We start from the raw sequence: 57671 nt of genomic DNA on the forward strand, positions 1-57671 counted from the left end.
CCTGGATGACATCTTATCGATTGCCGGAGAACGGATTTTTGGCTTTCTGTTTGTGCTGCTGGCACTGCCGTCTGCATTACCTGTTCCTGCCCCTGGTTATTCTGTACCATTTGGGATTCTGCTATTTCTGCTAGCTGTGCAGTTAATCATGGGAGCCAAAACGCCGTGGTTCCCTGAACGATTTCGACGACATTCGCTAGAGCTAAAACAAGTGCAAGGTGTCTTAAAAGCAGGATTGCCTTGGTTGCGTCGGATTGAAGCTCTGTCACGCCCTCGGTTAACCTCTGTCTGCACCAGCTTGCCAGGACGAGTAGTGATTGGTTTAGCCATTGCCCTCATGTCTATTTCAATGATGATTCCCATTCCGCTGACCAATACGCTGCCAGCGATCGGGATTTTTGTGACTGGATTTGGGCTGCTTGATGACGATGGCGCTATCAGCTTAGCCGGACTCGTGCTATGTGCGCTGGGAGCAACCCTCACAACATCAGTGCTGATGTTTGGCTACACAGCCGTCAAGGGAGTATTGACCTTGATGAAAGGTTGGTTACTGAGTCCAGGTCAATAGCAAGCCTCCTACTCTCTAATCCCTACCCCCTCCTACACAAGTCATACCCTAAAACCACGATCGCTATGACGGAATGGATTACCACTGTTATCGAATCTTTGGGATACGTCGGAATCGGTCTGTTGATGTTTTTGGAAAATATTTTCCCGCCGATTCCCTCAGAACTGATCATGCCGTTGGCTGGGTTCACTGCTTCTCAAGGCAAAATGGCTTTGGTTCCAGCGATCGCCGCTGGTGTCATTGGCACTGTATTGGGAGCGCTGCCTTGGTATTACCTAGGCAAATTTCTGGGTGAAGATCGCATCAAGCAGTGGATTACAAAACATGGAACGTGGTTGGGAATTTCTCCAAATGAAATTGACAAAACGAAACAGTGGTTCTATCGCCACGGCAGCAAGGCGGTCCTGTTGGGGCGGATGGTTCCAGGAGTGCGCACGCTGATTTCACTCCCCGCAGGGTTTAGCCACATGCCGATTGCTCAGTTCTTGATCTATTCCAGCTTGGGCACATTGGCATGGACGCTGCTGCTTACATTAGCTGGATATCTGTTGGGAAAAAACTATACGTTGGTTGAAGAATATTTGGGGCCGATTTCTAAGATTGTTTTAGGGGGATTCGTGATAGCGGGGATTGTTTGGATTATTCGCCGAAGACGCACTGTGCGACGGCAGCAAGGCAAACGGTGAGGGATAGATGAATGAACGCGTGAAAAATGACAACTAACTTTCTGAAGACTCATTCATTGTTTATGTAGCGGCTGTCTCTGTCTTTGGTCAGATCTTGATTGACTATCACTTTTCAATCACATTTGCTTTTAATCTTGAAGACAGAAGAAACATTTTTCCTCCTTGTTGAATTGGCGCGATCGCTGAATATCGCCACTGAACAAAGGGAAAAGCAGCACTAGTGACCCTCTAGTCGCACAGGTAGAAGCACAGTGTCCATATGGGCGATTGAATTTCTATGACTAGCATGAAACGCATCTGGAGACTGATTAAAGAAACCTTCTCCGAATGGCAATTCAATCAAGTGTCGCTACTGGCGTCATCGCTGGCTTACTATACTGTGTTTTCGTTGGCTCCCTTGATGATTTTGGTGATTATGATTGTAGGAGTCATTTTTGGCGAAGCGGCAGCCGAGGGAGAATTGGTCGGACAGCTTCAAGAAATTGTGGGTGAAGAAGGGGCACAAATTCTAGAAACGGCGATCGCAAACCTGCGACAGGACACTACAGGCGGACCCTTGCGGTTGGTGGTGAGCTTGGGGTTCTTTGCCTTCGGAGCATCGGGGGTTTTTGCTCAAATCCAAACTGCACTTGACAAAATTTGGGAGGTGAAACCAGAACCCAGACGACAACTGCTGCATTTTTTACGTAAGCGGTTGCTGACATTTGCGATGGTGCTGGTAATCGCGTTTCTGCTGCTGGTGTCGTTGGTTGCCAATACGGTGCTGGTGGCAGTGATCAATACCTTGCGTGATATCATACCAGCCCTGAGTTATCTCTGGCGTGCCCTCAGCTTTGTGGTCTCTTTCGGAATGATTACGCTGTTGTTTACAGCCATGTATACCATCCTGCCAGATGCTAAAGTACGCTGGCAAGATGCGATCGTGGGTGCTTCCCTAACAACTGCTTTATTTATGCTGGGTCAGTCGTTGTTTTCATTATTTCTCAGCCAAACAAATTTTGGTTCTGCCTATGGCGTAGCAGGATCATTTGTTATCTTAATCACTTGGATTTATTACGCAGCACATATCCTATTTGTGGGGGCAGAATTTACCAAAGTGTATGCCCGACAACATGGATTTCCAATTGTTCCTGAAGAATATGCGGTGTCAACCTCGTCTTCAAATCTTGAAAATCAAGATACTGCGAATCAACCTAAAAATCGCTCCTCAAAAACACGCCGCAAGAAGATACGGTGAGGAGGTTCGCTTTGGTAACGAATTGATTGAGACGTTGATAAAGCTGATACGTTGCAGACCGTTGTGGCTCATATCAATCTTCACTTAATTCAAACAAGTATTCGATCACCTCTCGGTAGAACGCTTCGCAATATTAAGGTAAAGACATTATGGAACAACCAGCAACTCAGCTAGAAAAATCTTTTCAACCTCGACAACTCGTAAGTCAGGCTACTCAATACGAATTCATTCAGCCCGAGACATCAATTGAAGATGTTCCGCTCAATCCTACTCAACCTGAAAATTCAATTCTATCGATCGGACTTTTGGGGATTGGCTTGATTGGCATGGCGCTACTTCTGAGAATAATTGCGCTTAAGCTGCAAGCAGAACACAAGCAAGTCATTGATACCTTAAAATATACAGACAAAGTACCGTGTCGAAACTGCCGATTTTTCTCAAATAATTCCTATCTCAAATGTGCTGTTCATCCATCTGATGTGCTAAAAGAAACAGCAATTGACTGCTCAGATTACTGTCCGAAGAATGAACCTCCTACTAAAAAAGATGGACGTTCCAGAAGCTAAAGCAGCCAAACTAAACTAGCGAATACATTTCTCGATCGATCACAGTTTGGGTAGAATTTCTGGCAACAGATCGCCGGGTACTTTAGATAACATTAGGCTTTGCCCTGCTAAGCCTTGTTGATTGTAGGCAGCACGAATAGTTTGGACAATGCAATTAAAGGCTGTTTGCCGCAAGTTAGGTTGTTCTGCCCAACCCTGTAGTGCCAACACATGATGAAGAATTGCAGCTTCTAGATGGGTAGTTTGTTCAGTTGTGCTCAGCCCATTCATGGAGTCTGTGGCGAATTGATAGTGCGCTAAACCTAAGTTATTGTGGGTGGCAAACAGATCAAAGTTGAGCATTATTGCATTGGACTGCTGTTGTAAATACGCTGCCGCTTGAAGTGACGCTTCATAGGCTACGATCGCATGTTGCAAATGGTCGAGCCGCTCTTGGGGATGGTCGGTTTGATTCGCAAGGTGCCAGTACGCGGTGCCCAAATTATTTTGAGTGGCCGCATGGGCTGCTGGAACTGCCTCCCGCGTTCGATACGTGAGTGCCATCTGATAGGCAGACACCGCCAGCGACAGCCAATCCTCATGGGGTTCATGCTGAGCCAAGTTCCAGTAAGCAGTCCCTAAGTTATTTTGAATCATGGCGTAATTGAGCGGCTCTTGATCGGGATTGTAGTACTGCAAGGCTTCCGAGTAGGCCGTAATTGCCAATTTGAGGTTGGCTTTCTGCTCTTTATACTGAGCCAAATTCCAGTAGGTTGTTCCCAAGTTATTTTGGGTAGAGGCATAGCGCAACGGATCAGACTCAGGGGTGCGATAGCGCAAGGCTTCACGATAAGACTGTACCGATAATTCCAAATTGTCCACTGGGTTGTCGTGGCGAGCGAGATCGGCATACGCCGCACCCAAGTTGTTTTGCACCATTGGGTAGGTTTGGGCCTGCGTTTGCGGATCAATTTTGGTGATGGCAAGCTGATACGCTTGAATTCCTTGCTGTAGATAAGCTAATCCCTGACTGGTAGGCAACAAGCGAGAGGTCATCCAGTAGAGATTCCCCAAGTCGTTGAGAATATCAACCCAAAGCGGCGATACCTCGGGCAATCGTACCAACACCTGTTCGTAGGCTTGGATAGCGATTGAGAGATTTTGGGGTGTGGCATCTCCTTGTTCGACGCGATCGCGGAAAAGATTACCCACGCTGCGGTAAGCATCAATCAAAACCGTGGAAGAGGCGTTCCGCTGATGCAGTTCTTCAATGTGTTGCAAAATTCGCTGAATGCGATCGGCATCGGGAAGTCCATCAGGTAGGTGAATGCCGACATGGGTAGGTAGTTCAGAAAGAGGCGGTTGGGCAGTGGCAGCAGACGAGGTTTGACCGACCGTAGGCGAGGCTCCGTTGGTTGCCATTGGTGGTTCAGAAGCTGGCTGAGCCAGATCCGGATCATCCGTTGTTTCATAAAGCTGATTCAGATTTTCACCCAGTGGCAACCAAGGATTATCAGCCGTCGCAGGTGGTTCTGCTGAGGAAGGTGATTGTGACTTGGAAGGTGACTCGATCGGCGTTGCCTGGTCTTGAATATCTTCTTGATGCTGGATAAACTGCTCGACCCAAGCCAACAACGGGTTATCAGGAACATCTCCATTAGTTAACTCTGCGACTAACTCTGCGGCCAAATCCTCTGGCAACAGCGAATGAGACTGAGTGGCATCTATTGCGGAGGTCTCATCTCCTAAGCCTTCCGCTTGCAGCCAAGGATTGCTCTCTAGATCATCCAGGGTAAACGTTGCATCCAGCCCATCCTCTGCATCGGCTAACACGCGATCGAGTTGCTCGTCGTGCAGCAGCGTCAACCAAGGATTTTCTGCCAGTTCCGGGCTATCTTCCTTGGTGGGAGTCGCTGCATCCGTTGGGGGCGTTTCGATCGCGGCGGCGGCGTGGTTTCCTGCATTTTGCTCATCACCGCGCTCATGAATTACAGGATCACGAACGGCATACTCTAAGGGCGGCACCGTTTCACTGCTTGGGTCTAGACGCGAAGACTGGGCCCCAAATCGCTCTGGCAGCGTGATAGTGAGTGGAGTAGGATCGCCAATAAACTCAAATACCCCTGTTCGACAGCGCCAAAACTCTGGTACAGATTGCGATACGGTGTGAAACCAAGGCTGGGTGATCCAAAATAGCAAGCTGAGGTCAAGTAGCGGCAGATGGCGCTCGATCGTCTGTAAATGGGTTAGAAATAGGCGCTGAACCGCTGGAGACTGTCGCGTCAGATGTTCAATGCCTAAAATTTGAAACGCAGGCATCTCCATCGCCGATCGACCGATGATGGGTGGTGGAGATTGGTTCAGCCATTGCGCTACCTGAATCAACGGGTTTGGATCTTCCAGGCTCAGTTGCACACTCACCAGTCGAGGATAGTGTTGCACTGCGGACGGTAAGCGAGAGGCGTCAACTCCGGCCAACTCTAATGCAGGGGCTTGATTGAGTTCCGTTTGCAGTTGTGTTGCTAGTCGATCGCGCAACACCAAATCATCACATACTGCGATAAAAATTTGCCGACGCAAATTCAGATCCAGCGCTAGTTTAAGCCGCTGATACGTCTGCTGATTCAACCCCAAAATTTTGCGAAGAGGAACGTTTGCCACAGCGAAAAAACAGCGAGGATGGTAAAGCAAGCCCCGAACTAGACAAAAGCAAAGGTAGCCCAGCAAGGCAGAACACGAACAGTGAATACCCAGTTGCTATGACTCTTTTTTCAAGGACTTTAGGATTGGGTCAGGATAGATAGAGAGCCAGATAAGAAAAGGGTGAGGGTGTATCCCCGTTGTGCTGGCCTTCGCCCTAATCCCGCTTCCAAGTCCTGGCGAGAGACTTTGAGCCGGAAGCATTGGCTTTGTTTGAGCCGAGCCATTTTTCTCTGACTCCCCTTCTTCTAGCCATGGGAGAAAGGGCAGGGGGATGAGGGCTATTACAACCACACAGATACGAAAGTGGAGATGCACCCAAGGGGAAGAGGGTTAAATCCCGGAGTATAGCCGAAGGAGAGCCGAAAACTTTGTGCCTGTATCTTTCAATTGAACCGAGTTCGATCGCCTATCCTAGAAGAACTGTTTGAATCATAATTTCAGAACGAGACTGACGATCGAATTGGTTATGAACATTCCTCAACTGCTGGCGAATGAATTGGCGCTGAAGCCGTATCAGGTTGAAAATGCTCTACAACTATTGACAGAAGGAGCCACCGTTCCCTTCATTGCCCGCTACCGTAAAGAGCGCACGGGTGAGATGAATGAGGTGCAATTACGAAACTTATTAGACCGCTACACCTATTTGACGGAGTTAGAAGAACGCAAGGCGGCGATCTTGAAGTCGATCGCAGAACAGGGAAAACTCACCGATGCGTTGCAGCAGCAGATTGAAGCCTGTTTGCAGAAGAACGAATTGGAAGATCTGTACTTGCCCTATCGCCCCAAGCGTCGTACCCGCGCTACGATTGCTCGCGAGAAGGGCTTGGAACCATTGGCAATCTGGATTAAATCTCTCAATCAACCTACTGCTACTGGGGTGCCACTGGAGTTGGAAGCTGCCCAGTATGTTTCTGAAGAGAAGGGCGTAGCGACGATCGAAGCCGCCTTGCAAGGGGCAGCAGATATTTTGGCCGAGGAGGTGGCAGAACAGGCAAACCTTCGTGCGTATTTGCGCGAGTATTTGCTGGATACGGGGCTGTTTGTCTCGACCGTGAAACCCGATTATCCTGAAGGCACAACCAAGTTTGAGATGTACCGTCAGTATCAAGCCAAGGTCAAGTCGATCGCTCCACACAATCTGCTGGCTCTCTATCGCGGCGAAGCAGAAGGCATTCTGGACTTTGCCCTGATATTTGATGAAGACACAGTGATAGCGTATCTGGAGTCAGAAATGATTCAATCGAAGCAGCCTCCGGTGCGATCTTTCTACCGTGACATGCTGAAGGACGCCTTCAATCGTTTGATGAAGAATTCCCTGATCAGTGAAATTCGCGCTGCTAAGAAGCTGGAAGCGGATATTGAATCAATTCGCACCTTTGAAGCCAATTTGCGGGAACTGTTGCTGTCGCCTCCAGCGGGCATGAAACCCACACTGGCAATTGACCCAGGGTTTCGCACGGGCTGTAAGGTCGTAGCACTGGATCAAACGGGTAAGTTTTTGGAATATCAAACGATTTTTCCGCACCAATCTGATGGGGCACGCCAGCAAGCGGCAGAGACGCTGAAGCGCATGATTGACACCCATCACGTGCAATTGATTGCGATTGGAAACGGTACAGCCAGTCGCGAAACCGATGAATTTGTGGCAACGGTTTTAAAGTCGATCGATCGATCGCCCATCAAGGTGATTGTCAACGAATCGGGAGCCTCCATTTATTCCGCTAGCAACGTGGCGATCGAGGAGTTCCCCGATCAGGATGTGACGGTGCGGGGTGCCATTAGTATTGGACGGCGATTACAAGATCCATTGGCAGAGTTAGTAAAAATCGATCCCAAGTCAATCGGTGTAGGCCAATATCAGCATGATGTTGATCAAAAGCTACTGAAGAAAAAACTCGATGAAACCATAGAAAGCTGCGTCAATTATGTTGGTGTAGACCTAAACACGGCATCTAAACAGCTTTTGACGTTCGTATCAGGAATTAATGCCGCGATCGCCAATAACATCGTCGCTTATCGTAACCAAAACGGTGCCTTTACCAATCGACGCGAACTGCTGAAAGTTCCCAAACTGGGGCCGAAAGCGTTTGAACAAGCCGCCGGTTTTTTGCGCATTCGCGATGGTAGTAATCCCCTGGATAACACGGCTGTGCACCCTGAAAGCTATCAAGTTGTGGAGGCGATCGCCAAGGATTTGCAGGTGTCGCTCAGCCAAGTCACACAAATATCCGAGCGGCTGAAGCGAACCGATCTAAAAAAATACGTCACTGACACCATCGGGGAACCTACCCTACGCGACATTTTGGCAGAACTGGAAAAACCGGGCCGTGATCCGCGTGCAGAGTTCAAATATGCCACCTTTCAAGAAGGCGTTAAGGAAATTTGCGATCTGAAACCGGGAATGCAGCTAGAAGGCGTGGTAACAAATGTGGCCAATTTTGGTGCGTTTGTTGATATTGGGGTGCATCAAGACGGGCTGGTGCATGTCTCGCAACTGGCCGATCGGTTTGTCAGCGATCCTAAACAAATCATCAAAGTGGGACAAGTGGTGAAGGTGCGTGTGTTGGAGGTGAATGAAGCTCTGAAGCGTATCAGCTTATCGATGCGATCGTCCGATGCAGAACCACGCCATACCAGCAGTCAAGGCAACAAGGCGGAACAAAAGGTCAATCCACCAAAATCTCAGAAAGCAGAGAAAGGACAACCAAAGCCTCAACCAAAACCCCACAGCGAGCGATCGGCATCGCCTTCTGCAACATTGGAAGACCTGCGATCGAAATTTGGACGAAAAGCATAGACTGGCAAAAGACAGAACACAGTGCTTAGAGCACACCAACACTGCTTCGAGTTTGGTGACCGACTTCGAATCAACCTGCGATGATGCATGACGATCGCGGTAGGACGATCGCGTTCTGCTATGACTTGGATCTTTGACACAAACCCAATGACATACCCTAGAATAGGCTAGGAGTTCAATCGTGCTTTCCCCGGATTTGCTACCGCTAGGATGAACATATGTAATGTGACAATTAGAATGTGCCTGATCGGGTAATGGGTGGCGATCGGCAATCATAAGTTCCTCTACGAAGACGGATGACTTTGATGGCAACCATGATTGGTAAAGTGGCGCTGAGCGGAATGTGTGCAGGCATTGCTCTTTACGTGGCAGTGCGGTCAGACAATCAAGCAATTCAAGCAACGGCTGCTCTCACGAGTTCCTGTCTTCTGGGCTTCTCAGTGACAACGCTGGCTTTAGAGCGCCATCGAGAGCGTAAGACGCGGGAAGCCAACACAGATGTGTATCTAGAATTGCTGCGGCAGATGAACACGCAGCCACATCGCCCGACCTTGCCCCAACAGCCAAGCGTTTGCCGAGGCTGCTGTCACTATCACGGCAAGATGTATGGGGGAAACTTATTGGTTTGTGCCATGCACCCCTATGGAGCCGATGGGGATCAGTGCCATGATTGGGAAGGGCATAATCATCCCGGTAGATCAGATCACCCAGATCAGCCCTTGATTTCTGATATGTATCCTGATCAGGATTCTCTAATCGAGTAGGTAAAGGGCGTCAGTAGCCGGAAACAGATCAGGCAATAGTTACCCATGGAAACCCACGCTTTTACTTGCGTAAGTCTTTGATAAGAACACACCCGTTACCAGAACTGTTTATGTAAAGAGATACAAACTGGTAGACAAGCTAATACTAGCTAACTACTAAATTCTCTAAACTTGAACGACTCATCACCGCATCTATGAGAGCATTTCGCGAACTACCCCTACGGGATCTGTCAGATTAATGCTAGGAATAGGTATCACCGTACTAAACGATTTGAGTGAAAAAGTAGGTGAACGCTTCGTATCCTTCTCTAGGAAGCTTGTAGTTGCATAAAAATGCAACATGTGAGAAACCGATCGTTAAAACACTCAGTCATGGTGGCGGTGTATGAAGAAGGATTGGGCGAACACAAACTACTACAAGTTGCGGAATGCATTCATGATTCTCTCGATCAAAAAATTCGAGGAGAAGACTTGGCTAAAGTAGCTGAAATGAGCCAATTTCACTAAATAGCACCTTTTGGCAGGGCATCTGTACATGACATTCCAATCTCCATCCTGTATCACGAAGTTGGAGCCAAGACCCCATTCAAGAAAATATCTGCCATCCCTTCGGCCATTTCTAACATAGCTTGGGGAGATGAATTCTCTGGCATGATCGTGTCGCGGCTGAAGCCAGCGATCGTAAACATACCCAAAAACACCTGAGCAACAATTCGGGGATTCATTCGGCGATAGATACCTTGATCCATGGCTGTTTCAAAGAACGCCTCTGCAACATCGGTCATTTTTTCGATCACATCAGACTGAATCCGTTCACGCAAATCGGGGTGAAACTGTGCCTCCATGAAGCACACCCGCAGCAAATCTGCATTCTGGTGCAGGTTCAGCATCCGTCGCCGCATGACTTGCGCGATCGCCTTGTAGCTGCCCATTTCGCTTAGCTCAGTTAACAAGTCTGTCAAGATTTCTATCCAACCTTGAGTCGCCACTTCAATCAAGATAGCCTTTTTGCTTTCAAAGTGACGAAAGATAGTTCCTTCCGCCACGCCTGCCGCCTGAGCCAGTTCGCGAGTTGTGGTACCGTCGTACCCTTGACGGGCAAATAGTCGCCTAGCTGCCTTAAGGATGCGAGTTTGGGTTTCTGCCTCAGAAGGGGCGCTGCTGTGAAAAGTTCGCATAGGCGCGCGTCGAAGACCGACGGAAGAAGGACTCTGTAGCGATATTAGCGATATTACTAAGGCTATGATTGATTAATCTGCAAAACTTTACAGAATATAACGTTTGAGCAGGGTCGTACAAGGGCGCTTAGAAGCTGTTTGAGAGGTGCTAGTTGCGCCCAAACCGTCCCCTAAATCTCCCCAGAATTGCAGGGGGCAGGGTGGTTTCATTTAGGAGGAGAAAAACCTTGCGTGAGGATTGTAATAGACTGGCTGGAGTTGTTGGCCAATATCTGAATTCCTTGAAGAATGGTGCGGTAGGCTAATTGACGGCTCAAGCTGGATTAAGACGGAATTGGAGTTTCAGCAGGCAACTTCAACAGTTCACACAAGCTTGACCCAGGTTGTCGAGCAAAATCAGCGAAGGTCAGCCTGTCGCTTAGTAAGGGCGAACGCTCGTCCGCCCCCACAAACCAATCTATGCTTCATCGAGCGCAGCAATACCAGGCAGAACCTTTCCTTCTAATAGCTCTAGACTGGCTCCACCTCCAGTAGAAATGTGGCTCATTTGATCGGCCACGCCTACCTTTTCTACCGCTGCCACCGAGTCACCACCACCGATAATGGTTGTAGCTCCGGTTTTGGTAAGGTCTGCTAGGCTTCGAGCGATCGCCTCGGTTCCTTTGGCGAACTGATCGAACTCAAATACACCCATTGGGCCATTCCAGATTACGGTTTTGCAGTCTGCCAGCGCTTCTTGGAACAGTTTCACCGAGGCGGGCCCAATGTCTAAACCCATCCAGCCATCGGGAATGCTTTCGACACTAACGGTTTGAGCATTGGCATCCGCTGCAAAGTTATCCGCCACTACGACGTCGGTTGGCAACAGCAGGGTAACGCCTTTCTCGTTGGCTTTCGCTTCTAAGGTTTTAGCTAATTCTACAAAATCATCTTCTACTAGCGATTTTCCAACGCTTAAGCCGCGGGCTTTGTAGAAGGTGAAAATCATACCGCCGCCAATCAGCAACTTATCAACTTTCTCTAGCAGGGTTTCAATTACGGTGATTTTGCTGGAAACCTTAGAGCCACCAATAATTGCTGCCAGAGGACGTTGGGGATTCTCGATCGCACTCTGAAGATACTGCAATTCTTTTTCAATCAGGTAGCCACCCACAGCTGGTTTGAGATAGTGAGTAACACCCTCAGTAGAGGCATGGGCCCGGTGAGCAGTGCCAAAGGCATCATTCACGTATAGATCGGCAACAGACGCGAGCTTCTTGGCAAAGTCTGGATCGTTTTTTTCCTCCTCTGCATAAAAACGCACATTCTCTAACAGCGCCACCTGTCCATTTTGCATGTTGGAAACCGCATTGGCTACACTATCGCCAATACAATCGTCACATTTAATCACATCTTGCCCTAGTAACTCAGATAACCGCTTAGCAACGGGTGTCAGGCGCATACTATCGACAACTTTGCCCTTGGGACGCCCAAAGTGACTCGTCAAGATGACCTTGGCTCCATTGGAAGACAAATACTGAATGGTGGGTAGGGCCGCTCGAATGCGGGTATCGTCGGTGATGTTGCCTTGGTCATCCAGAGGCACGTTGAAATCGACTCGGACAAGTGCTCGCTTACCAGTCAAATCGGCCGCCGATAAACTTGCTACGGTTTTTTTTGACACTGGAATCCCCCTGAGTGAGTCTTTTTACCTATTGATTATTGTACGGTGACAGGGATCATTATCAGATAAAGCTGAACCGCGTTACCAAAAACTTTAAAAAATTCTGTAGCATAGAACGCTTGATGATCTGGTCTCGAACAAGCAGGTTGTTGCAGATTATTCCCCTAGTCTCCCTTTTCTCTTAAGATAGGAGACTGCTGATTACAACTCCAACTCTCCCCATGAGCGATTATCGAATCACGTTATTACCTGGTGACGGCATTGGCCCTGAAATTATGACGGTAGCTGTATCGGTTCTCAAGTGCGTGGGCGAACAGTTGGATGTGCAGTTTGAATATCAGGACGCCTTGATTGGTGGAGCGGCGATCGACGCTACTGGAACTCCATTACCCGATGAAACGCTGGCTGCTTGCAAAGAGAGCGATGCAGTATTGTTGGCAGCGATCGGTGGCTACAAATGGGACACTTTGCCGCGTCATCAACGCCCTGAAACGGGCTTGCTGGGGCTGCGGGCTGGCATGGAACTGTTTGCTAATTTGCGACCCGCTAAAATTCTACCGCAGTTAATTGATGCGTCTAGCCTCAAGCGAGAGGTGATTGAAGGGGTCGATATCATGGTAGTGCGAGAGTTAACCGGGGGGATTTACTTCGGACAACCCAAAGGCATCTTTGCTACCGAAACCGGGGAGAAACGTGGCGTCAATACAATGGTCTATGCTGAAGGCGAAATCGATCGCATTGGTCGTGTAGCGTTTGAAACGGCTCGAAAGCGCGGTAAACGCTTATGTTCAGTAGATAAGGCAAATGTGTTGGAAGTCTCGCAACTGTGGCGTGATCGCATGATCAAACTGGCTGAAGAGTATCCCGATGTCGAGTTATCACATCTCTATGTAGATAATGCGGCGATGCAATTGGTGCGCTATCCCAAACAGTTTGACACGATCGTCACAGGTAATTTGTTTGGCGATATTCTATCTGATGAAGCTGCCATGTTGACGGGAAGTATTGGCATGTTACCGTCTGCTAGCTTGGGGGCGTCAGGGCCCGGGTTGTTTGAACCTGTGCACGGCTCGGCTCCTGATATTGCTGGACAAGACAAAGCTAACCCGATTGCTCAAGTGCTGAGTGCAGCGATGATGTTGCGTTATGGGTTGGATCAACCAGAAGCGGCCGATCGAATTGAACAAGCGGTGATGCACGTATTAGATGCAGGCTATCGCACGGGGGATATAATGTCGGACGGCATGAAGGCGGTTGGTTGTCGGGCGATGGGTGAAGCGTTGGTTGCTGCGATGCAGTAGTCTGCTGATTTATCTACTGATTGGATTATTCAAAACGTCTTCTGGAAGCACGGGCTGGGGAATGAGGGAGGTTCGGAAAGCAAGATCAAGGATGGCCGGGTTGATAGGAAGGGAAGTTAGGGGGAGGGTACAAAGGTGACTTGCACTCATTGTGGAAAGAATTTATGGCTTTACCCGTTGTAACAGTTGCCGCAGAATAGCAGTTCTCACGTCTAGCGTTTTATATCCCACCTGCTCAAATAAAACCACGATCGTTTCGCCTTCATACCGCATCACAGTACCCTCACCCCATGATTTGTGTTTGACTCGACTATCTACTGGATAGGGTTGCTGGTGTTGGGTGGTTTCGGTTTCTTGCGTCTTAGCATCATCTTGCGTGATACTAGCCTTGCAATTATCGCAAGTTGTACAAGGGCCAGCGAACTTTTCACCAAAATAGTTGAGCAAATATTGACGACGGCAACTGCGAATTTCGGCATAGTTGCGCATCATGTCTAGACGCGATCGTTCGACCTGCCGTCTTTGCTCTTGGGTTTCTAACACAGCTTCGGCCACTGCGTCTAAATCTGCCTTAGGTCGCAATTTTACTTCGCCAGTTGGCGTGTTTTCTACCGCACCTGCGTCCGTCAGATAGTTCAACGCACTTTTCAATTTTGTTTTCGACAGATCTAGTTGGGATTGTAAATCTTTAGGCGCGATTGGGTCTATCTGTAATTGCAGCGCTTCCACAACTTGGTTAATATCTGCTAGATTGACCTGTCCACTGCTTGAGAAAAACCGGCGCAAGTTCAAATCTTCGGGATTATAAAACAGAATAGCGCGGGACAGTTCATGGTCTCGTCCTGCCCGACCAATTTCCTGATAATAGGAGTCGATCGAATCACTAATGTCAGCATGAAATACAAAACGAATATTAGGTTTATCTACACCCATGCCAAATGCCGTTGTTGCTACTAGTACTTCAATTTGATCATCCATGAACGCTATTTCAGTTTCCTGGCGATCGGATGCTTTCATGCCAGCATGATAATACTCAGATTTAATGCCGTGTTCTTGTAGTTGCTTCGTCAGTTCTTCAGCGCGTTTACGAGTCGCTACATATACAATTCCTGGTTTTTTGACTTTAAGAATTTGATTAACTAGGTAAGTTTGTTTCTCGCCTTCATCATCAAATCGTTCTACTACTAACTCAATGTTGGGGCGATCGAATCCTTGCACAATCACATTGGCATTGCGCATATTTAATCGCTCTATAATCTCAGAACGTACCGGAGGAGCCGCTGTAGCAGTTAAGGCTAGAATACGCGGGTGGTCTAATGCATCAATAATTTGCCCCAGACGCAAGTAATCCGGACGAAAGTCATGCCCCCAAGCACTAATACAGTGAGCTTCGTCTATCACAAACAGTGAAGGTTTAGCCGCTTGCAATCGCTCAAGCGTTTCAGCTTGGTTGAACTGCTCTGGTGCTAAGAAAATAAATTCTAGATCGCCATCTTCCAGTTGTTCAAATGCGTCTTCTCGTTCACTCGAATCAATAGCCGAATTGATAACTGCCGCATCTCCTATGTCCTGATTCAGGATGGCATTCACCTGATCTCGTTGTAGCGCAATCAGAGGCGAGATTACAACCGTAGCGCCAGGAATAACAAACGCCGCAATTTGGTAGATTGCTGATTTGCCAGATCCCGTTGGCATAATTGCAAGCGTATCATGCCCTTTTAGAACTGATTGAATTGCTTCCTTTTGACCGGGACGCCATTCTGTGTAACCAAATCGTGTCTTAGCAATTTGTTCTAGATTCGTCTTGAGGCGTGATTTACTCATAAATAGGCGTCACTCGTAACCAGACTAGGGCTGAATTGCCAGCAGGATCACTCAAATAAGCTACTCAGCAGGATTGTGACTAGCATTATAGAAACCCGCGATCGCCCCAACGTCCGCCTCTTGTTAGGAAACCGTGTTAAGTTTGACTGTATTACCAATGACAACGATTTACTTGAGAATTCAGAAAATGATTTTGACAAAGATTAAGAAGAGATTAAAAGGTTGACTGATTGAAAAGTGTATTTGACGGCATTGCTTTGCGCAATGGTGATATCTTTTGAGATTGTTGTAGTACCGAATCAAGATGTTGATCAATGACTTGATTGGTGAATTGTAAGTTAAAGCGCTGACTAGCTTGTCGTTTACCTTCGTGGGCGATCGCAGCAGTTTGACATGGGTGGTGATAACAGTACAGAATTTTAGCCGCTAGCTGATCGGCATCATTGGGAGTACACATCCATCCAGTTTTACCAGACTCAATCAGTTCAGTGGCCCCACCTGCTCTAGTCGCAATGACAGGTCGATCGCAAAGCATCCCTTCTACAATCACTCGTCCAAACGGTTCTGGGGCGATAGATGTATGAGCAATTAAGTCACAGACTGCCATTAGCTGCGGCACGTCCGATCGAAATCCCAGAAAATGAACACGATTTTCCAAGCCTAGATCAATTACCTGTTGCTGTAGTTGCTGTACATACTCCTGTTCCCCGAATAACGCATCTCCAACTAGCAGTGTCACAATCTGTTCCGGACATTTTGCCAAAGCTTTGAGTAACACATGTTGTCCCTTCCAAGGCGACAAGCGACTGAAATGTCCGACGATAAATTGATCGTCTTTAAGTCCAAGTTGATGTTTAAGTTGGTTTGTAGAGTCAGCATCAATTTGATACTGCTCCGGGATAAAGCCGTTATACACAACTTGAGTAATATTCGGTTGTCCACCTGCTGCTATAAAAGCCGATCGAGTTGCTTCAGAGTTGGCTAACACTAACGAGGCACAGTAGTTAGCAATCTTGATTGCAATGAAACGGTTCGCAGTGCTGAAATGTTCGGCAGAGAGAATATCACGCAAATGGTAGACCAGCGGACGACACGCCAACCTGCTGGCAAGTCCACCAATCACTAATGCCTTTTGGGTATTAGCATAGATCAAATCATAGCTACGAGCTAGTTTGGCAACTTGTAAAATACATGGCAACAAGAAATAAGTTTGACTGAGACTATGTATCCACCCGCTGCTTCGCTTGATCTGAATAGTGTTATGCACAAGAACAGTATTAGGAATAGATCGTTTCTCTAGATGTGCTCGAAATGGACCATCAGCAAACAACCCAACTAGGCATCGATCGCGGTGCGATTCAGCAACATCTGCTAACGATAATTCTGCGCCGCCAAGATGACCACTCTGATCAAGAAACAAGATATTCATGTTGATTTCTTCCCTGATTGAAGTAACACTTGTTGTATTTGTTGGCTGATGCTGTGCCAATCAAAATGCTGTTTCACATAAGCGCGGCAGTCGGTACTCGATGGTAATAATAGTTCGCCCGACAAGGCCGCCACTAAATGGGTTGCAATTGCATGGACTGTTGTATCAGGAATGAGTAACTGGGGCGCAAAAGGTTGAAGAATTTCGGGCATTCCTCCCACAGGCGTACAGACTACAGGCGTGCCGCAGGCAAGAGACTCCAGCACCACTAACCCAAATCCTTCCAAGGCTTGGCTGGGCACAACAGTGAGATTGGCCGCTTGATAGGCGATCGGCAACTGATCATCGGGCAAAAAACCAAGAAATTGCACCGTATCACTCAATCCAGCATCCCGACACTGCTGTTGTAATTGTGTCTGTAACGGTCCTCGTCCGGCGATCGCTAGCCAAACATCGGGAATCTGTTGTCTTACCTGTACAAGCGCCGTTAACAACTGATCGAGGCCCATGCGCGGCACTAAACGACGGGGCGTGAATAAGATCGGGCGATTGCTGGGCCAATGCAGATGCTGACGTGCTGCTTGTTGAGTCAGTCTGGGCTGAAATCGTTCAGTGTCTACACCACCCGGGATCAGGTAAATTTTACTCCAGGGAATTTGGTAGTGTTGATGCAAAACCTCGCCAAATGCTCGACTCAAAACAATAAAGCGATCGCAACGCTGATAGACTTGTTGCTCGATCCAATGCTTGAGTAAGGTAGTTATTCGATTTTCAGATTCTTGCTGTCCCTCTAGGGCCCAAGGGCCGTGAAACGTGAAAGTGATTGGAATCTCAGCAGGCAAGATGGATAAGATAGGTAATCCATAGAGAGCAAAGTGAAGATTAATGGCATCAGGACAGGGGGCTACCTTACGATTAGCAAAATAACGCCAAGCCGATAACAATCGATGTACCAAGAATGCTTTTGAATCGCATAAATTTGTTAACTGGATCGAAGCCGACAATGAACATTCTGCTTGATTGGGTATTCCCACTCCGCAGAATTCGATCGAACTTCCTAACTGCGATAGGTGATGAATCGATTCATACACATAGCGATTTAGTCCACCGGGCATTAATGGGAACCAACCATTACCAATGCAAAGAATTTTGGATTGCGACATAGCATGTTGTTGAAGGCTGATTTGGGTTGACGAATTTACTATCGAGGCGATTGTTGTCAGCGTTATTTCGAGGAGAGAAATAAGTTTTGCCGATATGAATACTTCCTAAACGTGGGAAACTGAAAGAAATAGTCGTCTAGTTGCTTCATCAACGAATGTAAACGGCCCCTCAACAAATACTGAGATGCTAAACGGAAAAATAATAGCTCTGGGTAATCTATTTCTACTTGAAAAGCTTGCTGTAGTTGTGCCACTTCTTGAGGAGACAGCGGAGCTTCATCATCATCGCCACCTTTTGGAATACCAAACTTACCAACAACATGATTACGAAACCAAACTAGCAACGAACTAAACGCACTATTTTCACGAAAATAAGCTTTGCCATCAGTTGCCAATCCTTGATGTAGAACACGTACAAAAGCATCAAACGGCTCCAAATGATGCAAAATCATATTGCCAAAGATGAAATCGAAAGAGCCTAGCTCGGCGATATCAAACGCTGAACAGTGAACGGGGTTGATATTAGTAATGGCTTGGTCATGGCAAAACTGAGTCAAGTTATGTATTGCTACTTCACTGATGTCGATCGCCGTCACCTGTGCTCCACGTTGAGCAAAAAACAGAGAACTGCGACCATCCCCACACCCTAAATCGAGCAATTTTCTGTTGCGAATATCTCCAAAAAACTCGATCGCAGCTAACAACATTGGATCAGATGCATTCGGCATTCGTGTTGTATGATTTGTATAAATTTGATTCCAAAACAATGCAGTTGTTGCAGTAATTTTTTGGGTTGTCATAATCTTATGTTTCTCCAATACTTTCGGTAATTTCAGTGACTTTTTGTTATTTAGCTACGAACTAATTCCTGACAAATTTTTTCTACCCGTTGTGCTAATACTTGATAATCAAAGTGTTCCTTAGCAATCTGCCTAGCGCGATGGTATCTAGCGTGATCAAGAGTTCTCAGACGATCGGATGTCACTAGTTGCCTTAAATGGGCAGCTAAACGGGCAGGATGATTGTCATCACGAACACCACAGTAGGGGAGCAGGTATCCCACGTTTGGTAACACTCGTCTAGCTTCACCTACATCAGTGGCAATCACATACTTGCCATAAGCAAGATACAAAGGTAATTTGCCCGTTGTTCGCACTTGCCCAACCAAATCGTTCGACTGTGTAGAAACACATACATCCATTGCGGCTAAATAGTCTGCAAGTTGAGCATAGGGAACCTGTCCGGTGAATAGAACGCGATCGGCAATTCCCCACGCTTGGGCTTGCTGTTCTAGAATCGATCGGCCGCTACCATCTCCTACCAATAGCGCTTTGATCGGTTGATCTTTTAACAACTGCATCGCAGCAAGAATATCCCAGCCATAGCACATCTGATGATGTTCTGACCAAGACATGGTTCCAACTAACCCTACAACTAAGCAATCCTCTAGACCGAGCTTACTTCTAATTGGTTGTGCATCGATTAAAGCAATCTGCCTGGTATCAATACCATCTGGAATAAAGGCAACTGGCTGAATTCCCTGTTTTTCCAGCCAGTCCTTGTGATAACTACCGCGAACAATGATGTAATCAAAGTTACGTACTGCTAATTGCTCAATCCAATGAATTAGAAATAACTGCTGTGGTGAATAGCGTCCTGTGGATTTTGCTAATTCATACGCTACATCCCCGGTGTCAATGATCAGTTTACAGGGCCGTATTTTTCTAGCGATGTATCCCGCTAGCACACCTGTATAAGCCACATCAATGACATAGATAACATCTGGACTGAAGGATATTGCCGATCGAACGAACGAAACAATGCTTTTCCATTTAGGGCGCGATCGATACTGAAAGTGAATTATCCAGGTTGCAGGTAACCGTTCAGCAAAACTATGAGCACGAATACCAGCCGCACTCTCTTGAGAACCGTTGACGAAAAACAATACTCGCAATTTAGACATATTCTGACCTGTAATGATGAATGAGATCAGTAGATAATTGGCGATAAAGTATCTCGTACTGAGTGACAATACTTGACCAAGAGAAAGCTTGCACTCGGTTGAGTCCTTTACGGGCATAGACCTCGCGCAAATCTGGATCTTGGAATAGCCGATTGATCTGTTGTCCTAATTTAGTTTCATCTACAATGAGTCCATATTCTCCATCTTGAAGCACCTCCTGTGCTCCTGGATTAGTCGTTGCAACCACAGGCGTACCTGCTGCCATCGCTTCGATATAAGGAACTCCAAACCCCTCATACGTGCTTGGCAAGCAAAACAACCAAGCCTGCTGATATAGGTGACTGAGTGCTTCCAGCGAAACTTTTCCCAGGTTGACAATCCCTTCACCCACGACGGCTCGATCGCTGACCATCCACAGTTCAGCATTCGGAAAACGGGGCCGCACTTCCTGTGTAAATACGTTTGCTAAATACTGACCACGCTTGCGTCCCTCTACAGTACCAACGAATAATAAAGAAGGCTGCATAGATTTGCGACCGGGGCGGAAGTAGGTTGTATCAACACCGCAGGGAATGATCGTTGAAATAGCTGGAATTTTGGACTGAGTTGCTTGCGAAACACCGACACTAATATCTGCCCAGCGAACTGAAAAGGGTTCTAAGCCAGCTAACACGCTTTGATAAAGGCGTCGTTGCCACCGCACAGCCGATCGGGCTTCATCTTGAGCAGATCCATGAAACGTGCGAATTTGGGGATGACAATTCCAAAGCAGGTAGTTATCTCCATGTGTATGCACAACATCAAATCTCGAAAAATCAGTTTTAGCAAGATAGACCGCAAACATGAATGCTTTGAAGCGACGAAAGCACGATGGCAAGTGGTACTGATGAATGCGATAACGGCAATCAGTATCGCCTGAACTGAGTGTGAACATCGTCACGTCATGTCCGCGATCGACTAGCGCATTCGCCAAGTAATGGGCTTGAAATGCAACCCCTCCTTTGGCTTCGTTGGGCAAATCGACATGCGTCATAGCAATTTTCATAGGGTTTTATTCAGATAGCTGTGATGATAAAAATGGATCTTGATTTATAAATTTGTGGTATCGTTGAGCGGCCATACCGAGACTTAAAAAAGCCCAAGTTAATACTCCAGGAATGCCAATCATTGTACTGCCAAATAGCAACATTGCAAATAATGGTAGGACGATTGATTGACAAACTTTGACGAATGGATCAGGACATCGTTTGGCTCCGTTAAATAGATGAAATATTAGTATTAAAATCGCGCCCATATATAATACAGTTCCTAGCCAGCCCAAGCTCAGGAGAGTGTTGATAAAGCCGCTGTCAAAACCAGGGCTACCAATCCCTTTACCAACAATTGTGGATAGGGCTGGGCCAAGCTGCTCACTATACATGGCCCGTCGCGCTGCTCCACTGTTGTCTTCTTCAATATTAGATAACGTTTCAAACCGCGTATGAATCACATCCGAGAAAGGCTCGATCGTTACTAGCGGTACAACCAACAGTACAATTAATAGCGCATTCAGTAGCAACCGCACCTGAAATTTCAACTTCATCGAACTTGCTAAAATTAGTAGTCCTAACCCCCAACCTCCCCAACTAGAGCGAACCAAGGACAGCAGAAAAGCCAAATAGCCAACTGCCAAAGCAGGGAGCTTCAAAGTACTTTTATTCAGAAATAACAGAATCAATCCTGTCATCATAAAAATAGAAAAAGGGCCTGGTGCGTTCATCGTACTCCACACTCGAATGCCTAATGGTTCTGGACGCCCCACGCTGTTAAGCCCTACGTTAATCAGCCACAATTGATCCCATTCTGGAGCGATTAGAAATTGCAAGATGCCATAACAACCAGTTAACAATACACCCCACACAAAAACACGCTGAAGGTTACGACAATAGCTAGGGTAATCACGCCAATGAATATAGAAATAGAAACCTAGTAGTACCGGAGCCAACCAATCTAATAACTCAATCGTGGCAGAAACAGGTGGAAGCTGAACGAGTCCTAGAAAGTAACCATAGATAACACTGCTAAACGCTAGAATGAATGGGTACTTACCTTTATCATCGATTTTAGGTAGATGGCGCACCACCGTAAGTAACGTAATTAGTGTAACTAGATAGGGCGTTAATAAGATAGGGCTAGGATCAGTGAATCGACTTTGATAGTCAATTAATCGGCGAACCAGCGGCGAAAGAAACCACAACCACCAAGTGAATCCAAGATATAACAATGGATAACGAAAATATAGAAACAACCCAACAATAAATGCTCCTGCTGGAAATGCCAAGTTTAAGAATTCACCTGCCCGCACCCAGATTGCTAGAAAAGATAGCAAACCAAAGGCTAGAATCGCCAACCAAGCCTGGGGAGGATGGAATCCAAACCGCAGTTTTCGCTTGGAATCAAGGCTGGAGTGATGATCGACAACTGTTTGATGAGAAAGCATAGTTATTCTTTGAGGGGTTGCTTATCGATCGGCTAAAGGTCATTAAGGTATGAGGCAAATATGAATTAAACTATCGGTATCCATAGACAGAGCGGTTAATCTGGGTTAATAGCTCAGTGATCCTACGATTAGTGGCTGGCAGCAGCGTTTTCCAACGTTCATCTAAGCTAATCCCTCGAGTTTCGTAACGCATTGGATTTCCAGCAATTGTATGAACACTGCCTTGACGAAAATTAGTGACGGCTTGTGCTTCAAACTCACAGCCAATCATTTGACAGATGGACTCAAACGTTTCAGTTGGTGCAGTTGCTAGTTTCTCATAATTTACTAGGTAATAGTCTGATGTTGCCAAATGGTGCTGGGCAACCTGTGAAATTAAATAATTCTCGATCGACCATTTCACAGATTGTTTGGCAGTTACACGTAACTGTTTGAGTGACGATGCTTGAAAATTCTTGGTGACGGAATAAATAAAAGCGCGAGGATTTTTAACGACATGTAGAACCTTAATGTTAAATAAGTTCGATCGAACTAACCAGAGCAAACGATAGGGATCTTTTGAAGAATCAACTACCCAGTGAATATCTCGTCCTATTTGATCTTGAATGAGATCTAAAAACGCTTGAAACACCGCCTGATTATTTCGACCAAATTGTTCGATCTGCGCTGCCGTTTGAGGTGAAACTGGATTTTTACTAAAGTCCTGCAATCGGCTCCAACGAATGGTTTTACCTGCGTTGTGTCGTTCTCTAAAAAAATGAATGGGTGGATCAAGCTGCCGTCGTGGATCAAGGCGCTGCTGCATCTCAATCCAGAACGGGCAGTCTAATACAGAGCGTCCACAGCTACAAGGTCGAACCCCCCCTTGGGCGATTTCATGCGGCCAAATATGAATTTCGCCACAAGTCGCAATTTGTGAGTGAGCTCCCAGCATTGATTCAAGCAACGTAGAGCCACTGCGTCCAATGCTAGCAAGATAAATTAGATTGATCTTGGAATTCATGGTACTGCCCCAGTTGTTAAGCTGTAATTCAACCAGCCATTACAAATACAAATGATTCAACAACTACATTGGTGTACTTTTAGTACGAGATTGATACCACTAATGTTTATATATCTTGTACGAATATCAATCGTCGAATTATCTCGTGTTGAATCAACTAAGAACCATCTAGTGACTAGTACGATAGGTATTTATTGGCTGTAGCTTGGGTTCCATCGATTTGGAATTTACGGCGAGTTGTGGCGCTGAAGCCTGATAGGCAGAATGTCGCCAAGTTTGCCAACCTTGCCATCGTCCTTGTAAGGCTGCAAAAAGCTTATGAATTGTCAATAGTTTTTCTTGCGGTAGAAATCGCAGGCATTGAGCTAATCCTCGATAGCTGCGTGTTCCAATTAGCAGCGCCCATACCAGAAACGCAATACGCCTAGGAGGTGACAAATACTCTAACAGAATCAACGTTTCATTGTGAACTTTGTTGACCAATGCGATTCGATCGAACTGCCCGCGTTGATCTTCATCAAATCGTGGAGCCGGATAGTGATCGACTGCTACTAACGGATCATAAAGTAGCTTCCAACCCAATCGATGTACCGACAAGCTGAAGGCTAAATCGTTGTGAACTTGTGCCCCTGTTCCGCGTAGACGTTCATCAAATTTCAATGCGGCAATAGCTGTTTGACGGTAGCTCATATTAGCTCCTTTGAGGAATTCCACCCAGCGCGGCGGCCCTGCACCTAGATGGTGTTGTCCAATCAAACGACCAAACCATTGCACCTTCCCAACTAAACTACGAGTGGCATCCATCCGCCGCTCGCCTTGATGCACCCAGTCTCGACCACCGACAGCGCCCACCTGTTCATTGAACAAGAAATAAGTTTCAATCCGATCTAACCAATTGGGTTTAGGAACAGCATCATCGTCGGTCATGGCAATAATGTCACCTGATGCAACCGCTAATCCAGCATTTAGAGCAGCAACCTGACCAGGAAGAGACACTTTGACCAAGCGAAGGGGTAGCAACCCCGGCTCGAACCATTCCAGAAATTGACAGGTTTCGGTATCGGTATCTCGCACCACAACTAGCACCTCATCAGCGGGGCGTGATTGCTGCTTTAACCCATCTAGACAACGCTTGAGGTCATGAACACGGCGGTAGGTTGGAATTAAAACAGTAATGGTTAACATAGTGTTGTGAGAAAGGATTTGTCGAAGAGAATGGCAACAGAGCATCAGAGATTGGTAATCGATCGTGGTTTCTTCCATAGATGTTTGATCCACCCAGTTTTGATCCAAATTGTTTTGATCCACAAATCCAGTAGAAGTTTTAACCGAGAGGTTAGTCGCAGTTCCCAGGGATGATTTAGTGCTAATTGACTAAGCATCAGTAAGCTTTTTCCTTCACCCAGATTATGCTTGAGACGTTGATAGGGCCAATGTTGCTGCAAACTAATCTGCGCCTGGATGCCCGTAGACTGTAGAGTACGATTTAACACCTTGACACGAAGCTCATGGGAGTGTAGCGATCGTCGTTGTATCTCAATAGGATGACTCCAGTGATTGGTACTATGAATACGAAAGAGAGAAAGGGCATCCTCAATACCGATTACCTCGCCGAAAAAGGGAGCCAAATCAGCAAGATAAGCATCCGCACAAAGATGATACTCTAACTCTGGAATTGGTATTACTTTAGCTATGAATGAGCGTGGGAAACTTAATCCTGTTGAGGGAGGAAAGGGCCACCACCCACCTGTATCCATTACTTGTTGTGCAATTGAACCACGAATAACTGGATAAGGTGGCCAAGGCTGACCTCGCCGCTGCTCTAATTGATCGACGGTTTGCACCCGATGATAGACTACCGATGCCTTTGGATAAGCCTTCAGTGCGGTTACAACCCGCTCCACCTTCGTTGGCAACCACACATCATCTGCATCTAATAAACAGATTACGTCGCCTCGGCTAGCGGTGAATCCTGTATTCAAAGCAGAAGCTTGTCCCCCATTCGACTGAAGGATGGGAATAATCCGATTGCCATAACCCTCAATGATTTGGCGTGAGTCATCCGTTGAACCATCATCGATGACTATGATTTCACAAGGCTGGTAGGTTTGACCCAAGGCGCTATCGATCGCTCTTGGTAAATAGCGACCATAGTTATAATTACTGATCAAAACGCTAACGAGTGGTTGTGCCATAACAAGTTTCCCCAAAACCAGTGATTAAGTAGCGATAAGCGGTAATTGTCGCTTGAATAGCATTCCAAACAATTGATAAATCTCCTCTTTTGAAACCACTTGCCACCAATTGTAGAGGAGCTAACAGGAGATATATTAATGCTTTAATTCGTGAACGATCGTAATACCAATAGGCTTTAGTTGTGGTATAAAAACGGGACGCATGAATAAACCGCTTGTATTGCTGCCGGTTTATAGAAGAAGGATAGTGGTGTACATACAACTCGTCACAGTAAATAATTGTGTACCCTAGTGCTGTAGCATGGCGAGCCATATCAATTTCATCACAGCCATAGCGTAGTTTCTCATCAAACTTGGCTTGGCTCAATAAAGTGCGCGGGAAAATAGTGGCATTGATGACAATTGATTGATACTGATGCTCGACTGGCAGCCGTTGCACTCCCCAAAAATCGGGATTATGCGGTACAACCTTTCGCCCCTGTTGAAGGCAACCTGTTCCACCATAATTAATTTCATGCCCTGTAATTATCGTATCCGGAGAGGAAGTAATTAACCGTCGCGCCGTTGCCATGAAATTGGGTGGTACTTGCACATCATCATCAACAAACATGATGTGACTACTGGATGCGAGGTAAAGACAGGCATTGCGATTGGCACTCAATCCACATCGAGGACCCTTTTGATAGGTGGCAGCAGGATATTTTGCTGTCACCGCCTGTGTTGATTGAGGCGCAGAACTATCGTCACTGACAATCACTTCGTCAGGTAAATCGGCACTCTGAAAAATACTGCTCAAGCAGCGATCAAGTTCATCAGGACGATTCATCGTGCAAATACATACACTGATTGTCTCCGGTTGATTATGCTGGTTAACTTGTTTCAATTCAACGTGGTGATATGGATTGTATTTAGTTAGATCAGTCATAGATTTCATCATTTGAACTTAGACATTAATTAAGGTTGGGCTAACATTACGGATGTGTTGATCGAGTCGATCGAATAACTGCGTATCTGCTGTTAAATCAAGTTTCCTAGCAAAGTGACAATCAGAATCTATGAGTCGATCAAAATCTTGTGACTTTAAAGTTTCTGGCTTTGATCCGTTCCAGTCAATATAACGTTTGTTGTTATTTAAGATCTTTAGTGAAGGTTGATTAAGCAAAATGGTTTGAAAGAAAGATTCGTCTGGTATTAAGGTATGGCGATAGTGATTGACAATAGCTGGATACTGTTGAACAAACTCATGTATATATTTAATACAGTGATACGATAGCGTATGCCATTGTGAGCCTGCATAACACTGAAATGTATCATTAAATGGAGTTTTGCAACGAACACCCAATTTGGCTCCATGTCGATCGACAACTAATGTGAACAAGAATTGCAGCGGGTTGATCCGTCCTAACCAAAACAAAAGGCTGTTTAATGAACTTGGTAAAGGAAGCTTAAAGTAGTGGTAAAAGAATCGTTTGAACCCTGTATCATGCTTCCAGCGTAGTCTTCTTTGGGTCGATGCTTGCGGTGGTTCTGTTGCTAGAAAGTATTCCATAAAGCCATCATATTCAGTTGTGCTAAGAAACTGTTCAATATCTGAAAATGGTTGGATCGGGTAATCTTGTCCAGATAGAAAAATGAGCCAATCAAACTGAATTGAATTTGCAAAAAGCCAATCAATACAATAAAGCTCCATTTCTACAAGCGAAAACTCTCCCCACTGAACGGGAATTGAACGCTCTAAAAAATGCACGCGCTCCATCGCCTTAAAAACAGAATCATCAAGGGTTGAACCTGCTACATCATGGTGAATTAGGACATAAGCATTGGCGCTATTTGCCTGAATAGTTTGAACTAATCGTAACACCTGATCCGGATTGGTATGGGAAGCAATAAGATAAAGAATTTGGTTCATGATTCAATCGCCTCCTTCACGAAGCGAATAATCAGTTCTGTTTGCTCAAATCCGAACAGTTTCTGTAATAGAGAATAACCTTGTTTGGTATTGGCAGGTTTAAAGTCTGGATTTAGGGCAATAATTTTTTTGAGCACCCAATGGTATTGGGAATAATCAATATTCGTGCGATCGGCGCGGATTTTCTCATAGTAAGAGTGGGCTAATGCTTGTCGATAAGATGGTAATAATTGCCCGAGTTGAGCTAATTTGATTTCTGTTTTTTGCATCAATGCAAAATGTCCATTACGCCATCGAGACTTACTAGATGTCGATACAGTGACATTGCCATAGCGCCGATAGATAGACTCACAACCGGATTGATAGTGAAATTTAGCGCCACTAAGAGCAACAGAAATGAAAAAGTCGCGATCTTGTCCTGTTCTTAACTTCTCATCCCAGCCACCACTGCGCATAACAGCAGCACGAGTAAATAGAAATGCCATCGGAGCAATCCATTCAGAATCTGTTAGTAAAGACTCTAAAAAATTAGCTTTAGGACCTCCCAATTGAATATTGTCTAAAAACACTGCTCCATTCGGTAAATGTTTTTGATATCTCCAATCACCATAGACTGCATCGGCTCCTGAGGTTTCTAGTATCTCTACTTGTTTTGCAATTTTATCAGGCAGAATATAATCATCTGCATCTAAATACTGAATATAATCGCCTATAGAAAGGGCAAAACCGCGATTGCGCGCATAACATCCACCGCGATTTAAGTTACTTTCCCAACGAATTCGATCGCCATAGCGCTTGATAATATCCAGGCTGTGATCGGTCGAGCCGTCATCAATTACAATCACCTCAATATGAGGATAAGTTTGCTGTAAGCAGCTATCGATCGCTTCTTGAATCCAACGATCGGCATTAAAACACGGAATGATGATAGAAACGATTTTCATGAGATACAACTTTGATAAGTCAGAACTACAACTACACGAATTGGAATCAGTTGGTTAATAAGCTTGTCTTCTGCTTTTTACACGCGAATCTTTTCTAAAAATATTGTTTTTCTAAATATCAGTTTTTCTATCAAATCTCGCATCAATAAGCGCTTAATTTGCCGTATCATCTGCTGCAACGTGTAGAGCCAAGAGAAATAGCGAGCAGACTGAAGCGCTAACCTTAACCATTGTCCAAACGCATGATTTGCACAATGCTTTCCGGCAAACGTTAGATAAATCTCGGCTTGAATTTGTTGAAGCGATACAATCGCCTCTTGCTTCGCAATCAGTGGGTAGTACTCCTGAGCACGTATTAGCCGCTCTTGCATCCGCAGTCCATCATTTTTACGATGCGTCAGTTGATTTCCATGTTCTCGCCAGATGACTAACGACTGCTTAGTATAAATGGGTGCATACCCTGCTAAAAAACACCGTAAATAGAAGTCCGTATCGCCAGCAATGCGTAGAGATTCATTGAATTGACCGACTTCCATAAAAAGCGTAGAAGGGAACACCACTGACGACGGTGTGCAAATGAAGCTACCGCCTACTAACAGATGATGAAATGCTGACCCATAGCGCTGCACGTTGGGTTGTTGCTGATTGACTTCTTTTTGCTTTGTGTCTACCCGCCAAATTACCACATCACTCACACAAAAACTGCGATCGTGCCCGGCTAATGCATCGATTTGAATGGTGAGATAATCAGGCTCCCACAAATCATCTGAATCCAGAAAAGCAACATAGCGACTGTTGGTCAGTTCAATTGCCCGGTTACGAGCCGCATAGGCTCCGACGTTGTGGGGCAGGGGGATTAGATTAACTTGCGGATAGCGTTGCCGTATAACATCAGCCGTATCGTCCTGTGAACAATCATCTACAACAATGATCCTGATAGTGCCATCAAACGACTGAGCGAGTACGCTATTTAAAGCCTCCTCTAGCATTAAGCGGCGGTTATGAGTAGGAATCACTACCGCAACATCAACAAGTGACATAATTTGATACTTCCATTTGTGTAGAGTACGACCGGGTTGAAGTCAAACGACAAGTTTCAACCCATTCAATAAAACAATCAACTTGATGTTCTGGATCGAATTCCACTCGCTGACTATTTTGAAACGCTCGATCGGCTAAAGTGTTGTAAAGCTGCGAATCAGCGCGTAAGGTTTGAAGGGCATTGACATAGGATTGAATATCGTCTTTTGGATCAATGACTATTCCTCCACTTCCCATGCTGTAAGTAATACCCCCTACATTTGCTGCCACTACGGGAATTTGATTCACTTGTGCTTCCACAATCACTCGCCCAAATGCCTCTTCAAACTGTGAAGGAACCAACAAAATATCAGTCACAGCGTATACCTGTCGCATGTCAGACTGATGTTCCCAAACCGTGATATTTTTTAAGCTTTTAATTGCTTGCAAGTATGTCTGAAGCCGTGTGTCACTGAAGCCCGTCCACTTACCCTGAATGAACAAAAACTGTGCCTCTGGCATCTGCCGAGCGATTTCAATCGCCACTTCAACCCCTTTTTGAGGAATAGGATTGATGAATGTGATGTACCGCCGATCGCGAGTAGCAGCACGATACTGATTGACATTGAGAAATGGTAGAACGATGCCAATATCATCGCGTTGAGTAAATTGTTTAGCTTTTTCAGCCGTGAATGGTGCATTAGCAATGATATGAATTGTTTCAGGAATTGCAATGCCGCGATCGAAGTTATACAAACTGCGTAAAAAGAAGAAACTGGGATAGCCTTGCTGTGCAGCGTAATTGAGTAACGGACAATCGGGGCTGGTATGACCCAGAATCACATCGGGTTTGTATTTCTGTAGATAGGTGCTCAGCCATTGCAGGCGTTGATCGATCGTTTTATGAAATCGCCTCAGTAGACGCCAACAGGGGTATCCCAAGCTCTCATCCTTTACCACCGATAGATTGGGCAGTTGCCAAGGAATGTGGCGATGCCTTAAAGCATATTGGTAGGCCCGCTGAATCGATTCTGAGCGAAGATTGGCTCCACACACTAACTCAACTTGCCAACCACGATTGCGCAAGCTTTGAAATAAATACAGCGACGAATGCTGTGCACCTCCCGAATTATCGGGGTAGAAGAAAGCATCGGTGACAAACAGAAGTTTGGGCATAGGGAGTTGGGGGAGATTGGAGGTTGGGAAAATTGTTGATTTATCTATGTATTCATTTATTCACTTGTCTGGTTTTTTTGTATTTTTTCCTTAATTATCCAGCTTGGCTAAGTTTGTACTGCATTTGGTGGTAGTTCCAGAGTTTACCGCGCCGATCGAGAAGTTCTTGATAGCCGCCCTGTTCTACAATTCGACCCTTTTCTAGTACGACAACCTTGTGGGCCCGAACGATGGTTGAAAGGCGATGGGCAATGACAATAACAGTGCGACCAGCCGCAAGGGTTTCGATTGACTCTTGAATGAGCCGCTCGGTAACAGAATCAAGGGCACTAGTTGCTTCATCCAAAATCAAAATTTCTGGGTTCCGCAGCAAGGCCCGAGCGATCGCAATTCGCTGGCGTTGTCCACCCGATAAACGCACACCTCGATCGCCAAGTCGGGTTTCAAATCCCTGTGGCAACTCTTGAATAAAATCCAATGCATTGGCGAGCCTTGCAGCTTGCCAAATGGCTCTATCGTCTACGTTTTCTAGAGCATAAGCGATGTTATTGCGTACAGAGTCATTGAAGATGAAGGTGTCCTGACTAACAACGGCTATTTTACGGCGCAGCGAGTTGATGTCATACGATTGCAAATCAACGCCATCAATTAAGATGCGTCCATGCGTTGGATCATAAAAGCGAGGAATTAAATCCACTAATGTTGATTTCCCGGCTCCCGATGCACCCACTAGAGCCGTCATTTGTCCCCGTTCGATCGTTAAATTAATATTGTGCAAAACTGATTCATTTTGGTTGTAATTAAAATTGATCGAACACAATTCGATTGCATCGGTTAGTTCCCGAAAAGCTATTTTGCCATTCTGGATATAAAGTTTGTCATCCGTTCGTAGCAAATCTTTGACGTGATTTAAGGAGCCTTGAAAACTGCTGAGTTGTCCTCTAGCATTGTTAAGCTGGCGCAGCAATGGAGTAGAACGAAACAACACAAATAAAAATCCTAATAATGCAGCCGACTGCAACTGACCACTAGGCGTGAGGGTCATAAATGCCAATAGCAAAATGCCAATTAATAGGGTTACGGATGCGCCTTCCGTCAGAGGCCCCACCAACGAGATCGCCGTTACAGACTTGGTTGCTGCTTGCAGTAACTGTTCGCTGGCATCGTAGAACCGCCGTCGTTCATAGTCTTGAGCAGCAAAAGCTTGAACGGTGCGAATCCCATTGATAAACTCCAATGACACAGAGGTATACCATCGACTCGCCTTCGATCGCTCAAAACTGGCCTCTCGCACCCACGCCAACAAGTTAGATAACCCAACTGTCAGCAAACTGTACAACAGCACCGAAATCAGGGTCAATTGCCACGAGAGCACTATCATTGAGATCACATAAACCACTAGGGTTGACCCTTGAATTAACAGCGTGGACATGACGTTAAACGCCTGCATAATTTGGTAAACTTCAGACGTAATGCCATTGATTAAATCTCCGGCTCGCTGCTTAGCAAAATATTGTAGGCTCAATGCTTGCATCTGCTCAAATAGCCGCTTGCGGAGCCGATCACCCAATACCAGTTGAGTTTTCTGACTGTAAACCTGTCCCAGAAAGGTAAACGCGGCTCGTAGCCAAGTTGTCAGCAGAATGAGAAAGCAAGTGCGGTAGATACGGGACGCTAACGACGCATCTACCCCTAGAATTACACGATCGAACCAGTCAATGCCAGTTTTAATCGGTGTAGCCTCTGGATTGGTTAAATTTTGCAGGAAAGTGACAACAAAACCAATTCCAAATCCTTCAAAAACGGCTGCCAGCAAGGTAAAAATTAGAGCTAATACAACGAGGCGAGGAAAGTAACGAAACTCTCGCAAGATAATGTCATAATCTTGCCAAAAAGGCATTCTCTTAAGCCGCCTCAAGAAGGTTCGATTGCATTGATCAACGCATTGACTAAGCATGAATCTGCCGTTTCCTTAGCTAGTTTCTCAACTGCATGATTGAATTGGTCTTGAAGAAACTCAATTTAGTTAGTTAAGTTAGCTGATGTCATTTATTATTCCTTGGTTGCTCAGTAGATGCTTAATAGGCATTTACTCCAGAAATAACCCTAGGAATTGTCATTAACAAAATGCGTAAATCTTCTTGGATTGTCCAGTTACGTAAATATTCTAGATCCAGATAATTCACTGTTTCTAAATCGAATAGCTTCGATCGCCCCGAAATTTGCCAAGCTCCGGTAATTCCAGGTAATGCATTCAGTCGCGAACATTCTTTTCTAGGAATACGAACGGCATCATACAAAGCCCAAGGACGCGGCCCAACTAAGCTCATTTCGCCCCGCAGCACATTAATCAATTGCGGTAATTCGTCTAGGCTATACTTCCGCATCCAGCCTCCTAGTCGGGTGACTCTAGGATCAGACTTGAGCTTATGTAACCCTGGCTGAGATCCCATAACCTGATGGTGAAGCTGTTCGGCTCCGTCAATCATCGAGCGAAATTTTAATACCCGAAACAGTTTACCGCGCCTGCCCACTCGCCACTGCCGATACAAAATTGGGCCAGATGAATCTAGCCGAATCAATAGTGCCAACAACAACATGATGGGAGCGAGGAGCAATAACAGCAACGATGCTACAACCCAATCGAGCGATCGCTTAATCCACCAGGCCCAACGATATCGCTTTTGCGGCAAGGTGATGGATGGTAAACGTAAAAATGCTTGTTTCCCTGCACACTCACAGGTATTCATCCATGCCTTCAAAGTGGGTTCATCTAAATCCGGTGAAAGATAGACTGCTCGAATAGGTGAATGTACCAAGCACTCTTTAAACCATTGCTCATTTTGTAAGGCGGGTAGTGTCTTGGTAGGGTTAGATTGAGTTGGACTCACCCAAAGCCATTGCCGCTTCCACTTAAGCTTACAGCCAGATAAAGGCGAAACTTGAGGATCTCCAGGCAGCAGTGGAATGTCTGGAACAGAAATTTTGGCGATTGTCAGCATAACATTGGAAACTTGCATAGTAATAGAAGAGCCAAGTGAATGAAAAACATCTGTAACAGGAAACTTGTTGAAAGCAACTAATTTCTTAATACTTGCAGATGTTGAGTGTCGATTTCGCGATGCCCATTGGTAGCGATCGCGTAATCGGATAGACCAGAAGACGAACCATTGATAACAACCCCAAGAAGATTCAAAGATTGCAGCATTGCAACTGCCTGCTGGAAATTCGATTGAGTAACGTGATTCAAACGGCTAATTAATAGTGCACCACTACAAACAGACGCTACTTGTAATGCATCTACAATACCAATGAGTGATGGTGCATCGACAATCACCAGATCATAGGTTGATTCAAATAGAGACATTAAATCTTTCATACGGGGAGAACTCAGCAATCGCACAGGATCGATTGGTTTTGGCCCAGCGGGTAGAATATCCAAACGAAAATCAGCTAAGGAAACTGGAACAGGGCTAGGAATAGTATCAGGATCTTCAAGCAGCACCGATAGGCCACGTTCGTTGGCAAGCCCTAGCTCAGCATGAAGAATTGGATGACGTAAATCTGCGTCGATCAGTAGTACCCGTTGATGCAATCGAGCCGCGCTAACAGCAAGCCCAAACGCCAGAGTAGATTTACCTTCCTTAGGTTGGGTGGAGGTAATCAGCAACGAATTCAGCCGTTTTGTGAGTTGAATATTTTTGTAGATTAAGTCGATCGACTCTCGAAACGATGGCTGCTGAATTAATTGAATTAAAGATAGCCGCTCTGCTAAGGGACGGGGCAACGCGGACAAAAACGGTAGCGATCGGCGTGAGGGCGGCTGGAAAATTGGCAGGACTCCCAAAATTGGCTGGTGGGCAGCTTGTAAATCATCGTTCGATCGAACCACCTCATCCATCGATTCACGCACCAACGCCACAATTCCCCCTAAAAATACGCCCACTACTAAACCCAACAAAAGATTTTGCTTCGGTTTAGGACTAATTTTTTTACCCAAAGCTGGGTCTTCAACAATTTGCCAGTGAAAGCCACCTCGAGCCAATTCCGCACTGACTTCTTGGCGTTGCTTCAGCAGTTGTTCTAGTACCACTCGCTCAATATCAACTTCTGGTTGTAGGCGATCGTATTCAGCAATCAAGTCTGGATAGCGATTTAATTCAGCCCGCAACCATTCCTCGGTTTGAATCAAACTTTGCTGACGGGCTTCCAGTCCATTGAGGGACGCCTGAGCATTGGCCAGGGCGCTGACCAAGCTTAGATCAAGCGCTCCCAACTGCCCTACTGATAGCAGTGCTTCTCCGGTTGATGAGTTTGAATTCGCAGCAGGCAGCATGTTCAATGAGTCAGGTGCAGATGGATTGTTACCTGGCATTTCAGCGGTGGCACTGGCGCTGAGAGAATTGGAATCTAGTGTCAGGGAAGCCGCACTCTCGCTTTCTGCTTCTGCAATCTCGGTAATCGCTGTATTCGCTCCCAAGCTAAATGGGGTTTCAACTCCGGCAACTGCATCATTATGTCGAACCAGATCATCATCCATAGTGGGCACAGGCGATGGCGATTCAGCAAGCGAGCCGTCCGGTGGTGGAGACACTGTATGGAGGCTATCGGTGTAAGAATCTATGGCAAACTGCTGAGGGACGTCTCCTAAAACGCGCTCCACTTCCTGGGTCAGTAATCCCAGTTGATTTTCTCGCTGATGAACGAGTGCTTCCACACTTGGATCGGCATCTGAAAAAATCACCCGGCGCTGGGCCAATTCCAATTCAGTTTTCTGCAATTGATCCAGCAGTGATTGATAGCGAGAGGATTGACTTAACCGTGTGGCAATTAATGCTTCTTCGGGCGATCGAGCCAGTTGCTGTTGAATAGTATTGTAGCGAGCTTGAGCTTCTTGATGTTCGGCTTGCAACGTTTGCCGCTCTTGAAGCAATTGATTGAGGGCATTGGCAACGGCCATCGCCTGCTGAGCCGGATCAATCAGGTTTTGCCGCTGTCGAAATTCTCTCAAGGCGGACTGTGACTGTAGCAGATCTTGCCGTACAACATTTAACTGACCGTTAATTGAGGTCAGTCCTCGCTTTAGTCGTTGCTCTTGCTGCTCTAGGTTATAATCCTGATAAATTTGCTGAAGCGTTTCTAGTACTCGCTGCGTCTTAATTGGATCATCGTTTACGTATACCGCCTGAAAGATTTTTGTATCCTTCAGTTGAGACAATTCCAGAGAACTTCGTACTCCCTCAACTGTTAAGTTTGGAAATTCAGCTTCTAGCGCATTAACCGTTCGCTCGATAAATTGCCTACTTTTCATTAAGTTAAGTTGAGTAGCATAGTCTCGATAATCAACGGAAACAGTACTCTCATCTCGCAGCCGTTGTTCATAGTTAGGTTCAACTAGCAATTGCATTGTACTGCGATATTGGGGTTGTTCTCGCGCGGTTAAGATGGCCGCAGTCACTAGCACTAACCCTAACGTACTCAGGAAACAGCGACTACGCCGAGCTAAAATTGCTAAAAGCTGACTATAGCCAAAATCGGAATCACCAGCTGAAGTAAGAGAATGATTGTCAGTCACTATAACCTCCCTGATTCAAGCAACAGAGTACGATACGGTTGAAACAGAGTTTGCACAAACTTGTTCAATAAGTCGATCGACCTTTTGGAAGAAAACAGCTTCAGTAAATCGATTCAATGCGTAATTCCGAATGTCGGCATAATTCCAATCCATCTTGCTAGCTTCGAGTAAGGCAACCTGTACAGCATCCGGTGTTTGTCGCTTAAAGAAAGCCCCTGTAAACCCTGGAATTTGAGTATCCAATGCTCCTCCCGCTCCATAGGTAATAGTTGGCGTGCCGCTGAAGTTGGCTTCGATCGGCACAAGCCCATAATCTTCAAGCGCAGCCGTCACAACAAACTTAGCTTTTGCCATCAAATAAGCTCGCTCAGCATCGCTGACATGTCCCAGAAAACGGACATTGGGTAAAGCTTTCGATTCTAAATATTGGCGCTGCGGCCCGTTACCAATGATCAATAGCGGCCATCCCAACCAGTTGAATGCTTCCACCAAAATATCAACCCGCTTATAGCTCATCAGCCGAGAGGAGACAAGGCAGAAATCATCTTTTTGATCGGAAAAGATAAACCGACGATCGTTGATAGGATAGTGCACGGTAATGGCTGGTTGTCCATAAATTCGTTGAATGCGATCGGCTACTGTGGTGGAATTGGCAATGTAGATATCTGGTTCTGTGGCGTATTCCAAATCCAGCTTTTTCATCCGTTCAAACAGACAGTTCAGCACAGGATAAAACAGATGATACTTGCGATAACCCCGTAGATAGGTTTGCGTGTCCCACAGAAAACGGGTGACGTTGTGACAAAAACAGATATGTTTAGCATCGGGGCGTTTGTGTACCGCTTTAGCAAAGCTAGAAGAACTACTGATGATCAAATCATAGGCTTGTAAATCTAGGGCCCGAAACGCAGGATAGTAAAAGGGAGCCAATAATCTAAAGTACTTTGTTGCTCCAGGAATATTCTGCAAGCTGGTTGTACAAACATCTCGATCGCTTAAATCGATCGTGTGATCTGGATCATAAAGCGAAGTGAAAATATCCGCATTTGCGAATCGCTTGCAAAGCAACTCAAATACTCGCTCAGCTCCACCTTTTTGCGTCAAATAATCATGAACCAATGCAATTTTCATGATGTGTCCTACTGCACTGTAATCGATTAATTCATGAAAACTTTACCTGTTTTGACCAGTTGCCATCGAAAGGATTAGAAAAATTGTTTAATACAACGTACATTTGTTTAGTTAGTGTTGATGCGACAGAAAAACCCGGCACTTTAGTAGCTTTTATCTAGCTGAAAGCGCCTCAAGAAAATGATTGGAGATAGGACGGAGCTTGATTAAGTTTTGCTTAATCAAGACGAGCAATCAAGATCACAATAGCGTACCCTGAATAATGCTTCGACTGAAGGATATAACGCAAACGATCGAAAACCTGGAATTACTTCCAATTTTGATCAGGCGAAAACCACAGCTTCCTCAGGACTTATAGAAAGCTCTACAAAACGAAACAGATCAAATTAACTTACACTGCTAAACAGCTCGTCCACATGCACTAAAAACGCACTGAGGGAACGCATGAATCTTCTTTATCTCTTTACAAAGGAATTGACCAGAGATAACAAGCGATCAAAAACAGGGAAATCACAAGCGATCATTCTAAAGTATTTCCACTTTGTAGCTCATTTAAGAGGTGACTAATGTCAGAAAACTTGAATGACACTCGGTACTTGTGCTGAAATTTGCGATCACGATAACTCATACTTTTAAAAAAAACAACTCCTTTTTTGACAAAATCGCAAATTTACTTGAGAAAACATATCACAAAAAAACTATATGTTTCGTAATCTTTTAACGATAAAGTTGCAACCAATTGGAGTAGGGTTGCAAAAAATAAAGAGTTGGATAAACTGTAGTGAATCTGTCATCTAAAGCTATAATGACTCTGCCATCCTAGCAAAAAGCTCAAACTGACCTTAAGCAACGTTCGAGTCGTGTTTTGTTAAGGGCAACCGATGTCACCCAAGCTTCGTTATTTTCGTGTGTTCTAACAGTGTTCTGATACCCATTCTCTACCAAGTTGCCAAGTCGCACATTTACCGATCCCTTCCAAGTTAAGGAGAGGAGCCGCGAGCGTGAGGTGCATTCTATGCAGCATGACATAGAACTGGTATAACATTAGTTCTACACTGTTGATTTAGCTTGTTTCAAGCGAGTGGTTTTCAGGCTTGGATTCAGGCTTGGATCAAGAGTGGATGTTCGATCATCAGCGCTCGAATCATTTAGATTATTAGTCTGTTATTTAGAAGACTGTTATTCAGACGATCGAAGAACTATTCGGATACTTATCGGATACTTTAAGACTCATTGCTGTTTCCTCTAGCAGTGTAGTTATTGTGTCTTCACTAGTTTGAGTAAATTTAGGTAGAGCACATGATGAGGCAAATCTTCTGTTCTAATTTTATTCAGGTTCACAAGGACGAGTACGCAAGCTTAACTCAATTATTCCAATGGGTATCGCTTCAGTATGCACTCAGATTGTCCTCAAAACTAGGAATCGTCGCACTTAGCACTATTCTCTGTGCTGATCTTGCATTTGCGCAAACGATGTCGCCAGCGTCATCACCTACATCTAACTCAACATCCTCAGGAACGCCAGAAATTCTATCTGAAGCTTATACACTTGGAACAGGCGATCGCATCAGTATCTCTATTTTTGGCGCGCCGGAGTATAGCGGCGAAGCCCTAGTTTTACCGGATGGATCGCTAAATTTACCAACAGCTGGCAGTGTGGCAGTGCGGGGCATGACGTTGCAACAAGCCGCCCAAGCGATCGCACAGAAATATGCCCCCTTCGTTAATCGCCCTTACGTTACAGTTACTTTGGTATCGCTGCGACCCGTCCGAGTTGGTATCGCTGGGGCCGTTAATCGTCCAGGCTCCTATACGTTATCATCTGAGGAAAAGTCAGAATTTCCTACCCTAACTGATGCTATTCAGTCAGCCGGGGGAATCACTTCAAGGGCTGATCTGCGTCAAATTCAGATACGGCGTCAACAACCTGATGCAGAACAAGTTATTGATATTAATTTATGGGAAATGTTACAAAGCGGGGATTTAAGTAAGGACATTGTATTACATGGTGGCGATACCATATTTATTCCTACTGCTGATACTCTAACACCCGCCGATGCTCTGCAACTTGGGACAGCTAGTTTTGCTCCTGATACGGTCACCGTTTATGTTGTCGGTGAAGTAGGCTCACCCGGTGCGGTAAACGTTCCTGCCAACACACCTTTAAACCAAGCTATCTTGGCGGCTGGTGGTTTAAATCAACTCCGGGCTGAATCGGATTCGGTGAAACTGGTTCGGCTCAATCCGGATGGCACTGTTTCACAGCAAACGGTTGCAGTGCAGTTTGATCAAGATGTAAACGAGGCCAGTAACCCGACGTTGCAGAATAATGATGTGATTGTGGTCGGTCGATCGGACTTGGCGAACTTTGCCGCAACGACTGAGCTTGCCCTTGGTCCCTTTGGCAGAATTATCTCTAGTTTTCTGGGAATATTGAACATTTTCAACTAGGGTGTGCCGAAACGGCTGTTACGATCCCAATATCAGGCTGGCAGATGTTAGCTGATGGGCGAGTTAACAGTGTTGTTAAAGGCAGGACGTGATGCAAGCAGATGTAATTGTGATTGGCAGCGGCATTGGGGGATTGACGGCAGCGGCGCTATTGGCGCGATATGGCAAAAGCGTAATTGTTTGTGAAAGCCACGCTATTCCAGGTGGTGCGGCTCATGGCTTCTCACGGCAAGGATTTTTGTTTGATTCTGGACCATCGTTTTTTGCCGGACTCAGCGACTCCAACTCGCTTAATCCACTGCGGCAGGTGTTAGAGGCGATCGGCGAAACGGTGGCAGCCGTTCCCTATGAGCCATTTGGCTATTACCACTTTCCCGAAGGCACGTTTGCAGTCTATGGCAACTCCGATCGTTACAAAGCCGAGATTGCCAAAGTTACCCTCCAAGGAGCACAGGAGTACACCAAATTTGAACGGGAACTGCTACGACTATATGACAGGCTGCGCCAGATTCCTGCCATGGCGCTGCGGGCTGATTTCAACCTAATTCCATTCTTACTGAGTCGGTATCCTGCGGCACTGCTGAACCTACTGCCACAACTGGCTATCATTCAAGCCTCGGTAGGCAATGTAGCCAGAGTGTTTGTACACGATCGCTGGGTACAGCGGTTGATCGATCTGGAATGTTTCTTGCTATCTGGACTGAAAGCCGACGGCACAGTTGCTCCCGAAATGGCGTTTATGCTGGGTGAGCGCACTCATTCCGCCATTGATTACCCGATCGGTGGCAGCGATGCGCTTGTACAAGCCCTGATTCGCGGACTAGAACGTTGGGGCGGAACCCTACGTTTGAATGCTCACGTCGAGCAAATTTTAGTAGAACGTGGCAGGGTCAGCGGTGTACAGTTGCGTCGGGGAGAGGTGTTGCACGCCCCGATCGTCATTTCCAATGCTACGATTTGGGATACCTACACACAGTTGCTCAAACCTACCGATCTGCCCCCCGCCTATCGTCAAAGATCTCTCAATATACCAGTCGTTGATAGCTTCATGCACCTGCATCTGGGCATTCGCGCCGATGGATTAAACGCATTAACCGGACATCATGTGGTAGTACACGATGCCGCACAAGACATCACTGTACCCGGTAACACCTGCATGATTTCTATCCCGTCTGTATGGGATGCTAAGTTGGCGCCACCCGGTCATCATGTCGTTCATGCCTATACGCTGGAACCCTTTGCTGGCTGGCAACGCGATGAGCACTATGACGCTCGCAAGCGCGATCGATCGCAATCGTTATATCGAGCGTTGGAGCGAATCATTCCCGATGTGCGACAACGAATTGTGCTGGAACTGATTGGGACTCCCTTAACTCATGCGCACTATCTCAGGCGACATCAGGGAACCTATGGCCCGGCTATTGCAGCAGGTAAAGGCATGTTTCCCAGCACGCATACCCCGATCGCAGGACTGTACCGAGTGGGAGACAGCACCATACCCGGTATCGGCGTCCCGGCAGTGGCCGCATCAGGAATTTTGTGCGCTAATACGATCGTCAGTCCTCAACAGGTAGCTGCATTGCTAAAGCAGTCATTCAACTCTCAAAAAATTCTCGAAAATTAGGATAAAGGCTAAAAGACAAGCAAGAAAATCAAACAAATTTCATCCTTGATCCCCTATCCTTTATCCGTTGACGATTGGCGCTAAATCACACCCAAATTTGCCAGGCCCAAAATAGCCCCTGTGCCCAGCACATGGCCAAAGCACGCCGCACCGATAAGAGCAGGAACACTGAAATCACCAATCAATGTGGGGCCGACGTTAGGTTGTTGGATGGCAAAGCGAGCGATCGCGATTGCAATTGCGTTAGCAATTACCATAATCAGAGCAGTTGTTAAGCTCCATTCGGGAGTTCTGGGCACCACAGCGAGTAAATCTAGATAAAACAACGCTTATCTCCTTTATCTTTCAAGCGGGCAGAAATCATTGTCAGGTGAATATTTACCAAAAAACCTCAACCCATAGACCTAAATCGCATTAATAGTTAACATTCCAAGGGCAAAACGGCATGGCATTTTACAGGTTAATAGCGTTCGTAAAGGGACGACAAGCCGCGCAGATCTCCGATCGTTAGCAGATACAGTTTCTAACAATTTCTATTTCTATAGAACCGATTCTATGAAACCAATCGACTTAATGATTAGACCTTACACCGCAGGCGATGAAGTATGCGTCATTGCGCTCTGGTATCGTTGTGATTTAGTCGTGCCCTGGAATGACCCAAAGCAAGATATCAGGCGGAAGTGGCAGGTACAGCCAGAGCTATTCTTAGTTGGATTAGTCCAATCAGAAATTGTCGCAACGGTCATGGCTGGTTACGAAGGACATCGTGGCTGGCTCAATTATTTAGCAGTAGATCCAGCTTTTCAACAGCAGGGAATTGGGCGACAAATGGTAGAAGCGGCAACGGCTAAACTCAAAGCCATGAACTGCCCCAAAATTAATGTACAGATTCGATCGTCTAATGCGGCGGTGATTGAGTTTTATCAGCGGCTCGGTTTCAAGTTAGAGGAGGTCATCAGCATGGGTTGTCAACTCAATAACCATTGATTGACGCAAGGCGGAATGCTCCCACACGTCATGCCGTATGGAGTCATCCCTCATACTTTATCCTTTATTCTTTTTTTATTTTTTATCCTTCTGCTAATGTGTGCCCAATTTGCTAGACCAAGGCAGAATAGTGAAGGTTGTGGTTCTCATTGTGGTTCAAAATTGTGGTTCAAAGGGAGTTGCGGTTATGAAGGTGGTTCGTTGGCGTGGAGCGTTACTGGCAACAGCATTTAGTTTTATGGTACTGGGGGCGGCTTGCGCCCCATCGGAACCATCCCGCTATGAACAAGCGCAAGAGCAAACGCAAGGCGGATCAGCCGTTGCTCAAGATGCTGTACCCGGCAGTCGCTTCAACCAATTTTTCCCGCGATCGGTTTCTGGGTATGAAATTGTCCCCTCTCAGGAAAAACAGGGCTTTGCAGAATATAAGGTGAATCAAAACGGTCAAACTGTTGCCATGCTCGCCATCAATGACACCACAGGTACAGGAGCCGCTGACAAATTTCAAAGCAGCAGCATGACAATTGCGGGTTATCCAGCCGTTGAACAAGGGCAAAACGCTACGGCTATCCTGGTCAACGATCGGTTTCAGGTGAAGGTACTGTCTCGCGACTCTTCCTTTACTAAAGAAGATCGTGCCGATTGGATTGGAAAGTTTGATCTACAGGGATTATCAGGGCTGTAGAAAGGATGAAGTAGGATACACCCCTCAAATATTCGGATGCAGTGGTAATTCGATCGTAAAGCAAGTCTGATTCGCACTGCTTTCCACCCAAACAGAGCCACTCAGCCATTCTGCTAATTTTTTCACCAAAGCCAATCCTAGACCCGTGCCGCCATGCTGCCACGGATCATTGTTAGGAATACGATAAAACTTCTCAAAGATACGTGTTAGTTCCTGGGGTGGAATTTCTACGCCAGTGTTTGTCACGCTGAGCCGAAGCGATGGATAGGATGTTACCAAAGCAGAACTAGATTGGTAGAAGAAAGGACGGGGAGTAGAAAGCAGGAGATTGGTCGCAACCAAGCGATCGTCTACCGTTTGAGGTTCCAGGTGTCCCGGTGCTGGTTTTACCTCAGCCGCGATTGTGATGACGCCATTTGATGGTGTGTATTTGCAAGCGTTCTGCAATAGCTCGATTACAATTCGCTCTAAGCTGGGCAAGTCTGTAGTCAACAGCGGCAAATTAGCGGGCAGATCAAGTTGGATGGTTTGCTGTTGATTATGAGCACGCTCCAGAAACGGCTGCACGATCGCACTCAACCAACTGGGAAGATCGATATTTGCGAGTTGGGGGGAAGCCTGTTCAGTATCCAGTCGCGACAAATCTAGCAAGTCGTTGATCAGGCTAATTTCTCGTTGACACTCTGCCTGAAGAATCTGAAAATACTTGCTGGCTTTGGGATGTTCTCCGCGCAAGAATCCCGATTGCTTCAGTACCACCTCTAGCATTTGCGCTGCCATCTTAATGTTAGACATGGGGGTGCGCAGTTCATGGGAAACTGTACTGAGAAAATCATCCTTGAGCCGATTCAACCGTTCGAGTTCTTTCACCTGAGTGTGTGCTGCTTGATACAGCCGCGCCTGCCGAATGGCGATTGCACATTGATTGGCTACTTGTTGCACTAACCGAATATCCTGTTCTCGAAAGCAAGAATAGGGTTGATTAATGAGCCATAAATCGCCCAGTACTTCTTGATCATTCACGATTGGGCAAGCCAGCATTGAAACCTTACCCCGCGTGGGATTGATATTGAGCGAGCAAAACTGAAACGCCTGTCCTTGTAGCAATTGCGTATAGATTTCGGGAGAGGCATCCAGTAGCACAACGCGCCCTTGGTAAGGTGATAGGGTGGTTGTATATTCGTAACAAATGGTGGATGTACCTGCCTTTAAATCATAAATCGAGGCATTACAGCAGCTTGTTCCGATCGCACAAGCAAGCTCCTGCACCACGGTTTCCAGAATTTGATTTTCATCGAGGCTGTCGCGAACATTATCGGTGATGCGTTTAAGGGTGGCTTCAAACTCAAAGGCAAGTTCTAGTTCTGCCGTGCGGGCTTGAATTTGGCGTTCAAGATCAGCGTTGAGTCGCTGAACTTTTTGATAGAGTTCTGCTTGTTGAATCACGCTATTGAGATACGTGACAAGCTGCTTCAGTAAGCCTAACTCCCATCGTTGCCACGATCGCAAGGAACGGCATTGCTGCACCACCAGCACCCCCCACAGGTCATCCTGCTGCACAATTGGTAGGGTAATAGATGCTTGCACCCCTGCCTGATTGTCGTCTGAAGCCACTGGAACCCAAACAATGGGTTGAAGTTGAGTGAGAGTCGTCCCTGTTTGAAGCTGTAAACACTGCTGCTGCAAGCAATTGAGAAATTGAGGAGACTCTAAAATTGACAAACAGTCCGGTCGCGTTGCCTCTGCAATTAAGCTACCCATCCCCGAAGCATGAAATTGATAGAACAGCGCTCGATCGGCTTGCAGTTGCTGACAAAGCTCCATCGCAATGGTACGCAGCGTTAGGCGCAGTTCAGGGGTCTGTCGCGCAGGCTGAGCCACTGCGTGCATTAACTTATCCCACTCTACCTGTTGACGCAGTACCTGTTCGGCTTGGGTCAGATCAAGGCGATGCGGTTTTGGAGATGAAGGTTCCAGGTCATTACAGAGGAACAGCACTTCTGTTCTGGTTGCCGTTTGCACAATTTGCATAGTGGTTAATTGGCGAACGATCGTGCCATTGCGACAGACAAGGCGAAACTCCCCTAGTTTAGTGGTGGGTTCCATGGGCAGCATGAGAAGGTCGGTTCTCAGCCGCATGTGATCTTGGGGATGCAGCAACGATAACAACGATCGCCCGATCAAGTTTTCAGCCTCAAAACCTAGCCGGGCGGCTCCTGATGGATTAATGGATACAACGGTTCCCGTCAAATCGAGGGTGAAGCAAATCGGTGGCAAATTAGCAGATGGCGAGTAACTGGATAGCAATGTCGTTGAAGGTGAGTATGTAAAAGACAAATCAACAGCCTGTGTTGTAGCAGACCCATTCAAGCAGGGTTTTGTGGTAATAGGATTCCCACGTCTGCCTCAGGAATCACAGGGCAGCATGAAATGTCTTACATGAAATGTCTCAAATAGTCTTAGTAATCACTCTTCTACGCGATAGCCTAACTCTGCTAGCTGTGTGCGCGACTGCCGCCACTTAGGTTGTACTTTCACAAATAACTCAATATAAACCTTGCCCAGAATCAATTTTTGAATTTGCTCGCGAGCGCCGATGCCGATCGTCTTCATCATTTGCCCGCCTTTGCCAATTAGAATGCCTTTTTGCGAACTCCGCTCTACATAAACGGTTGCTAAAATGTGCGTGATGTCTGAAGACTCCTCTACTTGATCGATCGACACAGCCACCGAATGGGGCACCTCTTCGCGGGTGTGAAGCAGAATTTGCTCTCGAATCAGTTCACCCATGATGAAGCGTTCCGGTTGATCAGTAACTAAATCAGGCGGGTAATAGTAAGGGCCAGGGTCTAAGCGATCGACGAGCAGCGTTTGCAGCAAGTCCAACCCTTCGCCTGTCAGCGCTGAAAATTTGGCGATCGTCCAAGGATGGTTGGCTGCCAAATCACTATAACTTTGCTCGATTACCTCGGAAGTCAGGTGTTGATCAATTTTATTGATCCCCAGAATCACGGGCACATTGGTACGTTCGAGCAACTCAGCCACAAACCGATCGCCGCCGCCAGCTTCGCTGGTTCCATCTACCACAAACAGCAACACATCTACCGAGTCGATGGCAATTTGGGCATTTTTCACCAGCACTTTACCCAATTGATGATGTGGTTTGTGAATGCCGGGTGTGTCTACAAAAATGATTTGTGCCTGGGGAGTGGAAAGAATGCCACGCAAGCGATTGCGGGTCGTTTGGGCCACAGGTGAGGTGATGGCAATTTTTTGACCAATCAACTGATTCATCAACGTTGACTTGCCCACATTGGGACGCCCAATAATGCCGACAAAGCCCGATTTGAACCCCGGCGGCGCGATCGGAATCAGCGGGTCTCCACCATAGATGTTTTCCGGCATCCCTGACCCATCATCCAAATTATTGAGGTCGCCGTCCTGCAATGGCTCGTTCATTCTGCACCTGCTGTACGCGCTTTAAATCAACTTTGATCAACTTTGAATCGTTCGCTTTGTTTAATTGCGGGTCTTCTACCATCATGAACTAGCGTCCTCAATCAGGTTGACCTATCGTGGATAGAATTCAAGTTCTCGCTGCAAGCGATGAATGATTGTGTCGCGATCGACCTGAAGCAAAATTTCTTCAATGACGGTGTTGACGCCTTGAGGTCCCCAAGTGCAGCCACGCTCTAGATACACTTGTGCTGCTTTGCCAACCCGATAAGAACCGTACCCAGCCAATCCTGCTTGCGCGGCCGCCGATGCCCCATAAGCCATGACCCCAGAGGCACTATCAAACATAGAGGTAATGGCTCCGGCACTTTTACCCATGCCCAGCAACAAGCCGCTGCCCACCTCCCCCAGCAGCAGTCCACCAGAGCTAATGAGAATCGCCTTTAGCAGCTTACCAGCTTCATAGCGGGTCATTGGTAAGCCATAGAGCCGAGCCAGCGATCGAATCATCACCAAATCAACGGCAGCCCCACCCATCAAATCCAGCGCAGCGATCGGGTTCACGGCCACAACCAGCGATTTCCATTTAGCGAACTGCCAGATCAAGTCTTCAGCTTCGTTGCGGTACAGTTCAACGGTTTTGTAAGCGATCGAGGCTTCGGTCTGTTGAGCTTGTCGCAACGCATTCAGTGCCAGCAGCGACTTGCCTTCTCGGTTAAGAATATCTAGCAGCTTTTGTTTAAGTTCATCAATATCTGGTTCTGGCGACTCCCACTCGTGCGTTACTCGCCCATCGGCCCACTCTACTCGCACTTCCAATGGAGATGGGTCGGCTGCGGTCAGCACAATATCATCGGGGGTGAAAAAGGGACGCTGGCGATCGCCTTGATCGGCAAATAAACGCTGTAACTTGGCATAAATTGTCTGTCGATCCTCATCTGGATACAGATCAACTTTGTTGAAGATAATGATCAGTGGTTTGCCGGCTAGCTGCAATTGCCGCAAGGCTTGGTATTCTGTGCGCGTTACATCTCCCGCAATCACAAATAAAATTAAATCTGCCTGACTGGAGACCTCCCGCGCCATGCGACCTCGCTCTTCACCCCCCACTTCGTCGAGTCCAGGGGTATCAATCAACTCAACCTGCACCTGTCCGCCTGCTGCTGACCAATACACCGATCGTGGATATTGAGTAACGCCATGCAGGGGTCCCGTTTGCAGCATTTTTTGACCGAGGAGGGCGTTGATCACTGCCGATTTACCACGACTGACCAGACCAAATACGGCAATCCGAACGAGGCAGCAATTAAGCTTATCCAACGTGTGTGATAGGCGATCGAGGTCGGTTTTCATGGCGGCCTGAATTTCAACAGCTTCTGGATGGCGGCGGCGCAGCCGCACAGTTTGTGCATACCGACTGATGGCTTGTTTCAAACTCAATCGGGCCCGATCGAAATGTTGATCGGCTAGGCTCTTGCGCACCAATGGAGGAGCACTGGCAGCCGTTGAATCAGTAAGGGGGTTGGATGAATGCGTGGTCAAGGGAGGATTCTATCGGGTGATAGAAACGAGACGACACTAAATTTATTCTCGATCATTCTATTTGTTTCTTGTGAGTGACTAATAGCCGATGACCGACCCATCTTTATCCAGGGAACCGAAGCCTCGATAAAATCTGTCTACTTCCCCCTACAATTGACACGTAAACGGCTAGGTTCAATGCAGGTTGCTGAAGTCAATCTAGGGTTGGTGGCTAGGGTTGATGTCTTCACCTGATTTTGTTGATTTTGCAATAAGACTACTTATCTCATTTGAGATATTTATCTAGAATCACTGGCATGAAAACATTTGATTGGATTGTGATCGGTAACGGCATCACTGGGGCCGCCGTTAGTTACGAACTTGCTCGGGCTGGGGCATCGGTGTTGCTCCTGGAGCAATCATCTCAGCCGCAGAATGCAACCCGCTATAGCTATGGTGGCATTGCTTATTGGTCTGGTACAACAGATCTAACTCGTCAGCTTTGCCAAGAGGGGATCGACTTACATCGATCGCTGCCTGCGGAACTGGGGGCAGATACGCAGTTTCGGGAACTGGATTTATTACTGACCATTGAACCCAATCGCGATCCGCAGCAGATAGCTGCTACCTATACCGACTGTACAATTTCTCCTAAGATATTAAGTCCGGCTGAGGCTCAGGCAATTGAACCCCGTTTGAATGCGGCGGCGGTGGCTGGGGCGCTGCTGCTGCCGCATGGGCATGTGTCTCCCGAAGCTAATGTTCTGGCCTACAATCAGGCGTTTTTACGCTTGGGCGGCACGCTCGACATTGCTCAGGTGACAGGCTTGGTGCAGTCTGGGCAGCAAGTTCAAGGAGTGGTAGCGACGAATATCACCTACGAGGCAGGAAATGTGGTGGTGTGTGTGGGTGGATACAGTCGAACGCTGTTACGCTCGTTTGGATTTCCGATACGGCTCTACTATACCCAAGCGGAACTGATTGAAATTCCTCCGACTGATTTACAGTTGCGATCGATTGTCATGCCAGCCGAGCTTAAACGCCCTCACCTAGAAGCAACCGCTGCAAAAGCCGAATTGGATGCCCTCTGGGATGAACCGAATCACGAAGTTACACCAGCCATTTTGGACGCTGGGGCGATTCAGTTTCAAGATGGCCGTATTCGCATGGGACAGTTCAGCCGCACGTTCACAGACCCACAAGCGCGGTTTGATGCTGCCGCCAGTGAAGCCGCGATGCGAACCGCCGTTGGGACTCTGTTGCCCGATCTCAAATCTCTAGCTGGGCAGTGGCACAGTTGCTTAGTGGCTTTCAGCCGCGATGGCTTGCCGGTCATAGGGGCCTTGCCCAATACAACCGGAATACACATATTCTCTGGGTTCAATAGTCCGTTTGTGTTGGCTCCGCCTGTGGCCCGTCGATTTGCCCGTCACGCCGCCTCAAATGCGGTCAATTTAGACCCGCTTTTGACGCAACTTGCCCCCGATCGGCTGTGGGATGAACGCTAACGCAATCTACAACTTGCTGAAAGAGATAATCGCACATCAAGATCTTTTGATTCATTGCGTAAGCTAATAACGAATCAAAAGATTTTAAATATCTCCAACCCTCTCTCCAGCCTTTTGTATCAGCCTTTCTCCCAACTCCTAACCCATTGCCAGGGGGAGTAACCGAACCAGAAACTAGATGGACTTTCGCTAAATATCCGCTAAACTAAGCTTAAAACCGCATTGCAAGCTTGTCTGCGCAGTTGACTCAATTAAACATGCGCATTGAAGCGCGGAGACATCTGAGACATACAACCAGAGAGAGTTCTATGGCCCTGATTGCACAATCGCTTGCTATTTTTCTCAATATCTACTTTGTTTTGATTCTGATTCGCGTGTTGCTGAGTTGGTTTCCCAATGTCAGTTGGTACAACCCACCGTTTTCCACACTCAGCCAGCTAACCGATCCCTACCTCAACATCTTTCGTTCGATTATTCCGCCGCTGGGTGGCATCGACTTTTCTCCCATGTTGGCAATCATTCTGCTGCAAGTAGTGGCAGGAGCGATCGGTAGTTTAGCTTCGCCCGCTGGAGCAAGTTTCGGAGCTTTCTAATTAGCCTAAAACGCGCACTAGGATAATAAGTGGAGGCAGGATGAAGGGTCCACAATCCATGCCTCGGTTTTTTGATCGCAGAGGCTGAAGTAAACCGCTCTATTACTGGGCTGATAACTCAGACTTGTTGGCGCTGTAGGCTTCAGTCGGAGTCTGGGACAAAGGAACGAGCGAGTAGTAGCTGGCGATCAGGGCGATCGTTAACCACCATAGTGTGCTCACCTGCGGACGATACCAAACTGTATCCACTAGCCCGTGCGCTAACATGCCAACCATATTGGCGACAGCGGCCATCAACCAAAATCCCTCTCGACTCCCCAGCTTACGAAGCTGCTGAATGCGCTGCCATGCTTGACTGAAGGCAACCAGCAGTAGCCAGAGAAAACAAGCCACACCAATTAAGCCAGTTTCGACCGCAATTTCTAGCACAACTGAGTAGGCACTCAAGGCCGTGTAGCCGGGCTGTTGATAGCGCGGATAAATCCGGTTGAAGGCATCGTTTCCAGGACCAATGCCAAGCCAGGGGCGATCTTTAATCATTTCAATCACTGCCATCCACACATTAATTCGGAAGTTATTGCTGCTATCTTCCCGCCCCACAAAAATACTGGCTACGCGCTCACGCAGCGGTTCCACTGTAATAACCGCAACTGCAACTAGCAGCGCCGTCACTCCTAACACGATCGGGAGTGTCCAAATGCGCCAGAAGCGAGGAAATCGCACGGTTAACCAGTGGACCAATAGCATCAGCAGCACGAAACTGCCTGCTACATACCCAATCCAACCGCCTCGGCTGAACGTTAAAACTAAACAAGCCGAATTGACAACCCAGAGAGTAAGCGCCAGCAGTTTGGGCAACCAATTGCGCCACGCAAAAAAGGCAGCTGCGCTGAAAATTGTGGCAGGCAGCAGGTAAGCGGCTAGTAAATTCGGGTTTCCCAAAAAACTGTAGACTCGTGTTGTTCCAGCCAGTGATGACTCTGGATCAACCCAAGTTGCCAAAGCAGATGCCCCAAAAAACCATTGCCGTAACCCAACGACACTGACGATCGCCGCTGCTACCAAATACACCAAGATTAAGGTAGAGCGAAACCGCGATGAGCGTAGTACCCGTGCCATTAGGGCAAAAAACAGCAGATATAATGTCAGCTTAATCCATCCTTCTAAGGCAGCCGATCGCACCGGAGACACAGCCGTAGCCACGGTGGCCACTCCCCAGTAGAGTAAAACCAACAGGTGCAGAGGCGTGATCCCGGTTCCTATTTCTCCTTCATCAGTTAACGTTAGCAATAGCCAAAACCCAGCACAGGCCAACAACAACACACCCACTACACCCGTCGAGACAAACGGAGCTAGCCCAAATACGATCGCCACTAACCCCGCAGCCAAATAGTCAGCCCAGCGCATGAGCCAACTGCCCTGTCGCCAAGTGCGCAGCCAGCCAATGATGTGATGAAGATAACTCGACTCACTCCATTGTCGAAGCGGCAAATTGACCAAGGTTAACTGTTGCCAGACTGAATTCATAAGCTTTTATCACTTTGTATAGTTCAACATGACGGCAATTTGATAAGCGTGCACCATCACCTCAACATACCTCCACAGGCTTTAGAGTCTATCTGCTTTAGGCTGACCCTTGCAACTGATTGTGATGCCCTTGGGCCTTCGTCAGAAAACATATGTCTGGAGCTATGCAATAGTATGTAGTTTTAATAAAATTACACAAATGATTGCGGGTTTAGCCATATGTACACGAATGACTACATAAACGCTGTGAATTTGCAGTTGCTTCCTCAGCAGTAGATATTGTGGTTGAAGTAACCACTTGTTCCTTCCAGTTTCTTGCGGTTCGTATTAGAGCTAATTGAAATTTTCATAGAGAAGAAATAGAGACTTGCAGTCGCCTCTCTAAAAATTAGCTAACAGTTAACCGTTCAACGGTTGAGCTAATCTGATCTCACCTCAGCAAGAATACTCGATAAAAATTTGAGCGATCTCTTGATTTAAGAGATGCCTCAGTTTTTTAACTAATGGATTGAATTAATGGATCTGACTGTGATCTAGATCGAACTGTAACATGTCGATCGAACCATCAAGATGGATGGAATTGCGGTTGAGCCAGTAACATTTATCTTTGTCAAAGGCATTTAATTTATTCCTGATCAATTGCAGAAATAACCGTAACAGGGAATAGAAAAGCTGATACGGAACCTTACTATGACCACTCGTGTCTCTGCAATTTTAACGAACTTCGATCTAATACTTGATCCATTACCTAATCAATTGACCCATACAGTCATCAACTTACATCGTGGAAGTGGACGCTAGCGGTTTGCTTTAGAAGCATTTTACCTTTCTAACTCAATTTTATTGCAAATAGCAACCACTTTTGCGAAGCCTGAAGTTGTTCTTTCAACGCCTATGTAATATCAAATTAAGATTCAAATAATATGGAAACATAGGCATTCAATGCAGTCAATCTGTCTTCCTGACTTGGCTCTTCTAGTTGCTTTTGAGTAGGTCTCTATTCTGCTCATCAATTATTTGATTAGCAACAGGCTAGCTCGAATGACACACTCTAATCGTACTGAAGATTCTGCTTAATTGATGTGATTTCTGTCTAGCCGATTATGGAGCAGCAGCAAGCAGGCACTGGCCCACGTCTTAAATCTTGAGAACCTCTCGATTCACTTCTACCAAAATAGGCTGGATAGTGCAGCAGATCGTCTCAAAGCTTGACTTTCGATTCCTACTTCAAGAAATAATGAGTAAAGAAAGAGTAAAGAAACGTCAAATGCTTGATTTTCTGTCAATTAATCAGAATAATTTAAGCTACGGAACCATTAAAATTCTGATGTTTCCGCTTTAATGTAACGGTCCTATGTTGATTTTCCGCTAGAGCAGAGAGACCCAGAGTGGAGGAAACAAGGCCATATCTCCCTCTGCGATGTTCTGGAGTTAGCGATCTTTGTTGTTATTGATGTTGCTGAATTGATCTTGAAATGACCAACGACACCGATCTGATCAAACGCCTTAGTCCCAGTGCAATGGATCAGATCATGCTGTATCTAGCTTTTAGTGCCATGCGCACGGGTGGACATCGGCATGGAGCATTCTTGGACGCTGCCGCAACGGCTGCTAAATGTGCTGTGTATATGACCTATTTAGAGCAGGATCAAAATCTGCGGATGACTGGGCATTTACATCACATTGAGCCGAAGCGCGTGAAGGTAATTGTGGAAGAGGTACGGCAAGCCCTCACAGAAGGCAAGCTCTTAAAGATGTTAGGCTCTCAAGAGCCACGGTATTTGATTCAATTTCCCTACGTTTGGATCGAGCAATTTCCTTGGCAACCTGGACGATCGCGCGTTCCAGGTAACAATCTCACGAGTGACGAAAAACGGCAAATTGAAGAAAAGTTGCCGCCTAATTTGCCTGATGCTCAGTTGATTAACTCTTTCCAGTTAATGGACATCATTGAGTTCCTGCACAACCGATCGCAGGAAGACTTACCACTTGAGCGCCGAATGCCATTGAGTGAAGCCTTGGCCGAACATATCAAGCGCCGTCTCACCTATTCGGGCACAATTCTCCGCATTGATTCACCATGGGGTATGCCGTTCTATGCATTAACCCGCGCTTTCTATTCACCCGCTGACGAAGAAGAGCGCACCTACATCATGGTGGAAGATACAGCCCGCTATTTTCGCCTCATGAAAGACTGGGCTGAGCGCCAGCCCAAAGTGGTGCGAATTTTGGAAGAGTTGGATGTGCCACCCGATCGAGTTGAGCAAGCCTTGGAAGAATTGGATGAAATTCTCCGCGCTTGGGCCGATCGCTATCATCAAGTAGGAGGGTTGCCGTTTGTTCTGCAAATGGTGATGGGTCCAAAAGAAGGATGACCCACATGAGCCATAGCTGCAATTTTTCCTCAATGAGCACGATGAGGGTGCTTTCTCTTCGCTTGCGATCGCGGGCGAAGCACTAGTTTCTGAATTTCTACGACCCAAAACCCGATTGTACTGATGGCTAGACAAATCAACAATTCTTGTCCGGATAGCGATCGGGTTTGAAAAATGGGTTGCAGCCAAGGGGTATAGATTACTGCTATTTGCAGTGCAAATGTGAGCAGCACCGAAATCAAAATTAGTTTGTTGCTCAGCAGTCCTTTGTGAATGAGCAGATCGCGTTCCGATCGCATGGCTAATGCCAAACTCATCCGAGAGAATGCCAAGGTTGCGAATATCATGGTTTGCCAATTCTGCCATCCTATTGATTCTGCCCAGTAGCCCATTCCCAAGAAAGTTAGTCCCATCAGCAATCCTACCCAAATAATGTCTCTGCCAATGCCTCGGCTAAATACACTTTCATTCGGAGGATAGGGTGGACGATCCATGACATTTTCTTCAGCTGGTTCAACACTCAGCGCTAACGCCAACAGCCCATCGGCTAACAGGTTAATCCAGAGAATTTGTATTGGAGTTAGGGGTAATCGCAGAGCAATAAACGGAGCCAGCAGCATGATGACAACGCCTGCCACATTTCCCGTAAGCGTGTAGCGAATGAACTTGCGGATGTTGTCATAAATCACCCGTCCTTCTTCAACGGCAGCAACGATTGTGGCAAAGTTATCGTTGAGCAACACCATGTCTGCTGCTTCCTTGGCGACATCTGTTCCCGCTAATCCCATTGCGACCCCAATATCGGCTTTGCTGAGGGCCGGCGCATCATTGACGCCATCGCCTGTCATCGAAACAATTTGACCACGATCTTGCAGCGCCTCTACAATTTTCAGTTTTTGTTGAGGCGAAACGCGGGCATAAACAGAAACCTCATCAATGCGTTGTTCTAACTCGTCAATTGACATACGATCGAGGTCTTGTCCAGTTAAGTATTGCCCATTTTTTGAAATCCCTAGTTCTTCGGCAATGTGTCTAGCCATTAACGGATGATCGCCCGTAATCATCACTGTACGAATCCCAGCATGATTACAAGTTTCCACCGCTTCTTTAGCTTCAGGACGGGCTGGATCAAGCATTCCAACCAGCCCTACAAAAATCAACTCTCGCTCCACGTCCGATTCTCGCCCTGGGGAAGGTAGTTGCTCTAACGGTCGAAAGGCGACCCCCAACACCCGTGTTCCCATGCTGGCCAGTTTGTCGTTGCTGGCTAAAATTTCCTGTTGCCACGTTTCATCAAGTGGTTCCGTTCGATCGCTTTTCCACACCTGGCTCGAGATTTGCAGCAGTCCATCCACCGAGCCTTTTGTAAAGGCGACATACGGCGTGGGTACTGCAATGGAGAGGTCTGGCAAGAGTTGAACCGATGGATTAGCGTTCTGCCACGGCTGCTGAATCTGATGGATAGTAGTCATGCGCTTGCGATCGGAATCAAACGGCGCTTCTGCTTGACGTGGAAATACTTCCTCCAACTCTTCTTTGTCCAAACCCAGTCGATCGGCTGCCACCACCAGCGCAATTTCGGTTGGATCACCAATCGCTTTGGTTTCATTCACGGCTTCGCTAAACCCATCAGGTTCTTGTTCTTGATCTGTTTCTTGACCTATGACTGATTCGGCAGTGTCTTCTGCTTCGTCGGGAACGAGTGCATTATTACATAGCGAACTTCCCATCAGAGTCAGCGCCATCGAGGCTGGTAAAGGTACTCCCTCTCCAGGGCGAAATATTGATTTGTTTCCATCTAAGCGGGAGGTAATTTGGGCAAATGACTCACGCATGTCTACCCGTTCACCCGCCAGCGACAGAATTGTTACCGTCATCCGATTTTCCGTCAATGTGCCAGTTTTATCAGAACAAATAGTCGTGACAGAACCAAGAGTTTCAACAGCTGGCAGTTTACGAATTAAAGCTTTGCGCCTCAACATGCGTTTTGAGCCGAGTGCCAAGGCGATAGTGACAACGGCTGGTAGTCCCTCTGGAATAATGGCAACCGCCAAACTAACAGCTGTCAAAAACAAATCGTCAAATTCTCCGCCTTGGAACATGCCCAATGCAAAGATCACAGCTACCAGTGCGAGGGCCGCCAGCGCTAGGCGTCTTCCTAACTGCTCAAGCCGTTTTTGAAGCGGAGTTTGTTCGGACTCAACACTTTGCATGGAGCCTGCAATCTTCCCAAGTTCGGTCTCCATGCCCGTTGCTGTGACAATCGCTTTAGCGCGACCGTAGGTGACAGCCGTCCCCATGAACACACTGTTGCGGCGATCGCCTAACGGTAAATTCTCTCCCTCAATGGCTGCCGCCGTTTTTTCAACCGATTCCGATTCCCCAGTGAACGCGGACTCTTGAGTTCGCAGGTTCACACATTCAAGCAAGCGACAATCAGCCGGTACTTGATCCCCGTCTTCGATTTGTACAATATCTCCCGGCACTAATTCACGGGCTGACAAGTGTTCCCAAACCCCGTTACGCAAAACTCGGGCTTTGGGAACAGCCAATTTCTTGAGTGCTGCGAATTCTTTACCAGCGCGATATTCTTGGGTAAATCCCAGAACAGCATTAAAAATCACAATGGCCAAAATAGCCAATGTGTCTTTCCAGTCCCCTAGAAGCGCTGAAATAGCAGCGGCAGCAATCAGAACCAGGACCATGGTGGCTGTGAATTGCTCCCACAACATTCTTAGGGGACTTTTGGGAGGGCGCTCGGCTAATTCATTGGGACCGTGTTCAGCGAGGCGTCTTTCGGCTTCGGCGCGATCGAGGCCTTCTTTTGCATTAGCGCCCAATTGTTGAAGGACATCAGCAACATCCAGTTGATACCAGTGGCTCATAAACGATGGGTGGCAGGTGGAAAAGAATGCCAGAATTGAACTGTAGGTCTTACTCTACATCATTGACAATCACTCGCCAGAAAGAAGTTTGAGTTAGCTGTTGAAACAGTACAGTAATGCTGCGAAGCCCTAGATGAGATTAACTAAGAAAAACAAACTGATATTTCTTTCTACAGATTTTGGTTTTGGGATTTAAACCGCCCCACCACAAATGCTCGTTGCTGTCGATGCTTCGTTTTGCGACCAGCCACTCGCTTGCGCCACATTCTGAAGCTAGATGGTTTCATTTCTCTGCGCATCAGTAAAATTACTTGCTCTTCACTGAGTCCGAATTGAAAGTTGATGGCCTCAAAGGGGGTTCGATCCTCCCAAGCCATTTCAATGACCCGATCGATCGTGCTTGAGTCAAGGTCTGGTAATTTCACAACTGTTACTCGAATTATTTCATCTACTGATTTGTTTGGGCAGGTCTCAAAGCAAAAGGCACCCCCAAAAGGGAGTGCCTTATTGCGGAGGACTAGACACTAACCGCGCTAGCCACTCACCCGTCACGAACCATCAACTAACCGTTGATTTGAGGAGTCGACAGCGCTACCGGAGCCGCCTCACCCGCCGCCAAGTCCAGCGGGAAGTTGTGCGCATTACGCTCGTGCATCACTTCCATCCCCAAGTTCGCACGGTTGAGAATGTCCGCCCACGTGCTCACCACACGCCCCTGCGAATCGATGATGCTCTGGTTGAAGTTGAACCCGTTCAGGTTGAACGCCATCGTGCTGATGCCCAACGCCGTGAACCAAATGCCAACT

General features: G+C 46.7%; 45 protein-coding genes (2 of these 45 running past the window's edge). 15 read left to right on the plus strand and 30 right to left on the minus strand.

The features are described 5' to 3' along the window. The 4 genes from OXH18_RS18465 to OXH18_RS18480 form a co-directional block, all read left to right on the plus strand. Window positions 1-568, plus strand: the 3' portion of a protein-coding gene (locus OXH18_RS18465; RefSeq protein ID WP_268608752.1) for an exopolysaccharide biosynthesis protein. 65 nt of this gene lie to the left of the window's left edge; only the last 568 of its 633 coding nucleotides appear in the window; the start codon falls outside the window, past its left edge; its stop codon occupies window positions 566-568. Window positions 569-633: 65 nt separating this feature from the next. After that, window positions 634-1254, plus strand: coding sequence for a DedA family protein (locus tag OXH18_RS18470; protein ID WP_268608754.1), 621 nt, complete (start codon window positions 634-636; stop codon window positions 1252-1254). 277 nt (window positions 1255-1531) lie between these two features. After that, a complete protein-coding gene (locus OXH18_RS18475; RefSeq protein WP_390904337.1) occupies window positions 1532-2491 on the plus strand; it encodes a YihY/virulence factor BrkB family protein in 960 nt (319 codons plus the stop codon). A gap of 149 nt (window positions 2492-2640) precedes the next feature. Beyond that, on the plus strand, window positions 2641-3057 hold the full coding sequence (locus OXH18_RS18480; RefSeq protein ID WP_268608758.1) for a hypothetical protein: 417 nt from the start codon (window positions 2641-2643) through the stop codon (window positions 3055-3057). 39 nt (window positions 3058-3096) lie between these two features. On the opposite strand, the gene OXH18_RS18485 is transcribed toward OXH18_RS18480, so the two are convergent. Beyond that, window positions 3097-5697, minus strand: a complete 2601-nt coding sequence (locus OXH18_RS18485; RefSeq protein ID WP_268608760.1) for a tetratricopeptide repeat protein — start codon at window positions 5695-5697, stop codon at window positions 3097-3099. 508 nt (window positions 5698-6205) lie between these two features. Between OXH18_RS18485 and OXH18_RS18490 the strand changes: the two genes are divergently transcribed. From OXH18_RS18490 to OXH18_RS18500, 3 genes are all read left to right on the plus strand, one after another. Next, window positions 6206-8536: a Tex family protein gene (locus tag OXH18_RS18490; RefSeq protein WP_268608762.1), complete on the plus strand. Its 2331-nt coding sequence runs from the start codon at window positions 6206-6208 to the stop codon at window positions 8534-8536. Between the two features lie 296 nt (window positions 8537-8832). Then, window positions 8833-9300, plus strand: coding sequence for a hypothetical protein (locus OXH18_RS18495; RefSeq protein ID WP_268608763.1), 468 nt, complete (start codon window positions 8833-8835; stop codon window positions 9298-9300). 333 nt (window positions 9301-9633) lie between these two features. Beyond that, complete coding sequence (locus OXH18_RS18500; RefSeq protein ID WP_268608765.1) at window positions 9634-9807, plus strand: hypothetical protein; 174 nt, start codon at window positions 9634-9636, stop codon at window positions 9805-9807. A gap of 53 nt (window positions 9808-9860) precedes the next feature. Here the strand turns inward: OXH18_RS18500 and OXH18_RS18505 are convergent, their stop codons facing one another. Both OXH18_RS18505 and OXH18_RS18510 read right to left on the minus strand, forming a co-directional pair. Further along, window positions 9861-10478, minus strand: a complete 618-nt coding sequence (locus OXH18_RS18505) for a TetR/AcrR family transcriptional regulator (RefSeq protein ID WP_268608767.1) — start codon at window positions 10476-10478, stop codon at window positions 9861-9863. A gap of 457 nt (window positions 10479-10935) precedes the next feature. Next, window positions 10936-12141, minus strand: a complete 1206-nt coding sequence (locus OXH18_RS18510; RefSeq protein ID WP_268608769.1) for a phosphoglycerate kinase — start codon at window positions 12139-12141, stop codon at window positions 10936-10938. A 221-nt stretch (window positions 12142-12362) separates the two neighbouring features. Here OXH18_RS18510 and leuB point away from each other — a divergent pair, with 221 nt between their 5' ends. Then, window positions 12363-13442 (plus strand): 3-isopropylmalate dehydrogenase, encoded by a 1080-nt coding sequence (gene leuB / locus OXH18_RS18515; protein ID WP_268608771.1) that lies wholly within the window; start codon window positions 12363-12365, stop codon window positions 13440-13442. A gap of 162 nt (window positions 13443-13604) precedes the next feature. Here leuB and OXH18_RS18520 read toward each other — a convergent pair whose 3' ends face one another. From OXH18_RS18520 to OXH18_RS18610, 19 genes are all read right to left on the minus strand, one after another. Then, window positions 13605-15266, minus strand: a complete 1662-nt coding sequence (locus OXH18_RS18520) for a RecQ family ATP-dependent DNA helicase (protein ID WP_268608773.1) — start codon at window positions 15264-15266, stop codon at window positions 13605-13607. 214 nt (window positions 15267-15480) lie between these two features. Beyond that, window positions 15481-16695: a glycosyltransferase gene (locus OXH18_RS18525; protein WP_268608774.1), complete on the minus strand. Its 1215-nt coding sequence runs from the start codon at window positions 16693-16695 to the stop codon at window positions 15481-15483. Continuing rightward, on the minus strand, window positions 16692-17858 hold the full coding sequence (locus OXH18_RS18530; protein WP_268608777.1) for a glycosyltransferase family 4 protein: 1167 nt from the start codon (window positions 17856-17858) through the stop codon (window positions 16692-16694). The genes OXH18_RS18525 and OXH18_RS18530 overlap by 4 nt, the downstream gene beginning before the upstream one ends. A 62-nt stretch (window positions 17859-17920) precedes the next feature. Further along, window positions 17921-18658 (minus strand): class I SAM-dependent methyltransferase, encoded by a 738-nt coding sequence (locus OXH18_RS18535; RefSeq protein WP_268608779.1) that lies wholly within the window; start codon window positions 18656-18658, stop codon window positions 17921-17923. A gap of 50 nt (window positions 18659-18708) precedes the next feature. Then, complete coding sequence (locus OXH18_RS18540; protein WP_268608782.1) at window positions 18709-19821, minus strand: glycosyltransferase; 1113 nt, start codon at window positions 19819-19821, stop codon at window positions 18709-18711. Further along, the gene (locus OXH18_RS18545) at window positions 19814-20866 is read right to left on the minus strand and encodes a glycosyltransferase family 4 protein (protein WP_268608784.1); all 1053 of its coding nucleotides are present in this window, start codon (window positions 20864-20866) and stop codon (window positions 19814-19816) included. Before OXH18_RS18545 ends, OXH18_RS18540 begins: the two co-directional genes overlap by 8 nt. A 6-nt stretch (window positions 20867-20872) precedes the next feature. Then, window positions 20873-22300, minus strand: coding sequence for an O-antigen ligase domain-containing protein (locus tag OXH18_RS18550; protein WP_268608786.1), 1428 nt, complete (start codon window positions 22298-22300; stop codon window positions 20873-20875). A gap of 70 nt (window positions 22301-22370) precedes the next feature. Then, on the minus strand, window positions 22371-23303 hold the full coding sequence (locus tag OXH18_RS18555; RefSeq protein WP_268608788.1) for a sulfotransferase: 933 nt from the start codon (window positions 23301-23303) through the stop codon (window positions 22371-22373). Window positions 23304-23471: 168 nt separating this feature from the next. Then, window positions 23472-24488, minus strand: coding sequence for a glycosyltransferase family 2 protein (locus tag OXH18_RS18560; RefSeq protein ID WP_268608790.1), 1017 nt, complete (start codon window positions 24486-24488; stop codon window positions 23472-23474). Window positions 24489-24532: 44 nt separating this feature from the next. Beyond that, complete coding sequence (locus OXH18_RS18565; RefSeq protein WP_268608792.1) at window positions 24533-25498, minus strand: glycosyltransferase family 2 protein; 966 nt, start codon at window positions 25496-25498, stop codon at window positions 24533-24535. Then, window positions 25479-26423 (minus strand): glycosyltransferase family 2 protein, encoded by a 945-nt coding sequence (locus tag OXH18_RS18570; RefSeq protein WP_268608794.1) that lies wholly within the window; start codon window positions 26421-26423, stop codon window positions 25479-25481. The genes OXH18_RS18565 and OXH18_RS18570 overlap by 20 nt, the downstream gene beginning before the upstream one ends. Before the next feature lie 18 nt (window positions 26424-26441). Next, window positions 26442-27407: a beta-1,6-N-acetylglucosaminyltransferase gene (locus OXH18_RS18575; protein ID WP_268608796.1), complete on the minus strand. Its 966-nt coding sequence runs from the start codon at window positions 27405-27407 to the stop codon at window positions 26442-26444. Beyond that, window positions 27404-28351, minus strand: coding sequence for a glycosyltransferase (locus OXH18_RS18580; RefSeq protein WP_268608798.1), 948 nt, complete (start codon window positions 28349-28351; stop codon window positions 27404-27406). The genes OXH18_RS18575 and OXH18_RS18580 overlap by 4 nt, the downstream gene beginning before the upstream one ends. 77 nt (window positions 28352-28428) lie before the next feature. After that, the gene (locus tag OXH18_RS18585; protein WP_268608800.1) at window positions 28429-29391 is read right to left on the minus strand and encodes a glycosyltransferase family 2 protein; all 963 of its coding nucleotides are present in this window, start codon (window positions 29389-29391) and stop codon (window positions 28429-28431) included. Beyond that, complete coding sequence (locus OXH18_RS18590; protein WP_268608802.1) at window positions 29378-30547, minus strand: glycosyltransferase; 1170 nt, start codon at window positions 30545-30547, stop codon at window positions 29378-29380. The genes OXH18_RS18585 and OXH18_RS18590 overlap by 14 nt, the downstream gene beginning before the upstream one ends. A gap of 94 nt (window positions 30548-30641) precedes the next feature. After that, on the minus strand, window positions 30642-32447 hold the full coding sequence (gene hepA, locus OXH18_RS18595; RefSeq protein WP_268608804.1) for a heterocyst formation ABC transporter subunit HepA: 1806 nt from the start codon (window positions 32445-32447) through the stop codon (window positions 30642-30644). 178 nt (window positions 32448-32625) lie between these two features. Beyond that, window positions 32626-33567: a heterocyst development glycosyltransferase HepC gene (gene hepC, locus OXH18_RS18600; protein ID WP_268608805.1), complete on the minus strand. Its 942-nt coding sequence runs from the start codon at window positions 33565-33567 to the stop codon at window positions 32626-32628. A gap of 59 nt (window positions 33568-33626) precedes the next feature. After that, window positions 33627-36122: a GumC family protein gene (locus OXH18_RS18605; RefSeq protein ID WP_268608807.1), complete on the minus strand. Its 2496-nt coding sequence runs from the start codon at window positions 36120-36122 to the stop codon at window positions 33627-33629. A 15-nt stretch (window positions 36123-36137) separates the two neighbouring features. Further along, window positions 36138-37253, minus strand: a complete 1116-nt coding sequence (locus OXH18_RS18610; protein ID WP_268608809.1) for a glycosyltransferase — start codon at window positions 37251-37253, stop codon at window positions 36138-36140. A gap of 1473 nt (window positions 37254-38726) precedes the next feature. Here OXH18_RS18610 and OXH18_RS18615 point away from each other — a divergent pair. After that, a complete protein-coding gene (locus OXH18_RS18615) occupies window positions 38727-39704 on the plus strand; it encodes a polysaccharide biosynthesis/export family protein (RefSeq protein WP_268608811.1) in 978 nt (325 codons plus the stop codon). 91 nt (window positions 39705-39795) lie between these two features. Then, a complete protein-coding gene (locus OXH18_RS18620; RefSeq protein ID WP_268608813.1) occupies window positions 39796-41328 on the plus strand; it encodes a phytoene desaturase family protein in 1533 nt (510 codons plus the stop codon). A gap of 80 nt (window positions 41329-41408) precedes the next feature. On the opposite strand, the gene psaK is transcribed toward OXH18_RS18620, so the two are convergent. Continuing rightward, window positions 41409-41654, minus strand: a complete 246-nt coding sequence (gene psaK / locus OXH18_RS18625; protein ID WP_268608815.1) for a photosystem I reaction center subunit PsaK — start codon at window positions 41652-41654, stop codon at window positions 41409-41411. A 229-nt stretch (window positions 41655-41883) separates the two neighbouring features. On the opposite strand from psaK, the gene OXH18_RS18630 reads away from it, so the two are divergent. Together OXH18_RS18630 and OXH18_RS18635 are read left to right on the plus strand one after the other, a co-directional pair. Next, entirely contained in the window at window positions 41884-42315 is a 432-nt protein-coding gene (locus tag OXH18_RS18630) for a GNAT family acetyltransferase (RefSeq protein WP_268608817.1), read from the plus strand. A 187-nt stretch (window positions 42316-42502) separates the two neighbouring features. Further along, window positions 42503-43000 (plus strand): hypothetical protein, encoded by a 498-nt coding sequence (locus OXH18_RS18635; RefSeq protein ID WP_268608818.1) that lies wholly within the window; start codon window positions 42503-42505, stop codon window positions 42998-43000. 24 nt (window positions 43001-43024) lie between these two features. Here the strand turns inward: OXH18_RS18635 and OXH18_RS18640 are convergent, their stop codons facing one another. From OXH18_RS18640 to OXH18_RS18650, 3 genes are all read right to left on the minus strand, one after another. Next, on the minus strand, window positions 43025-45307 hold the full coding sequence (locus tag OXH18_RS18640; protein WP_268608820.1) for a GAF domain-containing protein: 2283 nt from the start codon (window positions 45305-45307) through the stop codon (window positions 43025-43027). Between the two features lie 159 nt (window positions 45308-45466). Next, window positions 45467-46405, minus strand: coding sequence for a GTPase Era (gene era / locus OXH18_RS18645; RefSeq protein WP_268613212.1), 939 nt, complete (start codon window positions 46403-46405; stop codon window positions 45467-45469). 165 nt (window positions 46406-46570) lie between these two features. Further along, window positions 46571-47938 (minus strand): GTP-binding protein, encoded by a 1368-nt coding sequence (locus tag OXH18_RS18650; RefSeq protein WP_315874759.1) that lies wholly within the window; start codon window positions 47936-47938, stop codon window positions 46571-46573. A gap of 356 nt (window positions 47939-48294) precedes the next feature. On the opposite strand from OXH18_RS18650, the gene OXH18_RS18655 reads away from it, so the two are divergent. Both OXH18_RS18655 and OXH18_RS18660 read left to right on the plus strand, forming a co-directional pair. After that, window positions 48295-49485 carry an NAD(P)/FAD-dependent oxidoreductase gene (locus tag OXH18_RS18655; RefSeq protein WP_268608824.1) on the plus strand — a complete coding sequence of 397 codons (1191 nt, stop codon included), beginning with the start codon at window positions 48295-48297 and terminating at the stop codon, window positions 49483-49485. Between the two features lie 308 nt (window positions 49486-49793). Further along, complete coding sequence (locus OXH18_RS18660; protein WP_268608826.1) at window positions 49794-50078, plus strand: YggT family protein; 285 nt, start codon at window positions 49794-49796, stop codon at window positions 50076-50078. Window positions 50079-50180: 102 nt separating this feature from the next. Here OXH18_RS18660 and OXH18_RS18665 read toward each other — a convergent pair whose 3' ends face one another. Next, window positions 50181-51605, minus strand: coding sequence for an IctB family putative bicarbonate transporter (locus OXH18_RS18665; RefSeq protein ID WP_268608828.1), 1425 nt, complete (start codon window positions 51603-51605; stop codon window positions 50181-50183). A gap of 1475 nt (window positions 51606-53080) precedes the next feature. Here OXH18_RS18665 and hetR point away from each other — a divergent pair. Next, window positions 53081-53980: a heterocyst differentiation master regulator HetR gene (gene hetR / locus OXH18_RS18670; protein WP_268608829.1), complete on the plus strand. Its 900-nt coding sequence runs from the start codon at window positions 53081-53083 to the stop codon at window positions 53978-53980. 29 nt (window positions 53981-54009) lie between these two features. On the opposite strand, the gene OXH18_RS18675 is transcribed toward hetR, so the two are convergent. The 3 genes from OXH18_RS18675 to psbA all read right to left on the minus strand — a co-directional run. Continuing rightward, on the minus strand, window positions 54010-56865 hold the full coding sequence (locus tag OXH18_RS18675) for a cation-translocating P-type ATPase (protein WP_268608831.1): 2856 nt from the start codon (window positions 56863-56865) through the stop codon (window positions 54010-54012). 170 nt (window positions 56866-57035) lie between these two features. Next, window positions 57036-57290, minus strand: a complete 255-nt coding sequence (locus tag OXH18_RS18680) for a TIGR03643 family protein (protein ID WP_268608833.1) — start codon at window positions 57288-57290, stop codon at window positions 57036-57038. A 137-nt stretch (window positions 57291-57427) separates the two neighbouring features. Then, a protein-coding gene (psbA, locus tag OXH18_RS18685) for a photosystem II q(b) protein (protein ID WP_268608835.1) crosses the window boundary here: on the minus strand, window positions 57428-57671 show its 3' portion. Its footprint extends 839 nt past the window's final position; the window shows 244 of its 1083 coding nt (coding positions 840-1083); its start codon lies off the right edge, out of view — the gene reads right to left on this strand; its stop codon occupies window positions 57428-57430.

Source organism: Thermocoleostomius sinensis A174 (genome assembly GCF_026802175.1).
In the GTDB taxonomy this organism is placed as follows: domain Bacteria; phylum Cyanobacteriota; class Cyanobacteriia; order Elainellales; family Elainellaceae; genus Thermocoleostomius; species Thermocoleostomius sinensis.

Excerpts from the sequence above, each read along its gene's own strand:
- OXH18_RS18470 (WP_268608754.1), top strand. The coding sequence starts at position 634 with ATGACGGAATGGATTACCACTGTTATCGAATCTTTGGGATACGTCGGA.
- OXH18_RS18475 (WP_390904337.1), top strand. The coding sequence starts at position 1,532 with ATGACTAGCATGAAACGCATCTGGAGACTGATTAAAGAAACCTTCTCC.
- OXH18_RS18480 (WP_268608758.1), top strand. The coding sequence starts at position 2,641 with ATGGAACAACCAGCAACTCAGCTAGAAAAATCTTTTCAACCTCGACAA.
- OXH18_RS18490 (WP_268608762.1), top strand. The coding sequence starts at position 6,206 with ATGAACATTCCTCAACTGCTGGCGAATGAATTGGCGCTGAAGCCGTAT.
- OXH18_RS18495 (WP_268608763.1), top strand. The coding sequence starts at position 8,833 with ATGACTTTGATGGCAACCATGATTGGTAAAGTGGCGCTGAGCGGAATG.
- OXH18_RS18500 (WP_268608765.1), top strand. The coding sequence starts at position 9,634 with ATGCAACATGTGAGAAACCGATCGTTAAAACACTCAGTCATGGTGGCG.
- OXH18_RS18505 (WP_268608767.1), bottom strand. The coding sequence starts at position 10,478 with ATGCGAACTTTTCACAGCAGCGCCCCTTCTGAGGCAGAAACCCAAACT.
- leuB (WP_268608771.1), top strand. The coding sequence starts at position 12,363 with ATGAGCGATTATCGAATCACGTTATTACCTGGTGACGGCATTGGCCCT.
- OXH18_RS18520 (WP_268608773.1), bottom strand. The coding sequence starts at position 15,266 with ATGAGTAAATCACGCCTCAAGACGAATCTAGAACAAATTGCTAAGACA.
- OXH18_RS18525 (WP_268608774.1), bottom strand. The coding sequence starts at position 16,695 with ATGAATATCTTGTTTCTTGATCAGAGTGGTCATCTTGGCGGCGCAGAA.
- OXH18_RS18530 (WP_268608777.1), bottom strand. The coding sequence starts at position 17,858 with ATGTCGCAATCCAAAATTCTTTGCATTGGTAATGGTTGGTTCCCATTA.
- OXH18_RS18535 (WP_268608779.1), bottom strand. The coding sequence starts at position 18,658 with ATGACAACCCAAAAAATTACTGCAACAACTGCATTGTTTTGGAATCAA.
- OXH18_RS18540 (WP_268608782.1), bottom strand. The coding sequence starts at position 19,821 with ATGTCTAAATTGCGAGTATTGTTTTTCGTCAACGGTTCTCAAGAGAGT.
- OXH18_RS18545 (WP_268608784.1), bottom strand. The coding sequence starts at position 20,866 with ATGAAAATTGCTATGACGCATGTCGATTTGCCCAACGAAGCCAAAGGA.
- OXH18_RS18550 (WP_268608786.1), bottom strand. The coding sequence starts at position 22,300 with ATGCTTTCTCATCAAACAGTTGTCGATCATCACTCCAGCCTTGATTCC.
- OXH18_RS18555 (WP_268608788.1), bottom strand. The coding sequence starts at position 23,303 with ATGAATTCCAAGATCAATCTAATTTATCTTGCTAGCATTGGACGCAGT.
- OXH18_RS18560 (WP_268608790.1), bottom strand. The coding sequence starts at position 24,488 with ATGTTAACCATTACTGTTTTAATTCCAACCTACCGCCGTGTTCATGAC.
- OXH18_RS18565 (WP_268608792.1), bottom strand. The coding sequence starts at position 25,498 with ATGGCACAACCACTCGTTAGCGTTTTGATCAGTAATTATAACTATGGT.
- OXH18_RS18570 (WP_268608794.1), bottom strand. The coding sequence starts at position 26,423 with ATGACTGATCTAACTAAATACAATCCATATCACCACGTTGAATTGAAA.
- OXH18_RS18575 (WP_268608796.1), bottom strand. The coding sequence starts at position 27,407 with ATGAACCAAATTCTTTATCTTATTGCTTCCCATACCAATCCGGATCAG.
- OXH18_RS18580 (WP_268608798.1), bottom strand. The coding sequence starts at position 28,351 with ATGAAAATCGTTTCTATCATCATTCCGTGTTTTAATGCCGATCGTTGG.
- OXH18_RS18585 (WP_268608800.1), bottom strand. The coding sequence starts at position 29,391 with ATGTCACTTGTTGATGTTGCGGTAGTGATTCCTACTCATAACCGCCGC.
- OXH18_RS18590 (WP_268608802.1), bottom strand. The coding sequence starts at position 30,547 with ATGCCCAAACTTCTGTTTGTCACCGATGCTTTCTTCTACCCCGATAAT.
- hepA (WP_268608804.1), bottom strand. The coding sequence starts at position 32,447 with ATGCCTTTTTGGCAAGATTATGACATTATCTTGCGAGAGTTTCGTTAC.
- hepC (WP_268608805.1), bottom strand. The coding sequence starts at position 33,567 with ATGCAAGTTTCCAATGTTATGCTGACAATCGCCAAAATTTCTGTTCCA.
- OXH18_RS18610 (WP_268608809.1), bottom strand. The coding sequence starts at position 37,253 with ATGAAAATTGCATTGGTTCATGATTATTTGACGCAAAAAGGTGGAGCT.
- OXH18_RS18615 (WP_268608811.1), top strand. The coding sequence starts at position 38,727 with ATGTCGCCAGCGTCATCACCTACATCTAACTCAACATCCTCAGGAACG.
- OXH18_RS18620 (WP_268608813.1), top strand. The coding sequence starts at position 39,796 with ATGCAAGCAGATGTAATTGTGATTGGCAGCGGCATTGGGGGATTGACG.
- OXH18_RS18630 (WP_268608817.1), top strand. The coding sequence starts at position 41,884 with ATGAAACCAATCGACTTAATGATTAGACCTTACACCGCAGGCGATGAA.
- OXH18_RS18635 (WP_268608818.1), top strand. The coding sequence starts at position 42,503 with ATGAAGGTGGTTCGTTGGCGTGGAGCGTTACTGGCAACAGCATTTAGT.
- era (WP_268613212.1), bottom strand. The coding sequence starts at position 46,405 with ATGCCGGAAAACATCTATGGTGGAGACCCGCTGATTCCGATCGCGCCG.
- OXH18_RS18655 (WP_268608824.1), top strand. The coding sequence starts at position 48,295 with ATGAAAACATTTGATTGGATTGTGATCGGTAACGGCATCACTGGGGCC.
- OXH18_RS18660 (WP_268608826.1), top strand. The coding sequence starts at position 49,794 with ATGGCCCTGATTGCACAATCGCTTGCTATTTTTCTCAATATCTACTTT.
- OXH18_RS18665 (WP_268608828.1), bottom strand. The coding sequence starts at position 51,605 with ATGAATTCAGTCTGGCAACAGTTAACCTTGGTCAATTTGCCGCTTCGA.
- hetR (WP_268608829.1), top strand. The coding sequence starts at position 53,081 with ATGACCAACGACACCGATCTGATCAAACGCCTTAGTCCCAGTGCAATG.
- OXH18_RS18675 (WP_268608831.1), bottom strand. The coding sequence starts at position 56,865 with ATGAGCCACTGGTATCAACTGGATGTTGCTGATGTCCTTCAACAATTG.